Raw genomic sequence first — 50398 nt, 5'->3', positions numbered from 1 at the left:
AGCAGCCTGCGTTAGCAAGGCTGCTTTTATAAGCGCGGAGAGCTAAGGTTTACTCATCGGCCGGCGCATAGGATCCATCTTCGCGGTGCACCTCATTGCCACTCAGTGCCGGTGTAAAGACACAGGCCACGGTCATGCCTTTTTCTTTGCCGCGCAGAAGGTGCTCGTCATGCTTGTCCAGTAGATAAATATCGCCCGCTTTGATTGGCCAGATTTTGCCATCCGCCAGGGTTTCGACTTCACCTTCGCCTTCATAGCAAAAAACGGCTTCGTAATGATGCTTATACTGAATGTGAGTCTCTGTGCCCGGGAAGATGCGTGTGATGTGGAAAGAGAAACCCGCATTATCCTCGGCAAGCACCAAACGGGTACTGTCCCAGTTACCATTTTCAGCAGTTACCAGTCGGCTTGTTTTACGTGCTTCTTCAAGACTACGGACGATCATAATATGCTCCATGCCTGAACGGCTGGCGATACCAGCCGTTGAGTTTATCGTTAAGGTTCGTTAACTACCCAAAGTAACGTCAGGTTATCCGTTGATAGCCGTGTTGACAGCCGCTTCCAGAATATCCAGCGCTTCAAGCAGATCTTCGTCGCTAATCGTTAACGGACAGAGGCATTTAACGACTTCGCCGCCTTGGCCGCTTGTCTCAATAATCAAGCCGTTTGCAAACGCTTCGCTGGTAATCTTGTCGGCGATGTCACCCGAAACAACGTCGATACCACGCATCAGGCCGCGGCCGCGCTCGGTAGCTGGGATACCATTTTCAGTCAACAGCGCCGCTAGCTTCTGGAAACGCTCTTCAACGATGCGGGCTTTGCGTTGTACGTCGCGCTCAAACGTATCGTTTGCCCAGTATTTTTTAAGCGCGGCAGTTGCCGTTACCATGGCAAGGTTAAAGCCACGGAAGGTGCCGTTATATTGGCCAGGTTTCCACACGTCCAGCTCTGGACGAATCAATACATGAGCAAAGGGCAAGCCAAAGCCAGACAGTGACTTCGAGTTAGTGACGATATCCGGCTTGATGCCGGCATGCTCAAAACTGAAGAACTTGCCGGTACGGCCACAGCCTGCCTGGATATCGTCCACGATGAGTAAAATATCGTGTTCACGGCAAATACTTTCAAGCCGTTTTAACCAGTCCAAGCCTGCTACGTTGATACCGCCCTCGCCTTGCACGGTTTCAACAATAACCCCTGCGGGAATATCCAAGCCGCCTGACTGGTCGCCCAGTAATTTTTCAAAGTAATCAAGCGTATCGGCATGCTCTCCCATATAGCCATCATAGGGTAAAAAGCTTGCCCCTTGCGTCGGAATGCCGCCGGTTGCTTCGCGGAATTTACGGTTGCCGGTGGTGGCCAACGCCCCCATGGTCACACCGTGGAAACCGTTAGTGAACGTCACAATATTGTGGCGACCTTTGGCTACGCGTGCCAAACGAATAGCCGCTTCAACTGCATTCGTCCCGGTCGGGCCAGGTAGATGAACTTTATAATCCAGCCCACGCGGTTTAAAGATGAGTTCTTCGAGTGTTTCGAGATATTCCCGTTTAGCTGCCGTCCACATATCCAGACCGTGGACAATACCGTCGCTAGACAGGTAGTCAATCATGGCTTGCTTGAGATGCGGGTTGTTATGGCCGTAATTGAGCGTTCCGGCACCCGCCAAAAAGTCGATATATTCGCGACCGTTTTCGTCGGTTAAACGAGCATTTTGCGCTTTGGTAAACACAACGGGAAATGAACGTGAATAGGTACGAACATTAGACTCCATACGTTCAAGCGATTGGGTCTTCATTAGCGACCTCCTTGTGTCATCGTTAAGCCGAGAGATGTCGAGAACATCGTGGCAATACGGATAAAAAAAGAAAAATCAGATGTGGTCAGTTTGGAATGGGCCGATGCGAACCAGGTTCTCTGGGTCATGCTCCCCACCAAGCTGTTCGGTAGAGAAATATTCACGGCTATTTAACGGCGCATGCCAGCGAGTGGCTAAACGTCGAAACAGTCCCCAGGAAGCCAGGTTGTCAGGTGTAATAGTGGTTTCCAAGTGGTGAACATCGGCGAGTTCAGGGCGAGAAAGGATGGCTTCAACAAGGCGGCGGGCAAGCCCTGTACCGCGTGCTTTTTCACCTACGGCTACTTGCCATAAGAAATAGGTATCGGGGGCGTTGTCTTTTACATAGCCAGACACAAATCCGACTATTTCGCCCTCTTCGTTGGTGGCAACAGCGCAGGTATCACGAAATTGGGTGGCTAACAGCAAGTAAGCGTAAGCAGAGTTAACGTCCAGTGGAGGACACGCTTTTACCAGCTCGTATATTCCCCAACCGTCCTCTGCATTTGGCTTTCGGATATAGAGAGGCGCTTCTGAAAACCCAACGACCGCGTCGGCAACGGTGGGTCGTGCGAGCTCAGATGAAGGGGTAAAAGGTTGCATTGGCGTATTCATGGTTATGCTTCGCTGTAGCGAATTTGAGCATCATTATAACAGCTGATTATTAGCAATTCAAAAGCCATATTATCCACCACCCTGTTTTCCATAATTTACGGTTATATTAGGCTTGGTATTTTTAATACTGACATCGCCACTGGCGAAATAAAAATATGAGTTTAGTCCAACTTTTAAAAAACGGTGATATTAAAAAAGCGAGCCACTGGCTCGCTTGATGTACTGCACATTAGGAAGCTGCTGGCAGTTTATTGCCGAGTAACAGTTCGCATGGTGACAAACTCTTCAGCACCGGTTGGATGAATACCAACGGTGAGATCAAAATCCTGTTTGGTAAGACCAGCTCTAACGGCGATGGCAATGCCTTGAATAATTTCTCCGGCCTCTTCGCCTACCATGTGCGCTCCGACTACAATATCCGTTGCGTCATCAACAATAAGCTTCATCAACGTGCGCTCCTGGCTTCCCGACAAGGTGTGCTTCATCGCCCGGAACTCCGTGGAGTAAACCCGAATGTTGGTAAACTTTTGGCGGGCGCCCTCCTCGCTTAAGCCAACCGTGCCAATATTGGGCTGACAAAAAACGGCGGTAGGCACCGTGGTGTAATCAAGCCGTGTCGGCGTGGTGTCTTTGAAATGATAATCCACCAACTGCATGGCTTCAGCCAGCGCCACTGGGGTGAGCTCTGGACCAACCGTTAGATCTCCAAGCGCTAACACAGACGGGACCAGCGTTTCATAATGTGCGTTAACCGGAATTTTGCCGTTGCCATCCAACTGAATACCCAGCTCTTCAAGGCCCAGGCCCTGAATATTGGCTTTACGCCCTGTTGCTGCCAGTACAACGTCTACCTCTAACGTCTCGCCGGTCGTTAGATGAACGTTGTAACCGGATTCAATGGCTTCAATACGCTCTATATTGGCGTTGAAATGGAGATTGACACCTTTTTTATCCATTTCCTTACGAGTGAATTCACGCACTTCATGATCAAAGGGTTTCAAAAATAGATCGCCACGATAAATCAAATGCGTTTCGCTGCCCAGGCCATTAAAAATACTCGCAAACTCAACGGCGATGTACCCGCCGCCCAGGACCATAAAACGCTTGGGAAATTCGTCCAGGTCAAACACCTGGTTAGAGTCCAGCGCATGCTCATTACCCGGGAAATCAGGCACCCATGGCCAGCCACCGGTGGCCAATAGTATTTTTTTTGCGCTCACGTGAGTAACGCCGTTTTCATCTTCTAACGCCACCGTATGCGCATCGACCAGTCGACCGCGAGCGCTAAGCAGGGTGACGTCTGCCCCTTCCAGCATGCGTTGGTAAATATTGTTTAAACGCTTAATTTCACTTGTTTTATTGTCTCGCAATGTGGCCCAGTCAAAGGTGGCCGGCTCGGATAGCTGCCAGCCAAAACCTGCAGCGTCATCAAAACTGTCATGAAAATGTGCGGCATAGGCATACAGTTTCTTGGGTACGCAGCCTACGTTGACACAAGTCCCCCCGAGATAGCGGTCTTCCACAATAGCGACGTTGGCACCCGTTGCTGCAGCCATGCGTGCAGCGCGAACGCCCCCTGAACCTGCGCCAATCACTAATAAGTCATATTGATACTCAGAATCGGCTACCATTATTTGCTCCTAAAAATTGGCATGCGCGTTAAGAAACCGACAGCACATGCTTATTGACCTTAGTCGCGATGAAGGTTAAAACCTTCATCGCTTGCTTGATTTCGCCTTAACCTGACGATGTAACGATACGGAGACTCAATGTCTGACCCTATTGCGACGCTCCTCGAAAATAATCGTGCCTGGGCTGAACGCATGTGCGAAGAGGATCCCGAGTATTTTAAGCGCCTGTCTAATCAGCAAAATCCTGATTATTTATGGATAGGCTGTTCTGATAGCCGGGTTCCCGCTAATCAGATTATTTCATTGCCACCAGGCGAAGTGTTTGTTCACCGCAATGTCGCCAACCTTTTACATCACACCGACATGAATGCGCTCTCTGTTGTGCAGTATGCGGTCGATGTCCTTAACGTGAGCCACATCATGATTGTGGGGCACTACGGCTGTGGCGGTATTAGAGCGGCAGTGACGGGGGGTGAGTGCGGTGTCGTTGATTACTGGCTGCACTCCGTCCGTGAGCAATATAACCACCACCGCCACTCGCTTGATCACCTTCCGTTGGATGAGCAAATTGACCGTATGTGTGAGCTTAATGTTAAAGCACAGGTTAAAAGCTTATGTCGCACTAAAATTTTGCAGCGCGCCTGGCAAAGCGGCCAGAATATTTCAGTACATGGCTGGGTCTACGGCTTAAGCGATGGTCGTGTTAAAGACCTTAAATGCACCGTCACTGGGCTGGATCAGGTAGAAACGCTTTACCGCATTGATCGAGTGCAGCCAACCGATTAAGCCCCAGGCGACGATTGCCCGAAGCAATAGTCGCCTTTGCCTGCTAATACCGCGTTACCTACCCGCCAATGGGGCATGTTACCCCTGTCCCTTTTAAGCCACAGTATCCGTTAGGGTTTTTGTCCAGATATTGCTGATGGTACGCTTCTGCAAAATAGAAAGTATCCAGCGGCTTTATCTCGGTGGTAACAGTACCTTTATCTGCCGCCTCTAACGCCTTTTGGTACGCTTTGGCACTCTGCTCAGCCGCCTGCTGCTGTTCATCGGTGGTTGTATAGATAACAGAACGATACTGCGAGCCTATGTCATTTCCCTGCCGATTGCCTTGGGTCGGGTCGTGTTGCTCCCAAAATATCTGGAGCAAGGCGTCAATATCGGTTTTGTTGGGGTCATACACCACGCGAACCACTTCAGCGTGCCCGGTCCGCCCCGAGCAGACTGCATCATAATCGGGATCAGGCGTTTGGCCACCCGCATAGCCTGCGGCAGTCACGTATACGCCTGGTTGCTGCCAAAAGAGCCGCTCGACACCCCAAAAGCACCCCATTCCCAGAACGATTTCCTGATAACCCTCAGGATACTGCGCTTGCAGGGAGTGTCCGCTAATAGTATGAACATAGTTCTCGGTTAATCGTGTCATATCACTCTCTATTCGTTTCGTGCTGAATCACCGGGTTGCCTCGGCGAGTAAAAGTATAAATCAAATCAATCGCCTGATTAGTACCCGATACAGCTTGCACGTATAAGTTACGCCATAGCGTATAGCGAACGGTTAGCTCTGCAATGGGCGAGAAAATTCCCACACCATAGCTAATTCTAATATCTTCGGTCAGCTGACCGCTAAGGGCAACCTGACTTTCATCCCCGGCGCCGGTTGTATCCAGCGCCAGGTCATCAATGCCAAATGATTGCCCAATAGAGCCGACAGCACCACCTACACGGCCTAGCGACATTCCGATCAACGCGGTTGTCAGTGCGCTGTCCATCCCACCACTTGAATCCTGGCTACGCCCGCGCAGTAAGTAGGAAAGCGCTTGTGTTTCCCCCATGGAAGGCTCAGAGAAAATCCTGACGTTAGGCTCTGCGGCACTTCCGGTAACGCGGACCCCAGCAATAACGTTATCTTCTGTTCTATCAGGATTACGTATTGCTTCAAAGTCCAGTGAGGGAAGCGATGGTGGACCACTAAACAGGAGTTGGCCACGGCGAATCAGCAAGTCCTGCCCAAAGGCCTGGAAACGCCCGTCAACCAGGTTTACATCCCCAAAAAGCTGAAGTCCACCGCTATCCTGGCGAACTTGAAGTGTCCCGCCCAAATCGGATTCCAGACCATAAGCGGAAATATGCATATCGCGACCTAGCGTCAGGTCAATCAATACATCAAGCATCATGCCCGTTTGGCCTAGCTCCTCCGAATTGCTAATCCCCCCATTTGCCGCGGCCCTGAGCGCGGCCTCTTCTGCCATGCGGTCGTCACGCTCAGTAATGATGACCTCATCAGGGCTTGGCTCAATAGCGGACGAGGATCTGGCACCAATAACAAGCCGGGACCACGGTAAATCAACATTACCGCGCACCTGTAAATGCTCGGGTGTAACACGTACCCGAATATCCGGGGCGACTTCTATACGACCAAATTGGGGCAGCACCAGAAGGACGGGCTCCTGAACGGCTTCAAGATCGACACCGATACGCCAATCATCTAGCGCTGGCCAATAGCTGTCGCCGGTAATGTTAAGCCGACCTTTTTCGGCTTCCACAAACCCATTGATATTCCCCTGCTCTCCATCAAATAAAAGCGTAAGTTCGCCATCACGGACGTCAACAGGGATACCTGGCCCATGAACATGCAGGTTGCGCAACGCTAACGCACCCTGTAAATCTGGCTGGCTTGTGGTTCCGCCAATGAGCACCCGCCCATCAAACTCGCCTTCAAGACGGTCTAAGCCGATGGCTATGGGTAGATAAGGTTCAAGCAACAGTTTATTCGCGCGTAGATCGCCATCTAGCGTGCCCCGCCCCATCGGATCATCGAGGGTAAGATCCAGGGTTAGCTCTCCCGCCTCAGAAAACGAGAGTACGATGTTGGCGTCCGCTTGTGCTTGATTCGCTTGCACCTGAACATTGAGGTCAATAGCAGGAAGCTGAACCGGCTGTCCATAATCGTTAACAGCGGTAATGGCGAGATTGCTTAGTAGCTCTACATCAGCCTGCCAGCGCGCTCCACCTTGACGCCAGTCAACAACCATATCGGCCGTTGTATCACCCTCAAACGTCCACTCTTCAGGCAGGAAAGGTTCGAGCATTTCCATAGGTACTTCGCGTACGCTTACCACCGCATGGCCCTGGTTAGCCGAGGCGTTAATCGGCTCTTCAGAGCACACCAGCCCGCCTTCCTCACGGCGCAAACAAAACGCGGAGAGACGCGCTTGGCCATTGGCGAGGTTGTAGCTTAGGTCCAAGGGTTCCTCCAGGCGAATAGTGCCCGCCTCGGAATCAATTTCCAGCGGTGTCAAACGGCCCTGGTAGACGTGGCGCTGTTGATCAAAGCGACCATTCAACGCCACTACCGCACGGCTTAATGGACTCTCTGGTTGACCTTGCACAGTCGCTTCAAGCTGGTGCTGAGAAAGTCGGCCAGTTAGGTTCAGGTCAACGGCCTCAAGATCCTGCCCGCCTGCAAAAATTTCTTTCAAGCCTAGCTGAACATCAAGTCTTGGATCCTCAAGCCCCCGCACATTAGCGTTAAGCGAGAGTTGCTGCACAAGGCTGTCGGTGAAGCGCAGATCACTGCCTGACAAGTCGGCAACAAGAGTAGGTTGCTCAAAACTACCTCCGGCCTGTAGGTTACCCGTCAATGTACCGCCCAACTCAGGCGACAGCGTATTGAGTTCACGCAGATCAATATCAGCCTTCAAGGACATTGCCCGCTCGCTTAGCTGGCCTGACGCATGAAGCCGGTTGTTGCCCTGAGCGAACTGAAGTTGGTGAATATCGATCTCCAGATGGCTGTTAGCATCCAGCGCCGCCTGCAAGGTCAAGGGATAATCGCGAAGCTTGCCTTCAATATCGATGTTTGCCACGCTAACCGACCATACATCGTCTAGCTGGCGCACGTTGAGATCAATATCGCCGGTTAAGCTACCTTCCATTTGGTCAACAAAATTGCCGGGATTAAATTGATCCAACCAGACCTGTGCATCGACCGTTAACGGCGCTAACCAGTGGATACGCCCTTCGCTGTGCAGCCTGCTTTCTTCTACCTGCAAAACCAGCGGCTCCCAACGGAAATGATTAGCATCCCCATCGCCTGTCAGTGTAACGCTAGCGCGAGGCAACTCAGGGCCATGCGCCTCAAGACTAACCTTTGCATGGTAAGCCTCCATGCTGCCTTCCACCGTCAGGTCGACCGCCTCAGCCACATACGGCTGGGTACCGCTCTCACCGTCGGCAGCAGGTTCGTCTACCAAGGGCCATTGCAGTCGTTCACTTTGCACACGCGCCTGGAAGGATAAATCGGGTGTTGACCAATCGACATGCCCCTCGCTACGCAGCGTGTTTTCCCCCAGTTGCAGAACTAAAGGCTGCCACTGAAAATGGTCAACGTCTCCATCGCCAGTAAGCGCTACCTGAGTAGGTGGTAACTGAGGGCCCTGCGCGCGTAGGCTAACCTCGGTGCGGTAAGCCTCAAGACTACCCTCTACCGTAAGGTCAACGGCTTCAATCACGTAAGGCTCAAGAGCACTCTCGCCTGCTGGCGGCGCTGCCTCTACCAAAGGCCATTGCAACCGATCGCTTTGCAGCCGCGCATGGAAAGGCACGTCGGGTGCTAATGCATCTACGCTTACTGCGAGTGATGCGGTTACCACGTCTGAGGCACTAAGCTCAGCCTGTAGATTGTTTAGCGGACCGGACAGCGTAAGGGCCAGTTTTTCCCCCTTTAATTCTGGATAAAGTTCGGGTAAAAACAGTTCGGCATTTAACTGCGCTTCCAGCGGATAACTACCGGTTAAGCTCACATTGCCTACAAGAGTGGCTTCAACATCCTTGGTCACCACATCAAAAGATGTGATATCTACCTTACTTTCCTTCGTGCTACCCGCTAACTGCAAGCGCTCGACAGTGTATTCAAAGGCACCTGTCAGTTTAACATCGGTTACTGTCAGGTCGCTCACGCTTATATCGACAGGTAAAGCGATCTCGGACAGCTCAATACGCTCTCCGTCAGCCAAGCGTTGCTCGGGCGACGGGGCGGGTAAGGCATCCTCTTGAGGCTGAGGCGTGGCCACGGCAATGGCGCCGTCAATGCCCTCAGCCGCTAGTGAGGTTTGAGCACCCTGCGTAAGCTGAACACCCGCTGAGGGCGGTAAATAAATGGTCAACTGATCAAGATGTGTTGGCGCTAAATCAACGTTGCTCCACGCGGCACTGGCAGATGATTCAAATGATGCCCATTGAATACGCGTACCATCCGCAAGCTGCACATTGCTATTATTGACAACCACCGAGCGCAGCTCGATAGGAAATGGCAGATGTAGCCGGAAAGGCTCGCCCGACGCTTGTGGCTCTTCAGGCGTGCCATCTGCACTCAAGCGCACATTTAACCCATCAGCGTGCAATGTATCCAGGCAGAGTCGTCCAGAGAGGAGGCAATCATCGGCCCAGGCAATCTCAAGGTCAGCAATGCCAATCGTTAGGTTGCCTAGATCAAGATGAAAGCCTTTTAACGTAAATTGTTCCAGTAATGCGCCGTCTTGTTGCTCGTAAGAAAAGTATCCTCGCCTCTCCCCTTGTGAGAATAAAAAATCAGTCCCCCAAGGCGATAATGCCGTACCCAGTAGCAGTGCGACTAACCCAAATAACCAAAGTGGCAGAACAATAGCCAGCCGTATAAGGCTCCAGATCAATAACCACGCCCGGTGTCGGGATGAGTATGGTTGGCGCGTCGTAGAAGTAGAAGATTCAACCTGGGACAAAGCGTACTCCTAGAATTCCGGGCCGATGGAGAAATGCACACGATATGCATCGTCGTTATCGAAGGGGTGCGCTACATCAAAGCGAATTGGCCCTACCGGCGATACCCAGCGGACACCCACCCCGGCGCCGGTTTTTAAATCGTGTGGACCCCAGTTATCGAACGCATCACCGGTATCCACGAACGTCGCCGCCCACCAGTCGCCCCTAACACGACGCTGATATTCAAGCGTCGAGGTAATCATTTGACGCCCGCCCTGCAAGCGACCCTCGTCGTTTCGTGGCGACAGGCTCTCATAGGAGTAACCGCGCACGCTGCGATCGCCCCCTGCGAAAAAACGCAGCGAGGGTGGAATTTTGGAAAAATCATCTGTTTCGATAGCGCCAATACTTAGCCGTGCTAAAAAGCGATTATCGTTGTTGATAGTGCGGATAAATTCGGTATCACCGGTTAAACGCAAAAACTGGGCGTCTGATCCCCACACTGTGTCGGAATACTCAATCGAGAGCTGCTGACGGTCGCCCCAAAGAGGGAATCGCTGTGGCCGTGTCCGCGTTCGAGACCACTGGATGCCTGGATAAAAGAGCCAGACTTTGTCTGCCTCTCCCCCTTGAGTAAAGTCTTCATACGTTGTTCGAAAATACACCGACTGGATCCAGTCGTTGTCAAATTGCCAACGACGAGCCAGCTCAACAGAGCCTTGCATCGACCGGGTATCGCTATTATCAATATTGCGAACCCCGTACTGCAATCGATAGCTATCGCGGAGCGGGTCTTCAAGGGGAACGTTGTACACACCGGTAAAACGCTGTTCCGGCGCGGAAAGATAAAGGTCATGATTCAGGCTGTGGCCTAAACTATTAATCCATGGTTGGTGCCAGCTAAAGCGTAATCGAGGGCCTACATCTGTCGCATAACCGATACCCACCTCAAACTGGTGACGGTTCGCAGGATCAACGTTCACATCAATAGGCAAACGAATATCGTCATTTTTATTGATAGTCAGTACGCTCGCCAGTGCCGCACTACTAATCCGCGGGCGCTTCGGCTGGGAAGCTGTGGCTGACTCCCACCAAGGCGAGGCACCGCCCTCAGGAGGCGCAACCACCAGCTCTTGGGCCGTTGTCAAACGAGGGCGAATCGAAACGGATCGAAACCAACCGGTTTCAACCAAGCGCTGCGTATAAGTAGCAAGTGACTCCGCGAGATAGGGATCGTTATCCTCATACGTCTGCATATTATGCAGGCGATCAAGAACAATGTGGCTCCCTGTGATATTGGTTTCGCCAAACCGAAAGCGTGGGCCGCTATCAAAATCCATATAGAGGCGCGCACTTCGTAAATAAGGGCGCACTTCCATACGCCGTTTGGTAAAAGCCCAATCAAAGTAGCCACGTTCGATAGCTAACCCCGAAAATTGCGAACGCAATTGATCCCAGGGCGGCTGAACTAACGGGTCGCCTACTTTTAAGGGAAAGCTATCCAGAGCGTCTTTAAACGTAGGATCATCTTTGGCATCGCCATCAACATTAATCGCAAGCTCCTGAATTTCGACTCGAGGACCAGTATCAATATTGAGTACAACGGCAGGGTCAATTTGAACCTCAACGGTGGGCTCATAATAACCATAGACACGCATTGCCACTCTTGTACGGCTACGTATCTCACCCTCTAAACGAGTTTGGGTATATAGTTCTTCATCAATGCTCTCTAAATAGGCACTGATATTATCTTCAACGTCGCCGTCAACCCCGTTAATAGTAGCCGTTAACGCCAAAACTGATGGAACATAGGCAAAACTCAGAGGGAGCGCAATAAAACAAGCCATCCGAGTAGCTAAAAGCCAACGCCACTGTCTTCCCATACAATAAACTCCCTCACAAACTCTTTTGTTGGCGGTTATAGCCTGCTCCACTACTACTATCTAAGCATTTCTATTTGGGCGCTAAAAGCGAGTTGGGCCTGGCGAATTTGCCGTATATCACTTTCAAGGGTAGATAAACGCTGAGTCCACTGCTCTTCAAATGCTGCAATTTCATCACTTGGAGAGGATGAGTCTAACTGTAGCGTATTTAGCTGAGTGTCCAATTGATTAAAGCGCTCGCTCAAAGCAGCGATTTGCTCTTCCAACTGCCCTGTTACTGTTTGGTTTAACTGATTGACCTGCTCTTCCAGTGACGTGAGCTGCTGAGCGGTGGTTTGCTCCACATGATTAACCTCTTCAACAAGGTTTTGCCGACCGGATATGCCCGCCTGTTCCAGTGCATCCAGGGAGGTGCTAAACGCAGCCAATCGGCGATCACGTAAGGCAGCCTGCTCTTGGTACTGGGAAAGGCGCTGATTAAACGACGTTATCATCTCATTGGATGGGCGCTCTTCGTCATCTGTCAGCGCACCATAGAGCTCTTCACGCGTATTGATTAACGCAACAGACAGCTGCTCCTGCTCTTGGAACAGCGTTGTCATCTGAGCCTGCACTAGCGCAATTGTATCCTGCACATCAGTATCACCTGAGTCCAACCGAGCATGAACGTTAGAGACCTCGCCACTGACGCGGTGGAGTTCGGTTAATAAACGCTCGCGCTCAAACCACAGCACGACAGCGGCGCCTGCGAGTAGCACACAGAACAAGAGCATTCCAAGCCATAAGGGCCATACGAGAGGCCCTTTTCGGTGGCGCAAATGCTGGGCCGTTAAGCTTTGGCCTACATCGGGAACAATACGTTGGGAAGGCGTCGGATTAGGCATGGCATTTTCTCAAAAAGACGTAGGGTCGGCACGACGACCAATACCACGGTACTTTAAGCCGCAGTTGGCAACAAATGTAGGGTCGTAAATATTTCGACCATCTAACACCAGCTTAGCGCTGAGTAGCCCTGCAAGTCGATGCCAGTCCGGGTTCCAGTATGACTTCCACTCCGTAACCAGCATTAGCGCATCGGCACCTTCACACGCCTGATATGGGTCTTGATCAAATGTTTGAAGGTCATCGCGCTGCCCAACAAGCTGATGTAATGCGCTAGTAGCGGCGGGATCATGAAGCTTTACCTTTACACCTTGTGCCCACAAAGCGTCTAAAAGCGTCAATACCGGCGCATGGTCGATACGTGCTGTGCCAGGCTTGAACGCGGCTCCCCAAATAGCGATCGTTTTACCCGCTAACTCGCCTTCAAAATGGGCCCAAAGTTTACGGAACAGCGTCTCTTTTTTCTGCTCATTAATGTCCATGACCTGTTCAAGCAACGCGGAGTAACGGCCACTTTTTGACTGAACATCTGCCAGGCGCATTAAGTCCCGCGAAAAGTTGGGGCCACCAAAACCACAGCCGGGATACAAATACTCAAAACCGATACGTGTGTCGGCCCCCATACCTTGGCGAACATGCTCAACATCCACGCCTAGTGTATCGGCTAAACCGGCAATTTCATTCATATAGCTAATTCGTGTGGCCAGCATGCCATTGATGGCAAGCTTGGTAAGCTCTGCCGCCCTGCGCGGCATGGGCTGGAAAACTTCTTGTCGGCGATTGAACGCGCGTAAAAGCTCGCGTGCAACGTGCTCTCCGTGGGCATCATCACACCCAAGCAGCCAACGCGTGGGGCGAGTAAACGACGCCCAGGCACGCCCTTCTTCAAGCGTATCAGGCAAGGCCACGCTGCTATGTTGGCCTCTCATTAAATCATCCAAGCGCTCCGTTTCGCCGACCGGAAACGTAGAGTTATTAATTAACACGGCACCTTGCTGCAGACATAGTTCCGACTGTTGAAGCAGTGTGCTGGCGTCGTTACGCTGGCTTGGCGAAAGTGCAAGCCAGACAACATCAGCCGAAGACGTTTGAGATACATCATCAATCAGTACTAACGTGCCATCGGCCAACCCCTGCTGGATATGCGGCATTAGCTCCGGCTCACTGCGCAGCCAATCCACCTGCGAAAGAACCGTCCAGGGCGCACTCTGATGAGGTAACCACTCTACTTGATGACCTACCCAGGCTAATGCGGACGCTGCTGTCACCGCACTTAGTTCACTGCCGTAAAGAAATACTCGCATTTACCGAACTCCTTGTACGGCGGAAAAGCGAGAAAATATAGCCATAAGATTCATACAATGGTCCTTTTCATGCGTTCTGACCTGGGAGTGGTTAGAATGTCCATAATACTGAATGATTGAGTGGATGCCACTCGCACTTGATGCTAACAACCAGGCTGGATAGGAAAACACTATCCATTGCTGACTGACGATGGGAGTCAACACATGCAAGCGACACCTCAGGATAGCACTGCTGATCGCTACCAAGGCAACGTCGATGCAGCGGAAGTTGCTAAATTTGAAGCACTTGCTAGCCGCTGGTGGGACCCAATGAGTGAATTCAAGCCGCTACATGAGATTAACCCCCTGCGCCTTAATTTTATTGACGCACGCGCCGGTTTAGCCGGAAAACAGGTGCTGGATGTGGGCTGCGGAGGCGGTATCTTGAGTGAGTCCATGGCACATCGTGGTGCCAAGGTAACGGGCATTGATCTTGGCGAAGCGCCGCTTGGCGTTGCCAGGCTGCATGCAGAAGAGAGCGGCGTGTCCGTTGACTACCAAAATATTAGTGTTGAAGCGTTGGCTGCTCAAACCCCGGGGCATTTTGATGTCGTTACCTGTATGGAAATGCTGGAGCACGTACCTGACCCCGCCTCAGTGATTCGGGCCTGCTGTGCGTTGGTACGCCCTGGCGGCTATGTATTTTTTTCAACGCTCAACCGTACGCCAAAATCCTACGCATTTGCGATATTAGGCGCCGAATATGTCCTTAGGCTACTGCCCCGCGGCACCCACGACTATGCCAAATTTATTCGTCCGTCTGAAATGGCGGCATGGTCCCGCCAAGTGGGCCTGGAAGTTCGTGAGCAAACAGGGCTGACGTATAACCCTCTTACTCGTCGCTACCGCTTAGTGGCTGACGATGTCTCTGTAAACTACATGATGTACTGCCGCAAAGTGAGTCAATAGATGCCAACGACGCCACCGCTTGCCATTCTGTTTGATCTTGACGGAACCCTGGTGGATACCGCGCCCGATCTTGCTCAAGCAACAAATGCCCTACGCGCCCACCACGGGCTGGCGCCCCTGGCCTACGAGCAGATACGTCGTCAGGTTTCCAATGGGGGGAGCGCGCTAGTCACCCTAGCGTTGGATCTTGATCACAAAGCCCCAGGCCATGATACTGCCCGCCAGTTTCTGCTCGATGCCTATGAACAAGCCGTAGCGGTGCATAGCCAAGTATTTATCCCGCTTAACCAATGGCTTATTGAATGGCACGGAAGTCAACGGCCCTGGGGGATTGTCACCAATAAGCCGCGCCGCTATACCGAGCCTTTACTCGCCGCATTAGCGCTGGAGCCCGGTGCGTTGCTGTGTGCCGATGACCTGAGTGTTAAGAAGCCCGACCCGGAACCTTTGTGGGAAGCGGCCCGTCGTTTGGGCGTCGCGCCGGAACAGTGCTGGTATGTCGGCGACCACGTACGTGATATGCAAGCAGCGAAAGCCGCTGGCATGACAGCCGTTGCGGTCGGATATGGTTATATCAGTGAAGAGGATGATTATCAGCAGTGGCCCGCCGACCTGTGGTTTGAAGAGTGCTCAATGCTGGTTGACGCATTAAACGCTTTTAATGATGCGGCGTAGTTAGCAGCTTTCACTACAGCTGGCGTAACAACCACCGTTAGGGCCTTGCTTTAAGGCTTCTTTTTAAAGGCTCTTTTTTAAAGGCGCTGCATTCAAGCCCTAACGGTAGAATTAAGAATCAAACACGCGGCGGTTGCGCATTAAACTTTTGGCCGCTAACACCGGTACTATCGGGGCCCATTAGCCATAAATAGGTCGGCATAATGTCATTGGGCGTTCGAAGTGTGGCAGGATCTTCGCCAGGGTAGGCGCCTCGGCGCATTTGAGTGCGGGTAGCTCCCGGGTTAAGGGTATTCACCCGGATATTGGTTTGATGCTCAAGCTCGTCGGCCAGCACTTCAACAAACCCTTCGGTGGCAAATTTGGAAACCGAGTAGGCCCCCCAATACGCGCGCCCTTTTCGTCCCACACTGGATGAGGTAAAAATAATTGAGGCGTCGTCTGATTGCTTAAGCAACGGTAATAACGCTTGAGTCATCCATACTGGGCCATTGATATTCACCTGCATGACCTGCTCCCATAGCTCTGCATCGTACTGCTCGAAGGGAGTAATCCGGCCAAGCAATCCAGCATTATGCAAAAGCCCATCCAAACGACCAAACTCTTTATCGAGCGTTTTGGCCATATCATCGAAGTCACTAAGCGTTGCGCCTTCAAAATTAAGCGGAAAAATAGCGGGCTGTGGCCCACCTAACGCCTCAATTTCGTCGTAGACCCGCTCCAGCTTTTCGATAGTACGGCCTAGCAAGATAACGGTCGCACCGTGTTGCGCATACTGCAACGCTGCCGCACGACCAATCCCATCGCCGGCTCCAGTGACCAATACGACACGGTTTTCAAGCAATTGTGGCGATGCTTGATAGTCGATTTTGCAACTCATGACACTTCCTGCAAACAAACATTTAACGTGATATTACCCAGCCGACTGGCGGAGAAAATCATTGGCAAGCCCAGCCGCACTACTTTGCGGATAGTCGTCACGCACTTGCTCTAGCAGCTCACGGCTGCGCTCTGCATCGCCTTGACGTGCTTTAACCAAACCAAGTTTATAAAGGGCATCGGGCACTTTACTGCTGCTATCAAAGTCGGTAATAACCCGGCTAAAGGCTGCATCGGCATTCTCAAGCTGGCCTTCAGCGGCATACAATTCACCTAACCAGTAATAGCCATTAGAGGTCAAGCTGGTATCAGGATGAGCAGTGACGAATTCATCAAACGCTTGAATTGCCTCTTCAAATTGGCGTGCCTGAACATGGGCAAAGGCAGCCTGATAGTCCGCCTGGGCATCATCACTCACGTTACGTGCTGAGGGTGCACTGATAACTTCTTGAGCGGCCTCAGGTTCAACCTGTGGCGTAGACTGCTCTATGGGCGTAGATCCACTGCTCATTAGGCGGTCTTCGATGTCCAGATACTGCTGCTGCGATTGGCGACGCAATTGTTCAAGCTGATGGCGCAACTCTTCAATTTGGCCACGCAACTGTTGGATTTCCTGCGTGTGCGCTTCCACCTGGTTGAACAGCACAAGGTTGCCACCGGATGCTTCCTGACGCTGAGTCTGCTGATAAAATCCGCTGGAATTACCGGAAGAAAGATCCTGGACCAGCGGCTGCTGGGCAATAGCTGCAAGGGGCAATACGGACAGCGGGAGCACTAAGGCTCCCGCACCGCACAGCCTCTCAAAATAGCGTTTGAGACTGTGATTCATGACGACTCCGTAGACAAAGTCGGCGTGCAGTTTACACGCCGACAATATCAGTAATTAAATACAACGCGACGGTTTTGGCCATAAGCATTTTCGTTATGACCACTTACTGCCGGACGCTCTTCGCCATAGCTTACAACAGTCATTTGTGAAGGAGAAACGCCTTGGATATTCATGAAACGCTGAACAGCGCGTGCGCGACGCTCGCCCAGTGCCATGTTGTACTCCCGGGTACCACGCTCATCGGTATGTCCCTGTAACACAACTTGGGCACTCGGATTAGCGCGCAGGTAGCGTACATGAGCCATTACCGCAGACTCATACTCACTCTTGATAGTATCACGGTCATAATCGAAGTAAATCGTGCGTACCTCAGGAATGCGAGAGTCCGCTTGTTGACCAGCGCCTGTGCCAGAGCCGGTAGTAGAGCCATATTGACCACCGGTACCCGCACCAGAGGTGCCAGCGCCCATGCTGCTGCCATCCTGGCTTCCGTAAGAATCCCCATCCTGGGTTCCGCCGGTGCTGGAGCAGCCAGCAATCGCTACGATAGATAACGCTACGGCCAATGAGCGAGCCAACGGCTTAAGTTGCATAATCAGACTCCTTGCCTGAAAAAAATAACACTATAGATCATTAGTTTAAAAACGGTGACCATGCGGGGTCACGCACTTCGCCTTGAGCAGCAGGAAGCCGGAATGACGACCGCCCATCGGCAGAAACGGCACTTAGCACCCCATTGTTACCCTCTTGGTTAGCGAAGATTACCATGGTCCCGTTCGGCGCAACACTAGGAGATTCATCTCTTATTGAATCGCTTATAACGACCAGCCGTCCTCCATCCAAATCCTGGCGTGCTACTTGATACCCACGGCTGGAACGGTGGATTAAAAAGATCTGATCGCCGTCCGGAGAGTAACGCGCACGGGCATTATAATTGCCGGTAAACGTCACGCGATTTGTCTCGCCGCTACCTAACGATAGCTGGTAAATCTGAGGGCCGCCGCTGCGATCAGAGGTGAACAGCAGGCTACGACCATCCGGCGACCAAGCGGGCTCGGTGTCAATGCTATTACTGTTGGTAACGCGTTCTACCGAGCGGTTAGCGATATCCATGATATAGATTTCAGGCTGCCCATCCTTGGATAACGACATGGCGATACGGCGACCATCGGGGGACCACGTGGGTGCACCATTGATACCGTCAAAGGATGTTGCCATGACACGCTGACCGGTGGCGACATCCTGGATATAAATCGCTGGACGCTCCGTTTCAAAGGAAACATAAGCAAGCTTGCGTCCGTCCGGCGACCAGGCGGGTGACATGATCGGTTGATCAGACGTTAATACCTGCTGGCTATTGCGACCGTCAGCATCAGCTATGTAGAGACCGAACTGCATATTATCGCCAACCCCTTGGGCCGTCACGTAAGCAATGCTGGTTGAGAAAGCACCACGTATATCAGTAATCGCCTCAAATATCTGGTCGCTGATATAGTGTGCTGCCCCACGCAGATCATCGGCATTCGCTGTGACAGTTTCGCCAATCATCCGGCGCTGGCCACTGACATCCATCAGGTCAAACTGTAGCTGATAGCCGTTGCCCGTTTGTTCGGCACGCCCGACGACCAGATAACGCACGTCCAATGACCGCCAGGTTCCAAACTCAACGTCATCCGCTTGGCTTGGTTGGTCAAACATGGCACTACGCTCTAGCGGTGAGAATAGACCACTACGCTCAAGATCGTCCTGAATGATTTGAGCAACATCTTCCGACATGCCCTGATTGCCTGCGAAAGGCACCACCCCAATGGGTAATGCCTGGTCGCTGCCCCGTGTAATTTCGATGGTCAAGTTTGCATTCGCAGCTGCGAAACCACTTACTAGCAGTAGTACGCAAAATAACCACACTTTCCTTAGTTTTTGCATCAGCGAACATCCCCCGGGGTAAATCGCAGATTAAATTGACGTAAGTTCCGCTGCTGTTCCGCAGGTAAATCTCTTAATTCACCAAACGGTGCAGCATGTTCAACGGCTTGCATGGCAGATCGATCAAATGCACTGTCGCCACTAGATGTAGCAATTGACGTTGCAAGTAGTTCGCCCGAAGGGCCTAAACGTATTTGTAGCGTAGCACTCAATGAGTCGCTTGCTCCAGGTGGGATCAACCATGCCTGTTCAACCGCGCGACGCACAATATTGATAAAGCTATTGGCGGCCTGCTGCGCTTGCTGTGCATTGGCTGCTGCTTCCGCCTCACCTTCTAACTGGCGCTGCATGGCGGCTTCCGCTGCGGCAGCAGCTTGGCGTTCAGCTTCTTCACGAGCACGCTGCTCTTCAGCTTCACGTTGACGCTCTGCTTCGGCTTCGGCTTCTGCCTGAGCCTCTGCTTCAGCCGCTGCCTGAGCCTCTGCTTCAGCCGCTGCCTGAGCCTCTGCTTCAGCCGCTGCCTGAGCCTCTGCTTCAGCCGCTGCCTGAGCCTCTGCTTCAGCCGCTGCCTGAGCCTCTGCTTCAGCTGCTGCCTGGGCTTCTGCTTCAGCTGCTGCCTGAGCTTCTGCTTCCGCCGCAGCTTGGGCTTCTGCCTCACGGGCTTGAGCTTGCGCCGCCTGTTCTTGCGCTAGTCGTTCGGCTTCCTCAGCGCGGCGTTGCGCTTCGGCTTCTGCTGCGGCTTGGGCTTCTTCCAAAGCTTGTTCCTGCGCTTCAGCTTCAGCGGCAGCCTGCTGCTCGGCCTCTTGGTTATCCGGCTCTGGCTCAGCTACCTCCGGCTCACTCACTTCCGGCTCAGGAACAGGTTCAGTTGAACTGTTCATTGCCGCCTGCTGTTCAGTTACCTGCTGGGCCTGATCTGTGAACGTCTCGGTACTCACAAACGTGGCCTGAACAATGGATGAAGAGTCAGGTTCCGGGGTTGAACTGGGCCAATTGATAAGGCTAAAAACAATAATAGCCAAATGCACAGCGACCGCGAGGATGATTGGCAATGTGTAGCCAACGTCTTGCGGGTCATGCGGCGCAGCAACGGTTACTTGCGGCTTGCCCTTACTCATCTTGCGGTGGCTCTGAAAGCAGTCCTACGTTTTCAACGCCCGAGCGCTGGAGCGTACTCATGAGTAGAACAATTTGTCCATACTGTACGCCTTGGTCGCCACGCACCATGACGGGCGTGCCCGGGCGACGTTGCAATATGGCCGAAACGCGTTCTGATATTTGCTCAAGCGAAACGGCGGTTGAATCCTCACCCAGCGTAATAAAATATCCGCCTTCACGATCCACCGAAATAATGATCGGGTCACTGTCCTGAGTATCGATCGGTTCAGATGACACCTGAGGCAAATCCACCTGAACGCCTTGCGTTAGCATCGGAGCGGTAATCATAAAAATGACCAGCAGTACCAACATAACGTCGATAAAGGGGACAACGTTAATCTCCGCCATCGGCTTACTTTTGCCGCTGCGATTGAACGGACCTTGCATGGCTAACTCCCTTAACTGGCGCTAGGCTTGCCATCACGGCCTTGCAAATTACGATGCAAGATAGCGTGAAACTCTTCGGCGAAGTCTTCATATTTACCGAGTAAGCGAGACGCACTGTTAGATAAGCGGTTATAGAAGATAACAGCGGGAATAGCCGCGAAAAGCCCCATAGCGGTCGCAATGAGTGCCTCGGCGATCCAGGGTGCTACGGTTGCCAGTGTCGCTTGCTGGGTCATTGAAAGGGACTGGAAAGAGCCCATGATGCCCCAGACGGTACCAAACAAGCCGATATAGGGGCTGGCAGAGGCAACCGTTGCCAAAAACACCAGGTGTTGGGTCAGACGACCTTCTTCGCGAGACCAGGCTACACGCATGCTGCGCTGCACACCTTCAAGCACGGTGTCGGCATTGTGAGTTTTTGGCATTAGTCGGTTGAATTCACGAAACCCAGACTGAAAGATATGTTCGGCGCCATGGCGCGGGTCATCAGCTGGTATTTCTCGGTAAAGTTCGTTTAAGTCGACACCTGACCAAAACGACTCTTCGAATTGGTCGTATTCCCGCTTGGCACGGCGCAGCGCAATACTGCGCTGAAAAATCACCACCCAAGAGAGGACTGACCCCACCACCAGGAGTAGCATTACCAGCTGTACAACCGTGCTGGCATTCATAATCAGGTGCGGGATGGACATGGTGTTATCGTTCACAGGTGCCCTCATCAATCAATGATTGTCGGTCAAGCCCGACAAGTAGTGGTCTCTAAATTACGAAACCGCAGTGTTAAGAAATCGCTAACGTTTGTAGCCGGGACTGAAAAAAAGCGGGCCAGGCTTTGGGCCGCATCCGTTCAGCGCTCAAGCACGCTATCTCGACTGTCGCGCTGCAGAGGAGTTCCTCACCGCGCATTACAAACTGCTCAAACGTTACTCGGCATCGCCCTATATCAATGACCCGTGCGGTTATCTCAAGCGCTTCGTCCAAGCGCGCCGGTTTCGCATAGTGACAAGCTAAGCGATATACCACTAGCTGCGTGCCTTCGTCTAGTAACGTTTGCTGGTTGAGCCCTTGCTCGCGCAGCCACTCGCTGCGCGCTCGCTCCATAAACTTCAAGTAGTTAACGTAGTAGACAATGCCGCCAGCGTCAGTATCTTCCATATAAACACGTAGAGGCATTGAAAACGAAATACTCATGGGCGACGCTCCCCTTCCATATCAACCGAGTGCTCGTTGGGAACGCGGTTAAAGTGCCGCCATGCCTGACGCGTAACGGTACGTCCGCGCGGCGTGCGCATCATCAACCCTTGTTGAATAAGATACGGCTCAATGACATCTTCTATCGTTGTGCGCTCCTCCCCAATGGCGGCCGAGAGAGAGTCGACGCCTACCGGTCCGCCTTCGAACTTATCGATCATCGCGAGCAGCAGCCGCCGGTCCATGTGGTCCAGACCATAGTGATCCACATTGAGCATATTAAGCGCCGCATCCGCCAATGCCACGTCTACGGTGCCATCCCCTTTAATTTCGGCGTAGTCACGCACTCGGCGTAGCAAGCGATTGGCAATACGTGGCGTCCCTCGGGAGCGCCGGGCAACCTCAACCGCGCCTTCATGGTTGGTTTTTACACCCAGCAGACGAGCTGAACGGGTCACAATTTCAGTGAGTTCTTCGAGATTATAAAACTCAAGCCGCTGAACGATTCCGAACCGATCACGTAGCGGCGCTGTTAAAAGACCTGCGCGGGTCGTCGCCCCCACCAGCGTAAAACGCGGCAAGTCCAGCTTGATGGATCGCGCAGCGGGTCCTTCACCAATCATGATATCCAGCTGAAAGTCTTCCATGGCGGGATAAAGGACTTCTTCAACGGCGGGCGATAACCGATGGATCTCATCGATAAACAAGACATCGCCTGGCTCAAGGTTGGTCAGCATGGCAGCCAAGTCGCCTGCACGCTCCAATACGGGACCAGACGTTGACTTAAGCCCTACGCCCATTTCTGTTGCAATGATGTTGGCCAGGGTGGTTTTACCTAGCCCTGGTGGGCCAAATACAAGGGTATGGTCAAGGCTCTCTTCGCGTAATCGGGCTGCGCCAATAAATATCTCAAGCTGCTCGCGAACCCGTGGCTGGCCGATGTAATCATCCAGCCGCTTGGGACGAATGGCATAATCAATCCGCCCTTCTCCCTGTTCTGGTTCAGCCGCTATCAACCGATCATGTTCTAACATAGATGCTCTTTTTGAATATCTGGCGATCTGCTTGCACTGGGTGACGGCAAAACGGCGACCGCTATCAACCGCTCATTCGCCGTGTTAACGCTGCCTTGATCAAGGCCTCTGCCGATTGTTGTGGGTCAAGGTCTGAGAGCATTTTACTGGCTTCGGCTAGCTTGTAGCCCAGACTAACGAGTCCGGACTCGGCATCGGCCAGGTTATTACGGCTCGGTTGCCCATTGGTGCCTTCCAGGGCAAGCGGCGTGTCAGCACCTTGCTCCCATTCGGGAAAACGGTCACGCATTTCGATAATAAGTCGTTCGGCGGTTTTCTTGCCAACACCGGGCAGCTTGGTTAACGCCTTACTGTCATCATCACGAACACAGCGCATGAAGGCGTCTTCATCCATTCCTGACAAGATCGCCAACGCTAGCTTGGGACCTACACCGTTGACTTTAATCAGCGCCCGAAAAAGAGCGCGTTCGTGCTGTCGCGCAAACCCGTACAGCAGGTGGGCATCATCACGAATGGTTAAATGAGTATACAGAGATGTGCTTTCGCCTAACGCAGGAAGCGAGACAAGCGTATTCATTGAAGTCTCAAGCTCATAACCCACGCCATGAACGTCAATAACGATCCAGGGCGGTTGTTTTTCCAGCAAATAGCCACTTAGACGTCCGATCATAAATACGCTCGCGATAGTAAAAACAGACGGTTACTATAATGCTACTCTGTACAGGTGACCAGTAGTCGTTAGAGTCGCCAGCGCCCTGTTGAGGTGCGCCGACCGCGCCCACGAGGCGTACTGGGAACTGCATTGTTGGTATAAGCGTGGGTTAATGCGATGGCCAAGGCGTCTGCCGCGTCCGCTTGGGGTGTGGCAGACAGCGTTAAAAGCGCGGTCACCATGTGCTGAACCTGTTCTTTATCTGCGCCTCCCTGCCCGGTTACCGCTTCCTTGATACGCCGTGCGGCATATTCGGCGACGCTTAGCCCGTGGTTTGCCATACATACCAGCGCGGCACCACGCGCTTGACCAAGCTTTAGCGCGGAATCGACGTTTTTAGCCATAAAAACGCGCTCTATCGCAGTATCTGTGGGTTTGTACAAACCTACTACTTCGCTTAGTCCTGCATATATTTGCGCCAAACGCTGCTCCAGTGGCCCTTCTGAGGTGCGAACACAGCCGCTAGCAACATAGCAGGGTTTAACACCGATAAGGTCGATAACACCATAGCCAGTAATTCGGGACCCAGGGTCGATGCCTAATATGCGCACGGGTAACGCAGCGCCTGCCTTATCCATTAACGTTTATCCGTTCAAGGTTACAAATTCCACACGCCAAAAAGCACTGATACAAAAACACCGACGCCGGGGCGTCGGTGTTTTTAGCCATTGTGCAACTCATAGCCGTTACATCAAATGGCGTCAGGCTTACTCGCTGACCGCTTCAGGCTTGGCTTTTTGACGCAAGCGTATATTAAGATCTTTTAGCTGGTCAGGGCTAACCTCACCTGGTGCATCCGTCATTAAGCAAGCGGCGCTTTGCGTTTTCGGGAAAGCGATAACTTCACGAATGGTTTTTGCGCCGACCATTAACATCACCAAGCGGTCCAGACCGAAGGCCAAACCACCATGGGGCGGCGCACCGTACTGGAGTGCGTCCAGCAGGAAGCCAAACTTCTCCTGGGCTTCTTCCTGGCCAATCCCCAGAATCTCAAACACCGTGCTTTGCATGTCTTGATTATGGATACGGATAGAGCCGCCACCCAGCTCGGTGCCGTTGAGTACCATATCATAGGCGCGTGAAAGCGCTTTTGAAGGGTCAGCCTTGAGTTCCTCAGGTGAGCAGGAAGGCGCGGTGAACGGGTGGTGCAACGGGCTCAAGCGACCATTGTCATCCGCCTCGAACATCGGGAAGTCGACCACCCACAGCGGTGCCCACACTTGAGTGTACAGATCCAGATCAGCACCCAGCTTAACGCGTAGCGCGCCAATGGCTTCGTTGACGATGCGCGTTTTGTCAGCACCGAAGAAGATGATATCGCCATCCTCTGCGCCAAGACGGTCAAGCAGCTCTTCAACGATATTTTCCATGAACTTGACGATAGGCGACTGAAGCCCTTCAAGCCCTTTGGCACGCTCGTTGACTTTAATCCAGGCCAACCCTTTCGCGCCGTAAATACCCACGAACTTGGTATATTCGTCGATTTCCTTACGCGAGAGCTTGGCACCACCCGGCACTTTAAGCGCGGCCACACGGCCATCTTCGGCACTAGCGGGGCCAGAGAAAACTTTAAAATCGACCTGTTTCATCAGGTCGTCAACGTCGGTCAGCTCAAGCGGAATACGGAGATCCGGCTTGTCTGAACCAAAACGGTCCATAGCTTCTTGCCACGTCATACGCGGAAATTCTGACAGTTCAACGCTCAGTACTTCCTGGAAGAGCTGACGAATCATGTTTTCAGTGATGCCCATGATGTCGTTTTCTTCGACAAACGACGCTTCGATATCAATCTGAGTAAACTCAGGCTGGCGGTCGGCGCGCAGGTCTTCGTCACGGAAGCACTTGGCAATTTGATAGTAACGATCAAAGCCCGCCACCATCAGCAACTGTTTAAATAGCTGTGGTGACTGAGGCAGTGCAAAGAAGCTGCCCGCATGAGTACGGCTAGGCACCAGGTAGTCACGGGCGCCTTCCGGCGTTGCGCGCGTTAGGATCGGCGTTTCGATATCCAGAAAGCCCTGGTTTTCCAGGAATGCACGAACGTTATGCGAAATGCGCGAACGCAGACGCAGTTTTTCGATCATGTCCGGGCGACGCAGATCAATATAGCGGTGCTTCAGGCGAACTTCTTCACCCACCTTGCCATGTTCGTCAAGCTGGAACGGAGGCGTGGCAGCAGTGTTCAGCACTTCAACGTCTTTGGCCAGCACCTCAATCATGCCGGTGGGCATATTGGGGTTTTGGGTACCTTCAGGGCGTAGCCTAACGCGGCCGGTAATACGCAGAACATACTCACCGCGCGCACGATCGGCATTGGCAAATGCATCAACAGTATCCGGGTCTACCACAAACTGAGCGATGCCATCGCGGTCACGCATATCGAGGAAAATTACCCCGCCGTGGTCGCGACGACGGTGTACCCACCCGCAAACGGTGACCGTTTGATCTACCAATGTCTCGTTTAGCTGGCCGCAATAATGGCTGCGCATGTCAAATCCTGTTCTGTTTCGTGGCAAATAAGGTGTCACGGGCCAACCAGGCCCCGACCGCTACAGTCAAGCTGCAGTGTCTTTTGACGTGGAAGTAGTGTCGCTTTTAGCACTGGTGTTACCCGTTGTGCTTTTTGCATCAGCGACCAGGTTCTTTTTACTTCCCGTTTTAAAATCGGTTTCATACCAACCACCGCCCGCCAGGCGGAACCCAGCCGCGGATACAAGCCGCGCTAAGTCATTACGATTGCACGCAGGGCACTCTTTTAACGGATCTGCGCTGATTTTCTGTAATTTTTCCATGCGATGGCCGCAGGCCTTGCACTCATATTCATAGATAGGCATGTTGATAATTCCTAAAAGCTCAACGACGGCAGAATATTGGCGAATATAAACGCAGCCAGCTGCGAATATGTGGCCTGCCGATATAAAATCCAAGGCTGCGGTTGATAAAGCGACAATATTATACCCTTTTGTGCCCCCTGCCGAGCAAGGTAAACGAGCCCTGGCAGTAACTGGAGAGAATAAAATGCCTCATGCGGTCATGTTGGATGCGAAAAGTCTTGGGCCTCAAATAGATTTAAGCGCTATTCGCGGTGCGGTTACTCAACTGGATGTCTTCGATCAAAGTACAACGCAACAAGCTAAAGAGCGCTTGGCAAATGCTGACATCGCATTAGTAAACAAGGTGGTACTGGATGCGGAAACGTTAAAACAGCTGCCTTCGCTTCGCCTGATTTGTGTCATGGCTACTGGTCTAAACAATATCGACCTTGAGGCAGCAAAAGCACTTAATATCAGCGTTAAGAATGTTGCGGCATACGGCACGGCAAGCGTGTCTCAGCACACATTAATGCTGATACTTAACCTGGCAAACCGGCTACCTCTATACCAACAGGAAGTCGCCAAAGGTGTTTGGCAGCAAAGCGACTTTTTCTGCCTCCAGGACCACGTAACGCTACAGTTAGCGGGCAAGCGGCTGGTGATGGTGGGCCAGGGCGAACTGGGAACGGAAGTGGCGCGCTTGGCGGAGGCCTTTGGCCTTCAGGTGACCTTTACGGCACGCCCCGGTCATGAAGCTAACGACGCACGCCCTTCTCTCGATGACGTGCTGCCTGAAGCCGATATTATCAGCCTACACTGCCCGCTTAATGCTGATACGCAGCACCTTATTAACCAAGAGCGCTTGGCCAAGGCTAAACCGTCCCTTCTGCTCGTAAATTGCGCTCGCGGTGGCATTATTGATGAAGTAGCGGCGCTTGAGGCATTACGCCAAGGGCGTATCGGCGGGTTAGCCGTAGACGTGCTTCCTGTAGAGCCACCGAGGGAGGGGCATCCACTATTGGCAGCGCTGGATGAACCACTCAATCTGATTGTCACCCCGCACAATGCATGGGTAACGCCAGAAGCGCGCCAGAATATTATCGCCCTAACGGCGGATAATATTGCTCATTGGAAGCACACCAGGTAAGCCTAAAATAAATATTAGCCTAATGCGTCGTGAAAGCATCAGGAGCGTGGCATTGGGCTAATGCCTCATATTCAACATGGGTTACCTGCGCATTAGCAGGGCCTTGCCAAAGCCACTCCACCAGCATATTTACATGATGGCACTCGCCACACATAAGCACCTCCACCCGCCCATCCGCCAGATTTTTGGCATGACCGGTTACTCCTGCCGGTAACGCCTGCTTTTGAACGGCGCGGCGATACCCTACGCCCTGCACTTTTCCGGTGACCAAGGCTTTTATGCAACACGTTGACACTATTCGTCTCCTGCTATCCTGGGCGTAAACGCCTCTGTTTCCAAAACTTCCTGCCTAACCTGAACGGCACTGTTTCGCGGAATAAGCTTTCTGCCTCGACGTAGCAAAAGCGAGCGTGTAAAGGCCGCTCCGAACAGAAGTATCAGTGACGAGTAATACACCCAGAGCAATACCATCACCACCGACCCGGCAGCGCCGTATGTCGATGCCGTTGCGGTATAGGTGAGATAAATCGCAATCACGGTGCGGCCGATAGTAAACAGTACGGCCGTGACAACAGCCCCGGTTAAGACATCCTGCCAACGCAGCACTACATCGGGCAACACTTTGAAAATAGCCGCAAATAGCAAGGTAACGACGCCAAGTGACACAAGAGAGTCCAATAGTGTCGTGGTATAGCCGGCGAGCGGGACAAGATCACCTGCCATTTGCAGGATGCTTCGCAAAGCAATACTTAATACCAACGAAATTAATAGAATAATACCAATGAGAAAGACAACCATTAACGATAAAAAGCGCGTTTTTATAAATACAAACAAGCTGTTACTGGCCGGCTTGGCGATCACTCCCCAAATGGTGTTCAGTGAAAGCTGCATTTGCGCAAAGACGGTTGTTGCACCGACTAACAGAGCACAAACGCCTAACACAGAAGGCAATACACCAGACTCTTCGAACCGAGAGTGGATAACGGCCTCTTCAATCGCGGAGGCCACATCGGTACCCAGTGAGTCCTGCAGCTGGGCCACGATTTGCCCCTGAGCAGCGTTTTCACCAAAGACAATACCGATAACCGCAACGGCAATAATGACAGTAGGGGCTAATGAAAAAAGCGTATAAAACGCTAATGAGCCCGCGAAGCTAAACGCGTGACGCTCTAACCATAGCTTCGTTGCATCCTGAACCACCTTCCACCAAAAAGTGAGGGTGTCTTTAGTCATATTCAGTCCCTTGCGTCATTGATGGATACCTTTATGTGCAATAGCTTAGCAGCATACCCAATACGGGTGCAGTACGTAGCCTTCGCCAGATTGCACCGCTGAACCGCTCTCTTCATAATGACGCTGTTATTTGACCAAATGTTAAAGGAAGCACCATGGCCCTTGATGCAACATGCTCTACGCCTGATTACACCTTTGATTGTTTGGTATTTATTGGGCGTTTTCAGCCTCCTCACTTAGGCCACTTGGCCGTTATCCGTGAAGCGCTTAATCAGGCACGTCAGGTCATTGTACTGGTAGGCTCTGCATGGCAGGCGCGCTCGCTGAGAAACCCATGGCGCTTTGATGAACGCCAGGCAATGATTCGTTCCGGGTTTGATGATGCTGATAACCAGCGGTTAGAAATCACGCCGCTGCTGGATGCTCTGTATAACGATGATGTTTGGGTAAGAGATGTACAGCGAAAGGTACGAGACTTAGCCGCACCGGCTAATATTCGTTTACCACGCATTGGTTTGATTGGTGCAAGCCGTGGTCAGTCAAGCTACTACTTGTCTCTGTTTCCGCAGTGGGAATCCGTCAGCGTTCCGCTGATTGAAGGCATTTCAGCCAGCCAGATTCGGGAACGACTATTTCGATCGCCAAGTGCTTCAGACGATTATTTGAGCACGGGGGCTTATCATGACCTGCCGCCCGGCGTGGTCAGTCGCGTTAGCGAATTTTGTCACGCAAGCGCCTATCAACAATTACTGGAAGAGCAACGGCTACTGGACCAGTACCATCAAGCCTGGTCACACGCTCCCTACCCGCCTATTTTTGTTACCGTGAATGCGGTGGTTGTGCAATCCGGGCATGTACTTCTGGTGCGCCGTAATGCAGCGCCCGGCAAAGGATTGTTTGCGCTGCCTGGTGGATTCATTAACCCTCATGAGCGACTGCTGGATGCGTGCTTGCGGGAGCTCAGGGAACGGCTGCGCTTGAAAGTACCAGAACCCGTTCTAAAAGGATCATTACGTGGGCAACGCCTTTTTGATGAGCCGCACCGAAGCTGGCGAGGACGCACGCTAGCGGAAGCCTTCTACTTTGCGCTACGCCCAGATCAACAGCTACCGCGTTTAAAACCTGTGAAAGGTGGCGACCAAGCGCGGTGGGTGGCACTGGCTGATTTAGAGCCAGATAGCCTATTCGAAGATCATTTTTTTATTATTCAAAACTTTCTTGGCCTGCCTGCTGACTTCGGCACGTCAACGTAACCCATTACGCTTGTAAAAAATCACGTGGCAGCTTCATCATCTGACGCCAAAGCTTCTCAACGCCAGGTTTGTGTACCAACGAGCAGCGATAAAGGCGAATTTCGAGCGGTATGTCCCAACTTTCATCACCGGCCCTGACCAAGCGCCCACTTTTGAGCTCTTCACGAATACAAAAATCCGGGATCCATGCCGCTCCAATACCTTGAAGCACCATGCCTTTTAGTCCTTCTGCCATGGCGGTTTCATAAACCGTACGTAATTTCATACGCAAAGGGTCATTCTTTAACAACATTCGCACACTACGCCCTAAAAAAGCGCCCTGGGTATAAGCCAGGTAGGGAATTGAGGCCTCTTGCTGTAGCGAAAAACAGGGTTTCCCCGTTTCGTCGGGTAGCGAGACGGGCAGCATATTGACCTTGCCTATCGAGAAGGACGGGAAAACCTCGGCATCCAACTGCATAGTGGCAAAGGGGTCATAATAGGCCAGCATGAGATCGCAATTACCTTCACGCAGCACGTGGATCGCTTCGCCTACATTCATGGCGACCAAACGCGTTGGCAGCTCTCCAAGGCCTTTCTGAAGGCGTGATATCCAAGGGGGGAAAAAGCTTAATGCCAATGAGTGAGCGGCCACAATATCAAGTGCTTCATTGGCAATCGACAAGCCACGCAAATGACTTAATGACTCGTTAAGCTGTTCAACGAGGTTTCGCGCCGTCACCAGAAACAACTGCCCTTCTGACGTAAGCCCTACGGGAGTTGTTGAGCGGTCAACAAGGGTTACGCCAATGGCTTGTTCCAGTGCTCGAATACGGCGGCTAAAAGCAGGTTGAGTAACATGACGCTGGCGGGCAGACGCTGAAAAGCTGCGTGTATTCGCAAGTGCGACAAAATCTTCTAGCCATTTTGTTTCAAGATTCACCCAACACTCCTTTGCCGATTATTGCTATTGGACAGGCGACATTAAATACGCCGCCCGTGATACTACTTTTTTCCATAATGGACGCTGTTGAATTTCATCAATTGTGATACGCCGACAATCATTAAAGTCTTTCACCAACATGGTGTGCACTTCGGCGGCAAATATGGTGTCAGGAATATACGCTGTAATTTCAAAATTTAAGCGAAATGAACGGTTATCCAAGTTTACCGTACCTACGGTGGCGGCATCATTATCAATCAGAATTACTTTTTGGTGCAGAAACCCAGGTTGATAACGGTATATTTTAACGCCTGCTTTCAACATATCGGCCAAAAAAGCAAAGGCCGAGAGAAATACCAGCAGGTGGTCTGGCCGCTCGGGAATCATCACTCGTACGTCAATTCCCCGCATGGCGGCCAAGCGTAGCGCATCCTGAACGCCTTGGTCGGGTACAAAATAGGGGCTGGTGACCCATAGTCGATGCGTTGCACTATGAATCAATTGCTGAATCAACAGGCTGGCTGTGTCCTGTTTGTCCGCGGGGCCTGAAGGGACAATAACAACATTCTGATCAATATTAGGGTGGCTTTCCGCCTGCCAATTCAAGCTGGTGACCTCCCCCGTTGCCCAGTGCCAATCTTCCCAAAAAGCTTCTTGTAGCCCCAATACACTGGGCCCTTCCAGTACCAGGTGCGTGTCACGCCAAGGCCCATGGCGTGGGTCCTGGCCCAGATATTCAACCCCCACATTAAATCCCCCTAACCAACCCCGCTTACCATCGACAACAGCTACCTTGCGGTGATTACGAAAATTGAGCTGAAAGCGATGTTTAAAGCCTCTTGAGGAGCGAAACGGGCTGACTTCTACGCCTTCTGCGGCCAGTTCCCGAAGATAGCCCTCATTGAGTTTGCGACTACCAATTTCATCGTAAAGAAAATACACCCGCACCCCGCGGCGTACGGCACCCAGCAAGTGCTGTTGAAGGCGGCGGCCCAGCGCATCATCTCGCACAATAAAAAACTGCAGCAGTAAGTAGTGCTCTGCTTCATCAATACCGTTAAACAAGCTATTGAACGTGGCGTCACCATCAATAAGCAACTCAGCGCTATTGCCCCGAGTGAGAGGCATCATGGCCAACTGCTCTACTGCTTGTGTATCAGAATTAGAAAACGGGACTAAATAAGGTAAGGAGCTTTCCTGGTAGCGAGCAAGCACACGCCTTAACACGCTATCGCGCTCCCCACGGGCCATTACGTATCCATAAAAGCGCGGCCGACCAAAGAACCAATAGGCCGGTAAAGCGATATAAGGAAAGGTAAGAAGAGAGATAATCCATGCGACGGCGCCTTGTGATGTCCGGCTAGACATTAGCGCCATGATCGCCGACATCACCCCTAACAGGTGTATCAGCATAATGCTTGTCCCTAGCAGCCAAGAGACCATACCTACATCTCCATTAAACGTATGGATATTTCAAACAGGGTATCGCTATGGTTCTCAATGCACAGAAGCCCCGTATGAACGGGGCTTCTGTAATTTAATCACTCATTACAGCACAGACTGCCTTATGCCGTTTGAGCAATAATCTCCTTCCATTTGGCCGGTCCGGTTTGATGAACCGAAGTGCCCTGGCTATCAACCGCTACGGTGACCGGCATATCTTCTACTTCAAACTCATAGATGGCTTCCATCCCCAAGTCCTCAAAACCGACGACCCGGGATTTTTTAATTGCCTGAGCGACCAGGTAAGCCGAGCCACCCACCGCCATCAAGTAGACAGCCTCGTTATCGCGGATTGCGTCTATGGCCACTTGGCCACGTTCCGCTTTACCAACCATACCCAAAAGTCCGGTTTCTTCGAGCATGGTGCGCGTGAATTTATCCATCCGCGTCGCCGTTGTGGGCCCTGCTGGCCCCACCACTTCGTCACGTATCGGGTCAACTGGGCCAACGTAATAGATAAACCGGCCTTTCATATCAACAGGCAGTGGCTCGCCTTTCGCCAGCATATCCACCATGCGCTTATGAGCAGCATCACGACCGGTCAGTAATTTGCCATTCAGTAACAGCGTATCACCTGGCTGCCAGGTTTTAACTTCTTCGGGTGTTACGGTATCCAGATTAACGCGCTTCACGTTATCACCCATTTCACGGGTAATTTCTGGCCAGTCTTCCAGCTTCGGCGGGTCAAGCGCTGCTGGGCCTGAGCCATCCAGCGTGAAATGCGCATGGCGAGTTGCCGCACAGTTAGGAATGATCGCAACCGGCTTATTCGCCGCGTGGGTCGGGTAATCTTTTACTTTTATGTCCAACACCGTGGTAAGGCCGCCGAGCCCCTGAGCGCCAATACCACTTTTATTGACCTTATCAAAAAGCTCTAACCGTAGCTCTTCAGCGCGGTTGCTCGGGCCGCGTGCTTGCAGGTCCTGAATATCAATTGGGTCAAGCAGTGCTTCTTTTGCGATTTGCATCGCTTTTTCAGCCGTACCACCAATCCCAATACCCAACATGCCCGGCGGGCACCACCCTGCCCCCATTTTGGGAAGCTGCTCCATGACCCAATCGACAACGCTGTCAGAGGGGTTAAGCATCGCGAACTTCGATTTCGCTTCACTACCGCCGCCTTTTGCCGCAACGTGAATGTCGACCTTGTCACCTGGCACCAGCTTGTGGTGGATAATAGCCGGCGTATTATCTTTGGTGTTTTGGCGCTTCCCATCCGGGTCTGCCAGCACGGATGCACGCAGCACGTTATCAGGCAACTGGTAAGCGCGGCGAACACCTTCGTTTACCATGTCGTCCAGGCTCATATCCGCGTCCCAGGTAACGTTCATGCCTACATGAACGAAGACGGTAACAATACCCGTGTCCTGGCAGATAGGCCGATGGCCAGTGGCGCACATTCTTGAGTTAATCAAAATCTGAGCGATAGCATCCTTTGCAGCCGGGTTTTGTTCCCGTTTATATGCTGCATCCATGGCATCAATAAAATCTTTAGGATGATAGTAAGAGATATACTGCAGAGCATCGGCAACGCTTTGTATCACGTCGTCCTGGCGAATCACGGTCATGGAGTAACAGCTCCTTGGTTTTCGTCTTGTCTACGGCTACTTTAACGAAGGTGGAAATAGCCGTTTAAGCGTGCAAGCAGTATACCGTATTGATCCCCAAGCGGCAGCTTCTACGATTTGTTAACTACCATTGAATGAGTTTGATAGTGATGTTTTGACAATCCAAAACAAGATAACGGTATAAGGTTTTAATTATGCGCTCGGCTCGACTGCCCGCCGGATTTCGGGGCCTTCTGGTATATCTCTATCCTAGCGCCAGCTGTTTTTCTTTCATTTGATGTAGTTGATCGCGCAGGCGCGCTGCTTCTTCAAACTCCAGATTCTGCGCTGCCTCAAACATTGCGTCTTCCAGCTTGCTGATAGCGGCTAACAAATCATGCGCCCCCATACTGGCGATATCATAATCACCGGCACCTTCTGCCACCTTACGCTCGGACCCACGCTTGCGGCTGCTCTTTTTGCCGGGGGTTTGCGCAGCTTCCAGAATATCTGCCACGGAGCGCGTCACGGTAGTTGGCGTAATACCATGCTTTTCATTGTGCGCTTGCTGTTTGGCCCGACGACGCTCTGTCTCATCAATCGCTTTACGCATGGAGTCGGTGATGCGATCACCGTACAAAATAGCTTTACCGTGGGCGTTACGTGCCGCGCGTCCAATGGTCTGAATTAGCGAGCGCTCTGCACGCAGGAAGCCTTCCTTGTCAGCATCCAGAATCGCCACCAACGAAACTTCGGGAATATCCAACCCCTCGCGCAGCAGGTTAATACCTACCAACACATCAAACTTGCCCAGGCGCAGATCACGAATAATTTCTACCCGCTCGACGGTATCGATATCGGAGTGCAAATAGCGAACACGTACCCCATGCTCATCAAAGTATTCTGTTAAATCTTCAGCCATACGCTTGGTAAGCGTTGTCACCAGTACGCGCTCACCGACGGCAGTACGCAAGCCGATCTCGGAAAGCAGGTCGTCCACCTGAGTGCTGGCCGGGCGCACTTCAATTTCAGGATCCAGCAGCCCCGTAGGACGCACAACCTGTTCAACAACTTGACCGGCATGCTCGGCCTCGTACTTACCCGGGGTTGCCGAAACAAAAATAGCCTGAGGAACAATGGATTCCCACTCTTCGAATTTCATGGGACGGTTATCCAACGCCGAAGGCAAGCGGAAACCATACTCTACCAACGTCTCTTTACGTGAACGGTCACCTTTATACATACCGCCCACCTGAGGCACGCTGACGTGAGACTCATCAATAAACAGCAGCGCGTCGTCAGGCAGGTAGTCAAAAAACGTGGGCGGCGGCTCGCCAGGCGCACGCCCGGATAAGTAGCGTGAGTAGTTCTCGATACCGTTGCAGTAACCCAGCTCTAGCATCATCTCGATATCGTAAAGGGTACGCTGTTCAAGGCGCTGCGCTTCTACCAAGCGTTCATGCTTGCGCATCCATTCAAGGCGCTCTTTTAACTCATCTTTTATGGAGTCAATCGCGCCTAAAATGGTTTCACGCGGCGTCACATAGTGAGACTTGGGGTAAATTGTCATACGCGGAACCTGGCCCCGTATGTCCCCGGTTAGCGGATCAAAAATTCGAATAGAGTCGATTTCGTTATCAAATAGTTCAACCCTTACCGCATCTTCATCAGAATCAGCAGGGAAAATATCAATAACATCCCCGCGCACGCGGTACGTACCTCGGCGGAAGTCCATGTCATTACGGGTGTATTGAAGCTCCGCCAAACGGCGCAAAAAGGCACGCTGATCAATCAACTCGCCGCGGGTAAAGTGCAGACGCATTTTTAAATACTGGTCGGGGTCACCCAAGCCGTAAATAGCAGAAACGGAAACAACGATGAGCGCATCACGACGTTCAAGCAACGCCTTGGTTGCCGAGAGACGCATCTGCTCAATATGATCATTGATAGAGGCATCTTTTTCGATAAACGTATCCGATGATGGTACGTAGGCTTCGGGCTGATAGTAGTCATAATACGAAACAAAGTACTCGACAGCATTATCCGGAAAGAAAGACTTAAACTCTCCATAAAGCTGAGCCGCGAGGGTTTTGTTAGGTGCCATCACAATGGTCGGGCGCTGAAGCTGCTCAACCACATTCGCCATGGTGAATGTTTTGCCCGACCCGGTTACCCCCAGCAGCGTTTGATGGGCAAGTCCTGACTCCAGGCCACTTACCAAGTCTTTTATCGCATTTGGCTGGTCACCGGCAGGCTTAAATTTCGACTGTAACCGAAACTCTTTGCTCATCATTGCTCCTGAATGAAAAGTTAAATAACGTGCGTAGTGATATCGACAGTTGCCTGCGTCATCAGGCGCTGGATGGGGCAGCGATGGCTGATCTCTTCCAGGCGTGCCCGCTGTTCCGGGTCGCTGATCCCATGCAGTGTTAACGCTACATTCAATTTATAAGTTCCATGCGCTTCCTCACTGTCGTCCCGCTGCACCGTGACAGTAATCGCCGTAAGCGGCCACTTCTTGCGCTTGGCATACATCTGCACCGTAATGGCCTTACACGTTCCCAGAGAAATATCGAAATAGTCATGTGGGTCGGGCGCACTGCCTTCGCCTCCGACCAGAGTGGGAACATCGGCATACAGGGCCTCCAGGCTATCGACCTCAATACGCTGGCGAAATACATGGTTACGCTGGCTGATTACCGTAATAGGCGGATGCATCAGGATACTTTCACTCCCAGTTTGAGCTTCTCTACAGCGTTGATCAGTGCCTCACGTTTAACACGGCCATCCACATCTGCGCCGTGGCGACCTACCTCTGCACTATCAACCCCCTCCAACATCATCAACGCCGTGGTAATCTTGTTGACTTGATCAGCGTTTTTTACGCCTTGAAACGTTAACGATTGCTGTGCCATTACGCTACCCTCCTCACTTAACCTTATGCAAAACTGATACAACAGAAAGATTCTAGCACGCTATTACACCTTGCAATTAGTATCATTCGCCCACAGGTTGAGAAGCGCGGCGTCCTAATCCTACTTTCAGCGATCAGCTACTCATCAGGAGTCTATATGGCAACGGTTATCCCCTCTACTGCGATCACCGACAATGTGCGCCTTCATCACTTGGCAGCGCTGGATGTAACAGGGGCAGATGCTGAAAAATTTCTGCAGGGCCAAACAAGCGCTCAGGTAAGTTTAGCGGATGGCGAGTTTGCCCCTCTTACGTGTTTTTGCACACCCAAAGGAAGAATGCTCGCCAATGGTCAGCTGCTGCGCCTTAACGCTGAACACTTTAGACTTATCCTTAGTATCTCTCTTGCCGACTCGCTGGCGGCCCATTTAAAAAAATTTGCCGCGTTTTATCGGGCTGAATTGACCCATAACACAAACATCACGTTTATTGGCGCCAGCAAAGCAGCAGACACCTTAGCTGAGTCACTGGGATTAACCCTTCCTGAACAGCCATACACACAAAGCGTTAATGAACAATCAAGCGTTGTACGCGTGGCCGGGGAAATGCCTCGCTGGCTGTTTTGCACGACTGAGACAACGACAGAGGCATCCTCTCAACAGGTGGTGGACGACGAAGCCCAGCAGGCTGCCTGGCAACTTGCCGACATTCGCAGCGGAATTGCCTGGCTCTCAGAGGCTCAGCAGGATCAATTTCTGCCTCAAATGCTGAACTGGGAAGCACTAGGGGGCATTAGCTTTAAAAAGGGCTGCTACACAGGACAGGAAGTGGTAGCCCGAGCACACTTTCGTGGACAAGTTAAAAAACGCTTGGTTCACGCTGAACTGACATCGACAACGCTACCCGAGACAGGCGCCAGCATAAAAACCGAGCTGGATAAAGCCATGGGCGAGGTCGTTGCAAGCGTAAGGCGCGATAATGATAGTGTGGAGCTACTGGCAGTGATGAATACCAAGGCGACAGAAGAAGCGATACCGCTTTACTGGGAAGGCAACGCAATCACCCTACTGCCGCTACCCTACGCTATTGAACGGCTTGACCCTGAACAACTGGTGGCCACGTTAAAGGGCCAGGTTTAAAAGGGCTAAGTTTAAAAGGATTAGGCCTACAAGGGCTAAGCTCACTCGTTTAAGAATCCTGAAAAGCCTGAAGCTTAAACAACCGGGCGGCATTGGCACTGCTATGTGCCGCCACCTCTTCTTCTGCTTGGTTGCGCAGCGTGGCCACGACGCGACACACGCGAGCAACACATTGGGGTTCGTTACGCTCACCCTGATGACCGCTAAGGGGCATGTCAGGGCTATCTGTTTCCAGTACAAAGCCATCATTGGGTAATGCCGCTACCGTTCGCCGCAGCCGCTGAGCACGCTCATAGGTAACAGCGCCCCCAAGCCCCAGTACAAAGCCTCCGTCTAAAAACTTTTGGGCTTGCTCTATAGAGCCAGAGAAGGCGTGAATCAGCCCCGCTTGGGGAAGCGCTAACTGGCGCAGTCGTTTACTGACCTTGTCATTGGCCTGCACACAGTGAACCACGACAGGAAGCTTGTACTGCTTGGCCAAGCGCAGCTGATCATCGAAAAGGCGCCACTGCGGCTCCCAGGAATCTGTAAAGCGTGCATCAATGCCGCACTCCCCAACCGCTGCCACCTGTGGATTTGAATACAGCGCCTGCTCCAGCGCAAGGATATCCTCATCGCGCTGGTGCTGTTCCATAAAATAGGGGTGGAGGCCCAAGCACACACTAACATCACTGCGCTCGCCTAGCGCCAGCACCTGTTGCCAACGCTTCCGAGTAGTGCCAGGCACAATGAAATGAGAGACACCGGCCGCGTGTGCTGCTGCAAAAACAGCATCGCGGTCCTGATCAAACGCGCTAAAGTCCAGATGACAATGGGCATCGATTAGCACTGTCGGGCCTCCCTGTTGATATATCACGCAAGCCCCTCCCTGGGCTTGCCAACCTTTGCTTATCTTAAAGAGTAGCTAACTTAATGCTCTCGTGTGGGCTGGAAGCGAATATCGGGCCAGCGCTCCTGGGTCATTTGTAAATTAACCCGAGTAGGTGCGATGTAGGTTAAGTAACCGCCTCCATCAATAGCCAAATTCGTGCTGGCTTTACGCTTAAACTCTTCGAGCATTTTGGCATCGTCGCAATATACCCAGCGGGCCGTTTGTACGTTGACCCCCTCATACAAACAATCGACCTTGTACTCTTCCTTTAGCCGATGGGCGACCACGTCAAACTGCAAGGTGCCCACCGCCCCGAGGATTAGATCGTTGTTATCCATAGGCATGAAGACCTGAGTAGCGCCCTCTTCGGACAGCTGCTGCAAGCCCTTCTGAAGCGCTTTCATTTTCAGCGGGTCTTTCAGGCGAACTCGCTTGAAAAGCTCAGGCGCGAAGTGAGGAATACCGGTAAAACGCATATCCTCGCCAACGGTAAAGGTATCGCCGATTTGGATCGTGCCATGGTTATGCAAACCAATAATGTCACCCGGCCAGGCTTCTTCTACATGGGAGCGATCAGATGCCATAAACGTCAACGCATCAGCAATTTTGACATCTTTGCCAATACGCACATGGCGCATCTTCATATTTTTCTCATATTTGCCGGAGCAAACACGTAAAAAAGCGATACGGTCACGATGATTAGGATCCATATTGGCTTGGATCTTAAATACAAACCCGGTGAAACGCTCGTCATGAGCGGTTACTTCACGCAGGTCGGTTTTATGCGGCTGAGGGGCAGGCGCATACTCGACGAAGCCGTCCAGCATTTCGCGTACACCAAAGTTCCCCATCGCAGTACCGAAGTAGACGGGCGTAAGCTCACCTCGCCGATAAGCCTCAAGATCAAACGTGTGCGAAGCGCCCCGTACCAGCTCGACTTCCATACGCAGCTCTTCGGCCTGCTCTTCGCCCAGAACGGCATCAACTTCAGGGCTATCCAAGCCCTCAATGCGCTTGTCTTCCGGAATATGGCTGCCCTGGCCCTGGGTATAAAGATGGATAACATCATTGTAAAGGTGGTAGACACCCTTGAAATGACGCCCCATACCGACAGGCCATGTCATGGGCGCGCACTGAATATTTAAAACGGTCTCGACTTCGTCCATCACCTCAATAGGGTCACGGATATCACGGTCCATTTTGTTAATAAAAGTCAGGATGGGCGTGGCACGTAAACGACACACTTCCATCAATTTGATGGTCCGATCTTCGACACCCTTGGCGCCATCAATCACCATCAAAGCGGAGTCAACGGCGGTCAGCGTTCGGTAGGTATCTTCCGAGAAGTCTTCGTGCCCTGGCGTATCCAGCAAGTTCACAACACGACCGCCATAGGGGAACTGCATAACGGAGGTCGTCACCGAGATTCCCCGCTCCTGCTCCATCTTCATCCAGTCAGACGTCGCGTGTCGGTCATTACGCTTGCTTTTCACCGAGCCTGCCAGCTGAATAGCATTCCCAAACAGCAGCATTTTTTCGGTGATGGTTGTTTTACCCGCATCAGGGTGCGAAATGATAGCGAATGTGCGGCGCAGATCCGCTTCCTGGGCTAACTGAGTGTCTTTCATCTTGCCTCTACAGAAATTAGTACTCAGCAACGTAACGCGACTCTGGCTGAGTGATTCAGAATGGGGCGAGATTGTAACGTTATGACCGTTTTGGTGCCATGTTCATTGAAACCTGCGCCTTGAAACCCTTGGGGGAAGACACATGATGGATGCTGGGACATTTTAAGGGCTACTACCATGTGTCCGCGCGAGCGAGGCCTGCAAAATCACTTTTGAGCCCAATCAAAAAACGCCGAACGGGTCGGCGCTTTAAAATGCTAGCTGATGGTGGTCGCAGACAACGTTCTAAGCGTAGGTATTAACCTGCGTACCCACATTACCTTCTTGAGCAAGATTGGGTTCAGCGCCCATATCCGCTGACGCCATGATTTCCGTGACCTGTTGGGCCTGAATATCCAATGCGTCTTTGAAGATCTGCATTTGGGCCTGTTCAGCAGTTTGCGCTTGATTCATATAAAGCGCTGTACTCACCGTATTGCTTATAGATACATCCATAAAGCCTGCCCTCAGAAGTCAAACGTCAAATCAGCTTAGCAAATAACCGGACAACCTACAAAGCGGCGTGGCGATTTAGAACCGCTCAGCTCGAAAGGGTGACATATCAATTTCTGTCGGCTTGCCTTCGATCATGTCAGCCAATAGCTGACCTGTCGCTGGACCAAGGGTAAACCCCTGGTGCCCGTGCCCAAATGCTAACCATAACCCAGGATGGCGTGGTGCCGGTCCAATAATCGGCTTCATATCTGGCAAACAGGGGCGCGCGCCCTTCCAGGCGGCCGCATCATGGCGCTCGCCAAGCGGAAAAATAGTCCTGGCCACTTTTTCCGCCGCTTCCAGCTGATGCTCATCAGCGGGCGACTCTATTCGATCAAGCTCAGCACCGGTCGTCAGACGCACTCCTGCGTTCATGGGCGCCAGCAAATAGCCAACTTCAGCATCCATTAACCAGTAATTCAGCTTGGCTGGCGCTTGGGCAGCATAGTGCATGTGATAGCCACGCTTAACAAAGGTAGGAAAATGATAGCCCAGCCCTTTCATCCATTCGCCAGACCATGGTCCCAAGGCAACCACCACGTCATCAGCATCAAGGGTTTGCGTTTCAGTAACGATCCGCCAGCGCTCGCCTGCTTGCTCAACTTTTTGAATATCAGCCTGAAGAAGTTTGCCCCCGTTGTCCATAAAATCTTGCGCATAGGCGGCCACCAAGGCACCCGGATCGGCCACCGTCCAGGGGTCCAGCCAATGAATAGCGCCAATAATATCCTTACCTAAATTCGGCTCTTTGCTTTCAACGCCTGCACGATCCAGCACGTTAAACTGCACCCCATAATGCTCACGAGCTTCTTCAGCCTCTTTAATACGTTTTGCCAAACGCGACTGCGTGCGGTAAATCTCTAACCACCCTTCACGGCGCACCAAGTGCTCGGCGCCAGCAGCTTCAATCATCGGACCGTGCGTTTTTAAGCACAATTGGATGAGAGAAGCCCACTCAGGAATGATTTTTTTATAGCGGCCTGATGAAGAGTTATGCCAATAGCTTAACAGGGGTGAAGCGGCATTCAGCATGCCTGCCGGGCGATAACGAATATCCACGCGCTTGTTAGGCAGCACGCTTAAAATGGTTTTCATATCACGAGGGAATGCATAAGGACGCACCGCTTCTCGCTGAATGATGCCCGCATTACCAAACGACGTTTCCCGACCAGGCTGGCGTCTGTCCACCAAGGTGACCTGGTGCCCGCGACGCTGTAAATGCCATGCAATACTGACACCCACCATGCCTGCCCCTAGCACTACCGTTTGTCGCGTCATCTTGTATTCTCCTCAGCGCTAATACCTACGTTTAATACAGGCGAAAACAACGCCAGCAACTGATTGAAAAATATCACTAAACAAAGGGCACTTGCACAGCTTAAAAAGCTTTTTTCAAGGCTTTTTACAGCAATTAACGCTATAAAAATATCACTAGCAGACAACTCCACTGCTTTAGAGCTTTGCAGGCAGACAAAGCCACAAAAACAGCTTAAGCAGCAATTAAATGCAGGGTGCATGAAGAGCAAGCACAGCCAAGAAAGCAGTAAGGAAGCATGACGAATAAAACAAGCTGTCTTTAAACAGACATTACAACATGCAGGAAGGAATATGAAAGGAAAATGCAGGGATCAAAAACAAAAAACCACAATTAAGTGGTATCAGATATGAAGAGAAGATATTAAATAAGCAATACGAATGGGGTGGATGATGGGTTTCGAACCCACGACCACCGGAGTCACAATCCGGGGCTCTACCACTGAGCTACATCCACCACAACCTAAAACTGTAGCCGCATATTACTATCGAATGGGGTGGATGATGGGGTTCGAACCCACGACCACCGGAGTCACAATCCGGGGCTCTACCACTGAGCTACACCCACCATTGATAGCACTAACGTACTTAAACTTTCCTAACCGGCAAATGACCATCGAACAGCATTACTAATGGCACGCCCAGCAGGACTTGAACCCGCAACCTACGGCTTAGAAGGCCGTTGCTCTATCCGGTTGAGCTATGGGCGCACATAAAGCATCCCAAAAAACACTGAACGCCAATGAGCACTTGACCACAACCAAACTTGGAAAAGCAAAGTAACGCCTTTCGCGTTAAGTGTGGTCGGGATGGAGGGATTCGAACCCCCGACATCCTGCTCCCAAAGCAGGCGCGCTACCAGACTGCGCTACATCCCGATTTATCACCTTTGACGCTTACCGCGCTGCTCGTCTCAAGCGAGGCATATAATACTATTTTTAAAATTAAAGTCAACACTTAACGCGATTGATTGTGTAGATGCTTTGCCTGGCCGCTTGGGCATGCGAAAATTACTCCCTATAGTAAATGCTCAAGCAAGCGTGCTTTTGCATCAGCGCTCCAACCTCCATAGGATCTTTGTAAATGACCGCCCAACTTATCGATGGAAAAGCCATCGCTGCTCATGTCCGTCAACGCGTTGCCGAGAAAATAGCCAAACGTCAGCAAGTAGGCGCTCGTGCACCAGGACTAGCCGTTGTTGTGGTTGGTGAAGACCCGGCGTCTCACGTCTATGTTAGTAATAAACATCGAGCCTGCGAACAAGCGGGCATCCTATCGTTTCAACATGCCCTCCCCGCCGCTACCACGCAGCAAGCGTTGGAAGCATTGGTTGACCAGCTTAATGACGATGCAAGCATAGACGGCATCCTGGTTCAGCTACCGCTTCCAGCTCATCTGGACGCCAACCCGATTCTGGAGCGCATTAAGCCCGACAAAGATGTCGATGGTTTTCACCCCTACAATCTTGGCCGGCTTGCTCAGCGGTTGCCGGCTCTACGCCCCTGCACACCCAAAGGGGTCATGACCATGCTGGCAGAAAGCGGCCTGTCGGTGCGTGGTTTAAACGCCACTATCGTTGGCGCTTCTAACATCGTAGGCCGTCCAATGGCGCTGGAACTGATGCTGGCAGGCGCGACCATCACTGTATGCCATCGCTTTACCCAGGACTTGCAGGCCCATGTTAACCGTGCCGACCTGGTGGTCGTGGCTGTCGGCAAACCTGGCATTGTTAAAGGGGAGTGGATTAAGGAAGGTGCCATTGTGATTGATGTTGGTATTAACCGTCAGGAAGATGGCTCGCTGGTGGGAGATGTCGATTTCGCAGCTGCGGCCGAGCGGGCCAGCTTTATCACCCCCGTTCCGGGGGGCGTAGGCCCCATGACCGTTGCCACTTTGCTTGAAAATACGCTTGAAGCGGCTGAGCATCACGACGCCAACACTTAGGCTTACTGTACTGTTAATTTTTAGGGTTTGATAAAGGAGCCTATTCGATGAAGCGTATTGGCATTATTGGCGCAATGGCGCAAGAAGTCGGCATTCTGGTCGGGCAACTCGACAATGCCGAGCGCTATGAGCATGCAGGGTTTGTATTTCATACGGGTATGCGCCATGGGCTAGAGGTAGTGATACTACAGTCCGGCATTGGCAAGGTGAATGCGGCTGTGGGTACCGCCATTCTTCTGGAACGCCACCACCCCGACGCTATCATCAATACGGGTTCAGCGGGCGGATTTGCAAGCGATCTCAACATTGGTGACGTCATCATTTCAGATGAAGTACGCCATCATGATGTCGATGCAGTGGTGTTCGGCTATGAAATAGGTCAGGTGCCCGGCATGCCCGCGGCTTACCTGGCAGATGTTCAGTTACGCGACATTGCTCGTCAGGCGATCAGAGAGGTTGGCGAGGTTAACGTCCGAGAGGGCCTCATTGCGACGGGTGATGCGTTTATGTCTGACCCTGCACGTGTGGCTGCGACACAGGCCCAGTTCCCCTCTATGCTGGCGGTTGAAATGGAGGCTGCGGCAATTGCGCAAACCTGTCACCTGTATCAATGCCCATTCGTGGTGATTCGTGCGTTATCCGACATTCCGGGTAACGATGATAACCACCTTTCGTTTGAACAGTTCCTTGACGTAGCCGCCGCCCACTCGTCACGCATGGTAGACCACATGCTACAAACACTTGGCCAGCGCTAAGATCGTACCAATAGCCGGTGTTTACCACTAACGAAAACGGAGCCGAATGGCTCCGTTTTCGTTTCTTACTTCATCAACAGTTACGCTTTAATGGACCACTCAAGCGACTCTCCCGCCAGCAATGGAACAATCGTTTTGTCCCCCACATAAGGATAGGCTTCCGGCAGCTGCCAAGGGTTACGCTCTAACGTGATTTTGTCGGCATTAGGCGCCAAGCCATAAAAACGCGGACCATTCAGGCTGGCAAACGCTTCCAGCTTATCGAGAGCACCCACTTCATCGAAGACCCTTGCATATAATTCAATCGCCGCCGGTGCCGTGTAAGCGCCAGCGCATCCACAGCTGGATTCCTTATCGCCTTTGGCGTGAGGTGCACTATCCGTACCTAAAAAGAACTTTGGGCTACCACTGGTGGCTGCTTTCAGTAACGCTTGCCGATGCTGTTCGCGTTTTAAGATTGGCAGGCAGTAGTAGTGGGGACGAATCCCACCCACCAACATTTTGTTACGGTTAAACAGCAAATGATGAACCGTAATAGTGGCCGCAATATTATCCGGTGCGTTTGCCACAAATTCTGCCGCTTGCTGGGTCGTAATGTGTTCAAAAACAACCCTTAACGCGGGATGGCGCGACAGCAGAGGCTTCATTACCGTTTCGATAAATACCGCTTCACGATCAAAAATATCGATATCAGCAGTGGTTACTTCACCATGAACAAGCAGCGGCATTCCCACCTTGGCAAGCATGGCAATGGTGTCATCGCAGTGAGCAAGATCGGTTACGCCCGAGTCCGAGTTAGTGGTTGCCCCAGCGGGGTAAAGCTTAACCGCTTTGATCACGCCGCTTTGTGCTGCGCGCTCAATCTCCTCAGGCGGTGTGGTGTCGGTTAAATAGAGCGTCATAAGCGGTTCAAACGTGCTGCCTTCAGGCAAGGCGGCCAAAATACGCTCACGGTATTCAAGCGCCTGAGCCGTGGTCGTTACCGGAGGCGTTAAGTTAGGCATAATAATCGCACGGCCCATTTGGGCGGCGGTATGGCCTACCACGGCGTTCAGCGCCTCGTCATCACGTAAATGAAGGTGCCAGTCATCGGGGCGGGTCAGGGTAATAGCGTCCACGGCAAGTCCTAAGCTGGTTAAAGAAAATAAGCCAATGCAGTATACGTGATCCACTTGGCGGAGAAATCTGCTTATCAATGTCACACACCGTAACAAGTATCGTATTATAACGGCACTTTTAGAGGTTCAAGGTCCAATTGTTTATGCAAAATGTGCGACGCTATGCGGATATTATTGCCAGCATAGAGGGGCTGGTATGGCTAGGTCTGGCCTGGTCGATTTCCATTTCCGTACATACCGGCAATACCGAGCCGACGCTGGCAGCACTCTTTATCGTGGGCGCGCTGGTGCTGTTTAGCTGGGCACACCGACCGATGCGCTATCTACTGCGTCGCTATCATATCCGTAAGCGGCGCACGGATATGTGGATTCATATTCTGGCGTTACCTCTTCTGCTCGCAATGTTCTTTCATATCATGGTGGAAGCGACGTTAGGCAGCACTTGGCTGCCACCAAAAATGCTGTTATTCAACCTAATGGCCTCTGCTGGCTGGCTGACCTATGTCATGACGCTACTCATCAAGTTTGTCATTCACAGCATCAAAACTTCACGTAAATAGGTAGTAGCCCATGCAAACGGCTTTGCCGCTTCCCCTCTCGACCCCGAACCGTAACCTTGTACGCCTCACCATCGTCCGGGGGATCACCTGGACAGGGTTTCTGATCGCCATTGTGGTTGGCGTTGAACTCTTGGCCTTTGAATTACCGGTAACCGCGGTCGTCAGTGTCGTTATCGCAATGGGCTTATTAAACATCGCCACCTGGTGGCGGTTGGGGCGCCCGCGTGCGGTGGAACATATTGAGTATCTGCTGCATTTATTGGCCGACATTGCGGGCCTGACCCTGGTATTTTATTTTTCGGGAGGCTCCACCAATCCGTTTATCACCTACTATCTGGTGCCTGTGACGATTGCTGCGGCAACGCTACCCTGGCGCCATGCCTGGATATGCGCGGCCTGCGCCATGGCAGGCTATACCTTCCTGATGTTCTTTTATCACCATGTTCCTCAGCTGGCGCATATCAGTAGCGATGAAATGCTCAACCTACATGTCATGGGCATGTGGCTTAACTTTGGCCTTTCAGCAGGCCTGGTCACGTTTTTTATCTATAAAATGGCCCATGCACTGCGCAATCGAGATAAAGCACTTTCGCTTACTCGCGAAGCGGCGCTGCGTAACGAACAGGTGCTGGCTGTAGCCACTCAGGCGGCGGGCACAGCACACGAACTAGGCACCCCGCTCTCGACCATGGCCATACTGTTAAAAGAGATGCAGGATGAGGCCCCCGAAGGGGGAACGTTACAGCAGGATATTCGCTTACTGCGCCAGCAAGTCGACATTTGCAAATCTCGTCTTCAGCATTTGGTCACCAGTGCCGATCGGCGACGTATGGCAGAACCCGAAATACTGGATGCCCAGACCTGGCTAACCGGCGTTGTGCAGCGCTGGTTAGTGTTGCGGCCAGATGTTAGCCACCAATTTGAGATCGTTGAAAGGCGCGGCAAACCCTGGCTTGCGGTTGACACAACGCTGGACCAGGCACTAATGAACCTGCTAAACAATGCCGCTGATGCCAACCCCGAACATGTTTCTATTCGTCTTGATTGGCAGGAAGAGAGTGTTGTCATTGATATTCGTGATCACGGCCCGGGCATTGCCATGTCTATCGCTGACCAGCTCGGTGATACGTTTATTTCTACCAAGAGCAAGGGAATGGGCATTGGCCTGTTTTTGACCCATGCCACGATCAATCGCTTTGGCGGAGGTGTTAGTCTGTATAATCATCCCGAAGGTGGCACGCTGACAGAAGTAACGCTTCCGCGTAGCTCCGCCCCCCTTTAAGCCAAACTAACGGCACAGCCTAATTGAAACGCGTTTTAGTGTGTTTCAAGCACTATCGTTGAGGACATCATGCAAACGACAGATCAGCGCCTGCTAATTATTGATGACGATGAAATGTTCTGTCACGTGCTCAGCCGCGCGTTTACCCGCCGCGGTTATGAGGTAATGACAGCGCATGATGCAGACCAGGCGCTTGCGGTAGCCGTTCAGTTTCAACCCACCATGGCCACGCTCGACCTCAAGCTTGAAAACAGCTCAGGACTAAAGCTGCTCCCTGAGATGTTGGCCGCCGTGCCAAGCTGCCGTATTGTGGTGCTTACCGGTTACTCAAGCATTGCCACGGCCGTGGAGGCCATGAAGCTCGGAGCCGTCAACTACCTGTGCAAACCAGCCGACGCTGACGACATTGTCGCATCCTTTGAACACCAGGAAGGCGACCCCAATATAGAGCTTGCTGATAACCCTCCGTCCATTAATCGAATCACGTGGGAGCATATTCAAAAAGTGCTTCATGAACACGACGGCAATATTTCCGCGACAGCTCGCGCGCTCGGCATGCATCGCCGGACACTCCAGCGTAAACTGCAAAAACGCCCCGTTAAGCGTTAGTCCTGCACCAGCGGCCTACTCCGCAACAAAGCTAGCATTCTCCGCGTTGCGTTTGCCTACCGCATTAGCTCCCAAACCAGCCACCGCAGACGCCGATACCATCGGCGTCATTGCCTTACCCTATTGGCGAAACAAGGACTGCTACGCCACAATAAGCCCCCTTGAGCCATCCATCACTTTGACGTTAGGAGTTTTCGCATGTTTGTGGTTATTTTTGGCAGAATGACCTGCCCTTTCTGCGTCCGTGCCAAGCAACTTGCTGAGCATTTGGAAACAATCGGTAAGATCGAGGGTTACCGCTATGTCGATATGCCCTCTGAAGGCGTTACTAAAGAGGACATCGCTAAAACGGCAGGCAAGCCTATCCATACGGTGCCGCAAGTATTTGTCGACCAAACGCACATAGGCGGTTTTACCGAATTCGACAGGTTTGTACGTGAGAAGCAGTTATTAGCTCCCCAGGAAGATTCGTTACGTTAAATTTGCCGTTTATAGTCGTTGAACACGCTTTTTCTCGCCTGCCTATACTGGGTTTTAAACAAGTACCCTCTTTCTAACATCGCTTGTTTAGGCGGCGAGGATAGCATCGTGCAACGTGATGAATTCGTACAGCAGCTTTGGCTTGACTATATTCACTCGCACCCCGACATCGGCGGTTTGCGTCTTTGGCCTCTCTCCTCTACGGCGGAATACTTAACGCTCGTAACGCTTAACCATGGTCCTTTTTCTGCTTCCGTTTTGAATAACCGGTTGGCGCACATGGGGTATCGTCAGGTTGCTCATTATGCGATGGCTGACAAGGGCCTTCTTATTCGCCTTCTCGCGCCTGATGACCAAGGAAGTTGGCTAGTATTAGCTGAGCTACAGTTGGGGACGCTGTCAAAACTGCCTCGTGAGGCGCTGGCTGCGCTGGTGAATCAATCACACCCACAGGACTGCAAGGGCCACAACTTACTTTGTCGCGGTCGTCCGTGGCCCATGCCCTCCTGGTCGCTATATCAGCAGCTTCTAAAGGCGCACCCTCTTGCTGCCTGGCTGGCGGTTATGGGCCCGCGCCTACACCATGCAGGCTTTGATTGTGCCGAGCTCGGCGATACGCTAACAGCGCTTAATGACCAGCTAGAAAAAACAGGCATGCCCGGTGAAAAAGAGCCGCAAAACGGCGTGTTTGCGCTTTCGACGCTTATTGAGCATCATTTTTATCCAGCCATGCCGCAACGCATCATCTTTAGTGATGGCGATGAGCATCGTCTCTGCCTGGGCGGCCTGGCGCTGACTCAAAAACATATCGATGCGGGCCATGAACGCATCGCCGAAATACTCATTCCGGCCCATGCCCGCTGTGAGATTGTCTAAGCAGCCTGCCAAGGCTGCTTAAAACAAGTAACGTACTTACATTTGCGTTTACGCTTCCACAAACGTCATTTCGGGTACATGGTCAGGCACTATCAGCTTACCCGCCGTTTTTTCGATAATTTCATCGATGCTGACCCCGGGCGCGCGCTCTTTAAGCACAAAGGCGCCGTCTTTAATTTCCAGGTAGGCCAAGTCAGTCAGAACGCGGTTAATACAACCAGCGCCCGTCAGCGGTAAAGTACACTGCTCAAGCAGCTTCGACTCGCCATGCTTGGAGGCGTGGGTCATCGTGCAAATAATATTTTCAGCGCCAGCCACCAGGTC

The 50398-nt window shown here is 52.1% G+C and carries 50 protein-coding genes and 4 tRNA genes (1 of these 54 only partly in view); 14 read left to right on the top strand and 40 right to left on the bottom strand.

The features are described from left to right. Positions 1 to 49: 49 nt before the first annotated feature. The 4 genes from ACT3TY_RS02230 to gorA all read right to left on the bottom strand — a co-directional run bounded on the left by ACT3TY_RS02230 (position 50) and on the right by gorA (position 4083). Positions 50 to 445, bottom strand: a complete 396-nt coding sequence (locus ACT3TY_RS02230; RefSeq protein WP_172116624.1) for an ectoine synthase — start codon at positions 443 to 445, stop codon at positions 50 to 52. A gap of 84 nt (positions 446 to 529) precedes the next feature. Further along, on the bottom strand, positions 530 to 1798 hold the full coding sequence (gene ectB / locus ACT3TY_RS02225) for a diaminobutyrate--2-oxoglutarate transaminase (RefSeq protein ID WP_444627235.1): 1269 nt from the start codon (positions 1796 to 1798) through the stop codon (positions 530 to 532). Between the two features lie 75 nt (positions 1799 to 1873). Then, a complete protein-coding gene (gene ectA, locus ACT3TY_RS02220; RefSeq protein ID WP_172116622.1) occupies positions 1874 to 2452 on the bottom strand; it encodes a diaminobutyrate acetyltransferase in 579 nt (192 codons plus the stop codon). 248 nt (positions 2453 to 2700) lie between these two features. Next, positions 2701 to 4083 (bottom strand): glutathione-disulfide reductase, encoded by a 1383-nt coding sequence (gene gorA, locus ACT3TY_RS02215; protein WP_172116621.1) that lies wholly within the window; start codon positions 4081 to 4083, stop codon positions 2701 to 2703. Between the two features lie 138 nt (positions 4084 to 4221). Here gorA and can point away from each other — a divergent pair, with 138 nt between their 5' ends. Beyond that, a complete protein-coding gene (can, locus tag ACT3TY_RS02210) occupies positions 4222 to 4869 on the top strand; it encodes a carbonate dehydratase (protein WP_087105449.1) in 648 nt (215 codons plus the stop codon). Between the two features lie 58 nt (positions 4870 to 4927). Here can and msrA read toward each other — a convergent pair whose 3' ends face one another. From msrA to ACT3TY_RS02185, 5 genes are read right to left on the bottom strand one after another with little or no spacing between them, the layout of a single operon-like run. Beyond that, positions 4928 to 5509 carry a peptide-methionine (S)-S-oxide reductase MsrA gene (gene msrA, locus ACT3TY_RS02205; protein WP_172116620.1) on the bottom strand — a complete coding sequence of 194 codons (582 nt, stop codon included), beginning with the start codon at positions 5507 to 5509 and terminating at the stop codon, positions 4928 to 4930. Between the two features lies 1 nt (position 5510). Further along, entirely contained in the window at positions 5511 to 9845 is a 4335-nt protein-coding gene (gene tamB / locus ACT3TY_RS02200; RefSeq protein ID WP_444627234.1) for an autotransporter assembly complex protein TamB, read from the bottom strand. A gap of 9 nt (positions 9846 to 9854) precedes the next feature. Beyond that, entirely contained in the window at positions 9855 to 11708 is a 1854-nt protein-coding gene (tamA, locus tag ACT3TY_RS02195; protein WP_444627233.1) for an autotransporter assembly complex protein TamA, read from the bottom strand. 56 nt (positions 11709 to 11764) lie between these two features. Then, a complete protein-coding gene (locus ACT3TY_RS02190) occupies positions 11765 to 12592 on the bottom strand; it encodes a hypothetical protein (RefSeq protein ID WP_444627232.1) in 828 nt (275 codons plus the stop codon). A gap of 9 nt (positions 12593 to 12601) precedes the next feature. Then, a complete protein-coding gene (locus ACT3TY_RS02185) occupies positions 12602 to 13894 on the bottom strand; it encodes a nucleotide sugar dehydrogenase (protein ID WP_444627231.1) in 1293 nt (430 codons plus the stop codon). A 204-nt stretch (positions 13895 to 14098) separates the two neighbouring features. On the opposite strand from ACT3TY_RS02185, the gene ubiG reads away from it, so the two are divergent. Together ubiG and ACT3TY_RS02175 are read left to right on the top strand one after the other, a co-directional pair. After that, the gene (ubiG, locus tag ACT3TY_RS02180) at positions 14099 to 14842 is read left to right on the top strand and encodes a bifunctional 2-polyprenyl-6-hydroxyphenol methylase/3-demethylubiquinol 3-O-methyltransferase UbiG (protein WP_444627230.1); all 744 of its coding nucleotides are present in this window, start codon (positions 14099 to 14101) and stop codon (positions 14840 to 14842) included. Then, positions 14843 to 15517: an HAD-IA family hydrolase gene (locus tag ACT3TY_RS02175; RefSeq protein ID WP_444627229.1), complete on the top strand. Its 675-nt coding sequence runs from the start codon at positions 14843 to 14845 to the stop codon at positions 15515 to 15517. It begins immediately after the preceding gene. A 118-nt stretch (positions 15518 to 15635) separates the two neighbouring features. Here ACT3TY_RS02175 and ACT3TY_RS02170 read toward each other — a convergent pair whose 3' ends face one another. The 13 genes from ACT3TY_RS02170 to ACT3TY_RS02110 form a co-directional block, all read right to left on the bottom strand. Beyond that, the gene (locus ACT3TY_RS02170) at positions 15636 to 16397 is read right to left on the bottom strand and encodes a YciK family oxidoreductase (protein WP_444627228.1); all 762 of its coding nucleotides are present in this window, start codon (positions 16395 to 16397) and stop codon (positions 15636 to 15638) included. Between the two features lie 33 nt (positions 16398 to 16430). Continuing rightward, entirely contained in the window at positions 16431 to 17225 is a 795-nt protein-coding gene (ybgF, locus tag ACT3TY_RS02165; RefSeq protein ID WP_444627227.1) for a tol-pal system protein YbgF, read from the bottom strand. Positions 17226 to 17272: 47 nt separating this feature from the next. After that, entirely contained in the window at positions 17273 to 17818 is a 546-nt protein-coding gene (pal, locus tag ACT3TY_RS02160; RefSeq protein ID WP_087105458.1) for a peptidoglycan-associated lipoprotein Pal, read from the bottom strand. Positions 17819 to 17858: 40 nt separating this feature from the next. Then, positions 17859 to 19151, bottom strand: a complete 1293-nt coding sequence (tolB, locus tag ACT3TY_RS02155) for a Tol-Pal system beta propeller repeat protein TolB (RefSeq protein ID WP_087105459.1) — start codon at positions 19149 to 19151, stop codon at positions 17859 to 17861. Then, positions 19151 to 20269: a cell envelope integrity protein TolA gene (gene tolA / locus ACT3TY_RS02150; RefSeq protein WP_444627226.1), complete on the bottom strand. Its 1119-nt coding sequence runs from the start codon at positions 20267 to 20269 to the stop codon at positions 19151 to 19153. The genes tolB and tolA overlap by 1 nt, the downstream gene beginning before the upstream one ends. Then, entirely contained in the window at positions 20262 to 20696 is a 435-nt protein-coding gene (gene tolR / locus ACT3TY_RS02145) for a protein TolR (RefSeq protein WP_444627225.1), read from the bottom strand. The genes tolA and tolR overlap by 8 nt, the downstream gene beginning before the upstream one ends. Before the next feature lie 11 nt (positions 20697 to 20707). Next, positions 20708 to 21388, bottom strand: a complete 681-nt coding sequence (tolQ, locus tag ACT3TY_RS02140; RefSeq protein WP_444627224.1) for a protein TolQ — start codon at positions 21386 to 21388, stop codon at positions 20708 to 20710. An 88-nt stretch (positions 21389 to 21476) separates the two neighbouring features. Further along, on the bottom strand, positions 21477 to 21887 hold the full coding sequence (gene ybgC / locus ACT3TY_RS02135; protein ID WP_444621655.1) for a tol-pal system-associated acyl-CoA thioesterase: 411 nt from the start codon (positions 21885 to 21887) through the stop codon (positions 21477 to 21479). Next, complete coding sequence (ruvB, locus tag ACT3TY_RS02130; protein ID WP_172116606.1) at positions 21884 to 22921, bottom strand: Holliday junction branch migration DNA helicase RuvB; 1038 nt, start codon at positions 22919 to 22921, stop codon at positions 21884 to 21886. The genes ybgC and ruvB overlap by 4 nt, the downstream gene beginning before the upstream one ends. 64 nt (positions 22922 to 22985) lie before the next feature. Continuing rightward, on the bottom strand, positions 22986 to 23591 hold the full coding sequence (ruvA, locus tag ACT3TY_RS02125; RefSeq protein WP_444621656.1) for a Holliday junction branch migration protein RuvA: 606 nt from the start codon (positions 23589 to 23591) through the stop codon (positions 22986 to 22988). 68 nt (positions 23592 to 23659) lie between these two features. Further along, positions 23660 to 24184, bottom strand: a complete 525-nt coding sequence (ruvC, locus tag ACT3TY_RS02120) for a crossover junction endodeoxyribonuclease RuvC (protein ID WP_412767825.1) — start codon at positions 24182 to 24184, stop codon at positions 23660 to 23662. Between the two features lie 156 nt (positions 24185 to 24340). Further along, on the bottom strand, positions 24341 to 26122 hold the full coding sequence (gene aspS / locus ACT3TY_RS02115; RefSeq protein WP_444627223.1) for an aspartate--tRNA ligase: 1782 nt from the start codon (positions 26120 to 26122) through the stop codon (positions 24341 to 24343). Positions 26123 to 26188: 66 nt separating this feature from the next. Further along, positions 26189 to 26467 carry an FmdB family zinc ribbon protein gene (locus ACT3TY_RS02110; protein WP_087105468.1) on the bottom strand — a complete coding sequence of 93 codons (279 nt, stop codon included), beginning with the start codon at positions 26465 to 26467 and terminating at the stop codon, positions 26189 to 26191. 184 nt (positions 26468 to 26651) lie between these two features. Between ACT3TY_RS02110 and ACT3TY_RS02105 the strand changes: the two genes are divergently transcribed. Next, positions 26652 to 27593, top strand: coding sequence for a D-2-hydroxyacid dehydrogenase (locus tag ACT3TY_RS02105; protein ID WP_193053537.1), 942 nt, complete (start codon positions 26652 to 26654; stop codon positions 27591 to 27593). Between the two features lie 19 nt (positions 27594 to 27612). On the opposite strand, the gene ACT3TY_RS02100 is transcribed toward ACT3TY_RS02105, so the two are convergent. Together ACT3TY_RS02100 and ACT3TY_RS02095 are read right to left on the bottom strand one after the other, a co-directional pair. Next, positions 27613 to 27888, bottom strand: a complete 276-nt coding sequence (locus ACT3TY_RS02100; RefSeq protein ID WP_444627222.1) for an acylphosphatase — start codon at positions 27886 to 27888, stop codon at positions 27613 to 27615. After that, complete coding sequence (locus tag ACT3TY_RS02095) at positions 27888 to 28826, bottom strand: YihY/virulence factor BrkB family protein (RefSeq protein ID WP_444627221.1); 939 nt, start codon at positions 28824 to 28826, stop codon at positions 27888 to 27890. The genes ACT3TY_RS02100 and ACT3TY_RS02095 overlap by 1 nt, the downstream gene beginning before the upstream one ends. A gap of 155 nt (positions 28827 to 28981) precedes the next feature. On the opposite strand from ACT3TY_RS02095, the gene ACT3TY_RS02090 reads away from it, so the two are divergent. After that, positions 28982 to 30079 (top strand): bifunctional nicotinamide-nucleotide adenylyltransferase/Nudix hydroxylase, encoded by a 1098-nt coding sequence (locus ACT3TY_RS02090; protein ID WP_444621726.1) that lies wholly within the window; start codon positions 28982 to 28984, stop codon positions 30077 to 30079. 4 nt (positions 30080 to 30083) lie between these two features. Here the strand turns inward: ACT3TY_RS02090 and ACT3TY_RS02085 are convergent, their stop codons facing one another. The 6 genes from ACT3TY_RS02085 to ACT3TY_RS02060 all read right to left on the bottom strand — a co-directional run bounded on the left by ACT3TY_RS02085 (position 30084) and on the right by ACT3TY_RS02060 (position 36966). Further along, positions 30084 to 31001 (bottom strand): LysR substrate-binding domain-containing protein, encoded by a 918-nt coding sequence (locus ACT3TY_RS02085; RefSeq protein WP_087105473.1) that lies wholly within the window; start codon positions 30999 to 31001, stop codon positions 30084 to 30086. Positions 31002 to 31025: 24 nt separating this feature from the next. Continuing rightward, complete coding sequence (gene cls, locus ACT3TY_RS02080) at positions 31026 to 32444, bottom strand: cardiolipin synthase (protein WP_444627220.1); 1419 nt, start codon at positions 32442 to 32444, stop codon at positions 31026 to 31028. A gap of 122 nt (positions 32445 to 32566) precedes the next feature. After that, positions 32567 to 34072: a fumarate hydratase gene (locus ACT3TY_RS02075; RefSeq protein WP_444621728.1), complete on the bottom strand. Its 1506-nt coding sequence runs from the start codon at positions 34070 to 34072 to the stop codon at positions 32567 to 32569. Between the two features lie 244 nt (positions 34073 to 34316). Then, positions 34317 to 36341, bottom strand: coding sequence for an excinuclease ABC subunit UvrB (gene uvrB, locus ACT3TY_RS02070; RefSeq protein WP_172116595.1), 2025 nt, complete (start codon positions 36339 to 36341; stop codon positions 34317 to 34319). A gap of 20 nt (positions 36342 to 36361) precedes the next feature. Continuing rightward, on the bottom strand, positions 36362 to 36769 hold the full coding sequence (locus ACT3TY_RS02065; RefSeq protein ID WP_192526950.1) for an OsmC family protein: 408 nt from the start codon (positions 36767 to 36769) through the stop codon (positions 36362 to 36364). After that, positions 36769 to 36966 (bottom strand): hypothetical protein, encoded by a 198-nt coding sequence (locus tag ACT3TY_RS02060; protein WP_087105479.1) that lies wholly within the window; start codon positions 36964 to 36966, stop codon positions 36769 to 36771. Before ACT3TY_RS02060 ends, ACT3TY_RS02065 begins: the two co-directional genes overlap by 1 nt. 156 nt (positions 36967 to 37122) lie before the next feature. On the opposite strand from ACT3TY_RS02060, the gene ygfZ reads away from it, so the two are divergent. Next, on the top strand, positions 37123 to 38103 hold the full coding sequence (gene ygfZ, locus ACT3TY_RS02055; RefSeq protein WP_444627219.1) for a CAF17-like 4Fe-4S cluster assembly/insertion protein YgfZ: 981 nt from the start codon (positions 37123 to 37125) through the stop codon (positions 38101 to 38103). A gap of 49 nt (positions 38104 to 38152) precedes the next feature. On the opposite strand, the gene ACT3TY_RS02050 is transcribed toward ygfZ, so the two are convergent. From ACT3TY_RS02050 to ACT3TY_RS02035, 4 genes are all read right to left on the bottom strand, one after another. Beyond that, a complete protein-coding gene (locus tag ACT3TY_RS02050) occupies positions 38153 to 38932 on the bottom strand; it encodes a TatD family hydrolase (protein WP_444627238.1) in 780 nt (259 codons plus the stop codon). Between the two features lie 80 nt (positions 38933 to 39012). Then, a complete protein-coding gene (locus ACT3TY_RS02045; protein ID WP_193053530.1) occupies positions 39013 to 40602 on the bottom strand; it encodes a peptide chain release factor 3 in 1590 nt (529 codons plus the stop codon). A gap of 285 nt (positions 40603 to 40887) precedes the next feature. Continuing rightward, positions 40888 to 41097, bottom strand: coding sequence for a putative motility protein (locus tag ACT3TY_RS02040; RefSeq protein WP_172116591.1), 210 nt, complete (start codon positions 41095 to 41097; stop codon positions 40888 to 40890). Between the two features lie 75 nt (positions 41098 to 41172). After that, positions 41173 to 42414: an NAD(P)/FAD-dependent oxidoreductase gene (locus tag ACT3TY_RS02035; protein WP_444627218.1), complete on the bottom strand. Its 1242-nt coding sequence runs from the start codon at positions 42412 to 42414 to the stop codon at positions 41173 to 41175. A gap of 63 nt (positions 42415 to 42477) precedes the next feature. On the opposite strand from ACT3TY_RS02035, the gene ACT3TY_RS02030 reads away from it, so the two are divergent. Next, complete coding sequence (locus tag ACT3TY_RS02030) at positions 42478 to 42693, top strand: hypothetical protein (RefSeq protein ID WP_444627217.1); 216 nt, start codon at positions 42478 to 42480, stop codon at positions 42691 to 42693. Positions 42694 to 42832: 139 nt separating this feature from the next. Here ACT3TY_RS02030 and ACT3TY_RS02025 read toward each other — a convergent pair. The 4 genes from ACT3TY_RS02025 to ACT3TY_RS02010 all read right to left on the bottom strand — a co-directional run bounded on the left by ACT3TY_RS02025 (position 42833) and on the right by ACT3TY_RS02010 (position 43328). Further along, positions 42833 to 42907, bottom strand: a tRNA-His gene (locus tag ACT3TY_RS02025). 36 nt (positions 42908 to 42943) lie between these two features. Continuing rightward, positions 42944 to 43018 (bottom strand) — tRNA-His (locus ACT3TY_RS02020). Between the two features lie 65 nt (positions 43019 to 43083). Then, a tRNA-Arg gene (locus ACT3TY_RS02015) sits at positions 43084 to 43160 on the bottom strand. A 91-nt stretch (positions 43161 to 43251) separates the two neighbouring features. After that, positions 43252 to 43328, bottom strand: a tRNA-Pro gene (locus tag ACT3TY_RS02010). Between the two features lie 205 nt (positions 43329 to 43533). Between ACT3TY_RS02010 and folD the strand changes: the two genes are divergently transcribed. Together folD and mtnN are read left to right on the top strand one after the other, a co-directional pair. Further along, complete coding sequence (gene folD, locus ACT3TY_RS02005) at positions 43534 to 44394, top strand: bifunctional methylenetetrahydrofolate dehydrogenase/methenyltetrahydrofolate cyclohydrolase FolD (RefSeq protein WP_444627216.1); 861 nt, start codon at positions 43534 to 43536, stop codon at positions 44392 to 44394. Between the two features lie 47 nt (positions 44395 to 44441). After that, entirely contained in the window at positions 44442 to 45149 is a 708-nt protein-coding gene (gene mtnN / locus ACT3TY_RS02000) for a 5'-methylthioadenosine/S-adenosylhomocysteine nucleosidase (RefSeq protein ID WP_444627215.1), read from the top strand. A gap of 80 nt (positions 45150 to 45229) precedes the next feature. Here the strand turns inward: mtnN and pyrC are convergent, their stop codons facing one another. Further along, a complete protein-coding gene (pyrC, locus tag ACT3TY_RS01995; protein WP_444627214.1) occupies positions 45230 to 46267 on the bottom strand; it encodes a dihydroorotase in 1038 nt (345 codons plus the stop codon). 143 nt (positions 46268 to 46410) lie between these two features. On the opposite strand from pyrC, the gene ACT3TY_RS01990 reads away from it, so the two are divergent. From ACT3TY_RS01990 to ACT3TY_RS01970, 5 genes are all read left to right on the top strand, one after another. Beyond that, positions 46411 to 46827 carry a hypothetical protein gene (locus ACT3TY_RS01990; RefSeq protein ID WP_444627213.1) on the top strand — a complete coding sequence of 139 codons (417 nt, stop codon included), beginning with the start codon at positions 46411 to 46413 and terminating at the stop codon, positions 46825 to 46827. A gap of 10 nt (positions 46828 to 46837) precedes the next feature. Beyond that, on the top strand, positions 46838 to 48109 hold the full coding sequence (locus ACT3TY_RS01985; RefSeq protein WP_444627212.1) for an ATP-binding protein: 1272 nt from the start codon (positions 46838 to 46840) through the stop codon (positions 48107 to 48109). Between the two features lie 69 nt (positions 48110 to 48178). After that, positions 48179 to 48718: a response regulator transcription factor gene (locus tag ACT3TY_RS01980; protein ID WP_172116582.1), complete on the top strand. Its 540-nt coding sequence runs from the start codon at positions 48179 to 48181 to the stop codon at positions 48716 to 48718. A gap of 198 nt (positions 48719 to 48916) precedes the next feature. Beyond that, positions 48917 to 49198, top strand: coding sequence for a GrxA family glutaredoxin (locus ACT3TY_RS01975; protein ID WP_193053526.1), 282 nt, complete (start codon positions 48917 to 48919; stop codon positions 49196 to 49198). Positions 49199 to 49306: 108 nt separating this feature from the next. Then, positions 49307 to 50074, top strand: coding sequence for a DUF1338 family protein (locus ACT3TY_RS01970; RefSeq protein ID WP_193053525.1), 768 nt, complete (start codon positions 49307 to 49309; stop codon positions 50072 to 50074). 48 nt (positions 50075 to 50122) lie between these two features. Here the strand turns inward: ACT3TY_RS01970 and ACT3TY_RS01965 are convergent, their stop codons facing one another. After that, positions 50123 to 50398, bottom strand: the end of a protein-coding gene (locus ACT3TY_RS01965) for a CoA transferase subunit B (protein WP_193053524.1). Its footprint extends 390 nt past the window's final position; the window shows 276 of its 666 coding nt (coding positions 391-666); its start codon lies beyond the right edge, outside the window; its stop codon occupies positions 50123 to 50125.

This window comes from Halomonas sp. AOP22-C1-8 (assembly GCF_052378905.1).
Classification (GTDB): Bacteria; Pseudomonadota; Gammaproteobacteria; order Pseudomonadales; family Halomonadaceae; genus Vreelandella; species Vreelandella citrativorans.
This window is presented reverse-complemented; position numbering and strand designations above follow the sequence as displayed.

Coding starts and splice junctions, on each gene's coding strand:
- ACT3TY_RS02230 (WP_172116624.1), bottom strand. CDS start 445: ATGATCGTCCGTAGTCTTGAAGAAGCACGTAAAACAAGCCGACTGGTA.
- ectB (WP_444627235.1), bottom strand. CDS start 1,798: ATGAAGACCCAATCGCTTGAACGTATGGAGTCTAATGTTCGTACCTAT.
- ectA (WP_172116622.1), bottom strand. CDS start 2,452: ATGAATACGCCAATGCAACCTTTTACCCCTTCATCTGAGCTCGCACGA.
- gorA (WP_172116621.1), bottom strand. CDS start 4,083: ATGGTAGCCGATTCTGAGTATCAATATGACTTATTAGTGATTGGCGCA.
- can (WP_087105449.1), top strand. CDS start 4,222: ATGTCTGACCCTATTGCGACGCTCCTCGAAAATAATCGTGCCTGGGCT.
- msrA (WP_172116620.1), bottom strand. CDS start 5,509: ATGACACGATTAACCGAGAACTATGTTCATACTATTAGCGGACACTCC.
- tamA (WP_444627233.1), bottom strand. CDS start 11,708: ATGGGAAGACAGTGGCGTTGGCTTTTAGCTACTCGGATGGCTTGTTTT.
- ACT3TY_RS02190 (WP_444627232.1), bottom strand. CDS start 12,592: ATGCCTAATCCGACGCCTTCCCAACGTATTGTTCCCGATGTAGGCCAA.
- ACT3TY_RS02185 (WP_444627231.1), bottom strand. CDS start 13,894: ATGCGAGTATTTCTTTACGGCAGTGAACTAAGTGCGGTGACAGCAGCG.
- ubiG (WP_444627230.1), top strand. CDS start 14,099: ATGCAAGCGACACCTCAGGATAGCACTGCTGATCGCTACCAAGGCAAC.
- ACT3TY_RS02175 (WP_444627229.1), top strand. CDS start 14,843: ATGCCAACGACGCCACCGCTTGCCATTCTGTTTGATCTTGACGGAACC.
- ACT3TY_RS02170 (WP_444627228.1), bottom strand. CDS start 16,397: ATGAGTTGCAAAATCGACTATCAAGCATCGCCACAATTGCTTGAAAAC.
- ybgF (WP_444627227.1), bottom strand. CDS start 17,225: ATGAATCACAGTCTCAAACGCTATTTTGAGAGGCTGTGCGGTGCGGGA.
- pal (WP_087105458.1), bottom strand. CDS start 17,818: ATGCAACTTAAGCCGTTGGCTCGCTCATTGGCCGTAGCGTTATCTATC.
- tolB (WP_087105459.1), bottom strand. CDS start 19,151: ATGCAAAAACTAAGGAAAGTGTGGTTATTTTGCGTACTACTGCTAGTA.
- tolA (WP_444627226.1), bottom strand. CDS start 20,269: ATGAGTAAGGGCAAGCCGCAAGTAACCGTTGCTGCGCCGCATGACCCG.
- tolR (WP_444627225.1), bottom strand. CDS start 20,696: ATGCAAGGTCCGTTCAATCGCAGCGGCAAAAGTAAGCCGATGGCGGAG.
- tolQ (WP_444627224.1), bottom strand. CDS start 21,388: ATGTCCATCCCGCACCTGATTATGAATGCCAGCACGGTTGTACAGCTG.
- ybgC (WP_444621655.1), bottom strand. CDS start 21,887: ATGAGTATTTCGTTTTCAATGCCTCTACGTGTTTATATGGAAGATACT.
- ruvB (WP_172116606.1), bottom strand. CDS start 22,921: ATGTTAGAACATGATCGGTTGATAGCGGCTGAACCAGAACAGGGAGAA.
- ruvA (WP_444621656.1), bottom strand. CDS start 23,591: ATGATCGGACGTCTAAGTGGCTATTTGCTGGAAAAACAACCGCCCTGG.
- aspS (WP_444627223.1), bottom strand. CDS start 26,122: ATGCGCAGCCATTATTGCGGCCAGCTAAACGAGACATTGGTAGATCAA.
- ACT3TY_RS02110 (WP_087105468.1), bottom strand. CDS start 26,467: ATGCCTATCTATGAATATGAGTGCAAGGCCTGCGGCCATCGCATGGAA.
- ACT3TY_RS02105 (WP_193053537.1), top strand. CDS start 26,652: ATGCCTCATGCGGTCATGTTGGATGCGAAAAGTCTTGGGCCTCAAATA.
- ACT3TY_RS02095 (WP_444627221.1), bottom strand. CDS start 28,826: ATGACTAAAGACACCCTCACTTTTTGGTGGAAGGTGGTTCAGGATGCA.
- ACT3TY_RS02090 (WP_444621726.1), top strand. CDS start 28,982: ATGGCCCTTGATGCAACATGCTCTACGCCTGATTACACCTTTGATTGT.
- cls (WP_444627220.1), bottom strand. CDS start 32,444: ATGGTCTCTTGGCTGCTAGGGACAAGCATTATGCTGATACACCTGTTA.
- ACT3TY_RS02075 (WP_444621728.1), bottom strand. CDS start 34,072: ATGACCGTGATTCGCCAGGACGACGTGATACAAAGCGTTGCCGATGCT.
- uvrB (WP_172116595.1), bottom strand. CDS start 36,341: ATGAGCAAAGAGTTTCGGTTACAGTCGAAATTTAAGCCTGCCGGTGAC.
- ACT3TY_RS02065 (WP_192526950.1), bottom strand. CDS start 36,769: ATGCATCCGCCTATTACGGTAATCAGCCAGCGTAACCATGTATTTCGC.
- ACT3TY_RS02060 (WP_087105479.1), bottom strand. CDS start 36,966: ATGGCACAGCAATCGTTAACGTTTCAAGGCGTAAAAAACGCTGATCAA.
- ygfZ (WP_444627219.1), top strand. CDS start 37,123: ATGGCAACGGTTATCCCCTCTACTGCGATCACCGACAATGTGCGCCTT.
- ACT3TY_RS02045 (WP_193053530.1), bottom strand. CDS start 40,602: ATGAAAGACACTCAGTTAGCCCAGGAAGCGGATCTGCGCCGCACATTC.
- ACT3TY_RS02040 (WP_172116591.1), bottom strand. CDS start 41,097: ATGGATGTATCTATAAGCAATACGGTGAGTACAGCGCTTTATATGAAT.
- ACT3TY_RS02035 (WP_444627218.1), bottom strand. CDS start 42,414: ATGACGCGACAAACGGTAGTGCTAGGGGCAGGCATGGTGGGTGTCAGT.
- folD (WP_444627216.1), top strand. CDS start 43,534: ATGACCGCCCAACTTATCGATGGAAAAGCCATCGCTGCTCATGTCCGT.
- mtnN (WP_444627215.1), top strand. CDS start 44,442: ATGAAGCGTATTGGCATTATTGGCGCAATGGCGCAAGAAGTCGGCATT.
- ACT3TY_RS01990 (WP_444627213.1), top strand. CDS start 46,411: ATGCAAAATGTGCGACGCTATGCGGATATTATTGCCAGCATAGAGGGG.
- ACT3TY_RS01985 (WP_444627212.1), top strand. CDS start 46,838: ATGCAAACGGCTTTGCCGCTTCCCCTCTCGACCCCGAACCGTAACCTT.
- ACT3TY_RS01980 (WP_172116582.1), top strand. CDS start 48,179: ATGCAAACGACAGATCAGCGCCTGCTAATTATTGATGACGATGAAATG.
- ACT3TY_RS01975 (WP_193053526.1), top strand. CDS start 48,917: ATGTTTGTGGTTATTTTTGGCAGAATGACCTGCCCTTTCTGCGTCCGT.